Genomic DNA, 57671 nt, shown 5'->3' with positions numbered 1-57671 from the left:
CAATTTGTTCAGCAAGCTCAACTGCTCTGGCATGATTTTGATCTGTAATTGCAGATAAAGCTATCGCAAAAGATGTATCTAAAAAAATTTCATTCATTTTCCGAGATATTTTCCTCATGCAAATACTGGTCTATATTGGTTGACCAGTCTGGCCTACCTTGTAAATTTAAAGATTTGGCAGTTTGCAAGAATGTTTTTGGTTTTGGTTTTTCATCTGGTAACAGACTTTCAACAATAATCCGAACTCGCGTACCTGATTTGATGTTTAAAGGTACTTCAGGAAGAAGGACTGCACCATCAAAGAGAGCATCTAAGGTTTGAATCATAGCTTTTTTCCCATACTGCTTTACTGTCATTATATCGGCTTTAATCTCCTCATTAAAAAGCGAACTGCTTGCAGCAGCGCTAGTTCCCTCCGGGACGCACTCGCGTTCGCTATCGCACTCTTCACATCCACAAAAGCGAACTGACAAGTCAGCGCTTGCGCTATCGCCCCTCTACATCCCAAAAAGCGAACTGCTTGCAGCAGCGCTAGTTCCCTCCGGGACGCACTCGCGTTCGCTATCGCCCTCCCACATCTCAAAAAGCGATCGCATACTTACCAAATTGTTTTTATATGGGGATAATTTAAAATTGTGGCATCACAAGTAACAAGGGGAATTTCATAACGTCTTGCAATAGCAACTAAAATTCTGTCTGCTGGATCTTTGTGAAAATCGTCTGGTAACTGTGTACTGGCAATTGCATCTATGGATGATAAAGGTTCTATGATTATACCTGAATGAGTTTGCGCTAACTGATACCATTCATCAATGGGTAAAGGCAAAACTAATTTACCGACACTAGATTTAACTGCTACTTCCCAAACAGAAATAGCGGAAACTAATAAGCCATTTTGAGATTCTTCACTTTCAATAGCTGCTTGTGCTACTTGCGATAGTTGACTAGGATCGTGAAGTAACCATAGCCAAATATGGGTATCTAGTAAAATCATTCCGCTAAGAGACTTCCAAATAAAAAAATGTCCCAAAACTGATGCAGAAATTCTCTCTCTGTGTACTCTGTGCCTCTGTGGTTCGTTTCTTAGGATAATTTATTTCTTGGAAGTCTCTAATGCTTCCCAAAGTTCAGGCATAGGTTCATCAAAATCACTAACAATGGTAATAGGTTTACCTCTCAGTGGGTAATTCTTTGTAGTTTTTGTTTCTTGGGAAATAAGATCAATGTTTCCTGCCCTAAATTCTAAAAACTCGATAAATTTAATTACTTCATTGCGCTGTTCAAGAGGTAATTGCTTAATTTTAGCGATCGCCATTTCTAATGTGATCATTTATTTGTTTTTCCTGTAACTTTAAGTTACTTCTATTTTAGCAAATGATTTTTAGGTCGTGCTTCGCGATCGCCCCCCCACATCCCAAAAAGCGAACTGCTTGCAGCAGCGCTAGTTCCCTCCGGGACGCACTCGCGTTCGCTATCGCCCTCCATACCCCAAAAAGCGATTCCTGCGGAGCGCTAGTTCCCTCCGGGACGCACTCGCGTTCGCTATCGCCCTCCATACCCCAAAAAGCGATCGCTCTAATCCAATTATCACAGTTAGTAAACTTCATCATGAGTACCGACTGACTCTAACAGGATTGCTTGTGATTCTTCATGTTCAACAAATGTAAAAATAATTCTCAAATCATATCCTGCGCTACAAGCCCAAGAATCTTGTAAATCTCCTTTTAATTTATGAGTTTTTAGGCGTGGATGAAATGGATCTGTAGATAATAACTCCAGAATACTTTGAAAATTTTCAGTGATTTCTGGTTGTTTTTTTAAAATTTTTCGGGCTGAACGAATAAATGCACTGGAACGTAATAAAACAAAACTCACGAAAGAAGTTCCTCCATCAGTTGTGCAGGAGTAACAGGCCGACATTTACCTTCTGCAAACTCTTTTTGTGCTTCCTGAACATCTTTCACTAGACTATTTCTTCGGCGATCTCGTAGTCGTTTCTGTAAAATCTGAATTAAATTTTCCTGATCTTCGGGTACTAATTTATCCGCAGCTTCTAGGATTTCTGCAAAAGTTGTTCCTGTCATCATGTTTTTACTTTTGTCTTTACTTGGTCATCTTAAATTATATTTTATCTAAAACAGTGACAAATAGCGATCGCACCCCCACATCCCCAACAGCGATCGCCTCCCCACATCCCCAACAGCGATCCTGTCAAAAAATCAACCAGCTAAAGACTTCTTGAACGTTTAGCTCTAATGAAATCCCTGTAAGAACAGGCAGACGATCACTATTTTTAAATTCCCTCACTCGGCGATCGCTATCTACAACTAAAATGCTTTCATCTTCAGGATCTAGCAACCATCCCAATTCCGTCCCATACTCGGCACAGTGTAATAGTTTGGCTAGGACTTGTTTATATTTTTGATCGGGCGAGAGAATTTCAATCGCCCAATCGGGATAAATTTCAAAACGATTGGCAATCCGTCCTGACGACAATCGAGGAATTCGCTCCCAACGAAATACAGCTATGTCGGGAACGATCGCTAGATATGGGGTGGCGTGGTTTTAAGGATCACCAAATTCTTGATTTGGCTGAAAAACATCCTTTTGATGTGTTTATTACGGCCGATAAAAATCTTCCTTATCAGTAAAATTTAACTGATAAAACTTTGAAAATTATTATTTTAAACTCTCGTAGCACTCGTCCTGATCATTTAGTACCTCTAATGAAAAAAATTAGTGAAATGATCTCATCTTTATCAATAGGTTCATCTGTATTTATCAATGATGCGGGTGAGATTGAATCGGTTGGTTAATTATTTAGTTACTAGCAGATAATTATTTCTAACAATTTTCACAACCTCAAGCGATCGCCCCTTACATCCCTAAAAAGCGAACTGCTTGCAGCAGCGCTTCGCTATCGCCCTCTCACATTCCCAAACAAGCGATATCTTTGGTATAATTAGAATATTAGTTTAATTGCAATATTAAGAACATACTATGACTGTACAACGGTGGAATGATGAAATGCTTGATGATTTGGCTTCCAGTGTGACTGAGTTGCGAGAAAGTATAACTGAAGTTAGGGAAAGTATAACTGAAGTTAAAGATAGCATAGATGGGTTGAGAGTAACGGCTCAAGCATTGCTACAAGTAGCTGCTCAAAATCAGCGTGAAATGGAATTGGTAAAACAAAGACAAGCTGAAAGCGATCAGCGATTTAATATTTTATTGGAGGAAGTCCGTTATTTAACTCGTGGAAATAGAGATGATTAGTTCTCGATTCTCCACATCCCCAAAAAGCGAACTGACAAGTCAGCGCTTGCGCTATCGCCCTCCCACACCCCAAAAAGCGATCACCCCCCCACATCCTCAAAAAACGATCGCCCTCCCACATCCCAAAAGCGAACTGACAAGTCAGCGCTTGCGCTATCGCCCTCCCTTATCCCCCAAAAGCGAACAATTAAAATGTAACTTTATTTTCTCTAGTAATTCTAATCAAAAATCGTAAAGCTTCATTAACAGATTCAGAATTAGGAAACAATTCCGCAACATCTGAATCTAATTTAATGATTGTATTGCCAAAACTTGTACGTTTAGCTCCCATTTTTCTAACTTTTAAACTTTTTAAATCATATTCATCTCTAAGTTCATCTTCCATTTTTTTAACCCTCTTGATAAGCTTTTAATTCTTGTTTTGTTACAAGTCTTGCACTAATAATTCTAATTATATTCCCTCTTTCTGTATAAGAAACCAGCAAAATACGACTTCTTGATGATTCTCCTATAATAATATAACGATGTTCGTCTTCAGAATGATCCGGATCATAAAAATCAACATAGAGTGGATCATCGAAAACTGTTTGAGCTTCTTCAAATGAAACGTTGTGTTTAGATAAATTAGATTTTGCCTTTTGTGTATCCCATTCAAATTCCATACATATAATTAAATTTTAGACGCAGTAATTCTAACATTATTACAAGCGATCGCACCTATCACCCCAAAAAAGCGATTCCTACGGAGCGCAACGCTTACGCCCTCCCACATCCACAAAAAGTGAACTGCTTGCAGCAGCGCTAGTTCCCTCCGGGACGCACTCGCGAACGCTATCGTCCTCTCACACCCCAAAAAGCGAACTGACAAGTCAGCGCTTGCGCTATCGCCCTCCCCACATCCCCAAAAGTGATTCCTACGGAGCGCTTCGCTATCGCACTCCACATTCCCCAACAGGCGAACTGCTTGCAGCAGCGCTTCGCTATCGCCTTCGGTAAAGTTTTCAAACGCCCTCTAAGACTAACGTATGTTATAGCCTACACAACAAACATTAATTACAAATCATCTTCTACCAATTCAGCTATCTTCATGATTGATTTTAAAGTCCCAAGTTTTAAATCTTGATTTTTATGTACAGGAATAGAAATAATTTTACTTTCATCAGGTTTTTCATAAATATGGTGACTGCCTGTAATTTTTTTGAGAATCCAACCTTTGTTCTCAACAATTTTACATAATTTTTTCCCAGAAATTGATTTCATACTGCAATTTCAATCACTTGTGAGATTGGATCTGGTTTTTGAATTTCATTTGCTACTTCTAGCCAACCTTGTATAGCATCTTGAAGATTATTAATTAATTCTTCCATTGTATCCCCTTCTGTTATGCAACCAGGAAGTGCAGGTACTTCAGCCCAGTAACCCCCTTCTTGGGCAGGATAAATAATAGCTTTAATTTTCATTGATTTTACATTTGGAGTTGTTTATCTGAACCAATTTTAACAGATTAATTCCAAAAATTTCTCCATTGAGAGCGATCTCACTTGTCAGCACTGGGACGATCGCATTCCCACATCCCCAACAAGCGATCACCTTCTCACATTCTTAAAAGCGATCGCATCTCCTACATCCCAAAAGCGAACTGACAAGTCAGCGCTTGCGCTATCGCCCTCCATATCCCAAAAAGCGATCGCCCCTTACATCAAATTCTCAATAATTTGCAAAAATAAATTGAGGGGGTATATAGTCAGCTAACCAAACTACTTTATTACCTTGATAAAATTTAATATTATGATTGTGAGCTTTTCCAGACTCGATAGTTAAGATAACTGGAGATTTTGCTTTTCGTTGACCGACTTGATAAGCAATTTCTGGATTGCTTGATAAATGAATATACTGGCGCTTCATGTTCCTTGGGGAACGATGAGGGGGCTAAGATGTACCTTATATGATTGGAAATCGCTGTAATGCTGATTAAAAGAATGATTTTACTGCACGCAGAGGCGCAGAGACACAGAGAGTAAGAGTTGGAAATTACGGTTTTAGTAATAGGTAAAATAATTGTCCATTACTGACTGTTAATCCTGCCCTTTCACCGGCTGATTCACCAGTTCCTAAAAAGTAATCTACCCTCCCTGCTCCTTTAATTGCGCCACCTGTATCTTGATCTAAAACGTAACGACTCACTAGCCGATGTTCGATTTTATTACTCTTATTAAGATAGGGAAAAGGAGCGCGAATTAATGCTAAAGCCCCTGGAGGCATGAGGGATTTATCTGTAGCAATGGAACGTTCTGGAGTAACTGGTACACCAATAGAACCTTGGGCTGGTTGTCCGTGGTTTTCCTGAAAAAATACAAAACTTTGATCGCGCGGAATATAAATATTTAAATCCTGGGGATATTTGCGGAAATAGTCGAGAATAATTGGCATATTTAACCCTTCTAAGGGAAATTTACCATCATCAACTAATGACTTACCTAAACTTCGATAATTATAAGCTGTGTTACCTGCATAACCGATAGTTGTTTGAGTTCCATCTGTTAATTTGAGTTTTGCTGAACCTTGAATTTGAATCATATAAGGTTCAAGACGATTTCTAAACCAAAATAACTCCAATCCTGTTAATTTTCCTTTGCTACCTTGTAACCCATCTGCACCTTCTAATTCTAATCTGGTAGGATGAGGTTTAGCCCAAGATTCTAAATCAGCAGGAGAACGATAAGCTGCATAGCGAAACTCTTTTGTCGGTTGACGACTGGCTAGATATAATGGTTCATAATAAGCGGTAAATAAAACTGTTCCTTTGTTATCTCTGCCGATAGATTGATAAAAAACAAATTCCTTTTCTATAGCTGCTTGTAGTTGCTGAGGTGATTTTGTGGAAATCAATAGTTGGCGAAATTTTTGCAAACTCTTATAAACTCTTTCTCTGGTAAATTCTGATTTTTTATAGGCTATAATTGCTCTTTCTGTTTGTAAATATTTGAGACTGTAATCTATGGATTTTAACAGGGATTGTTTATCATGATCAATTGCCTGATCTAAACAAGAAATATCTTCTTGACAACAAGTAACTGGAACTCTAGGAATGAGTACAGGTAACTTCTGTTTAGTTGAATTTACTAATGCTGGTAAGTTCCATTTTCCTAACCGACATTCTGGGGGAGAAAGTTCTTGATTGGGGAGTGGTTGTATGCCCACAATCAAACTAGCCATAAATATTGGTAAGCTAATAGTAATGTTGGCAAAATGCTGGCTATTCATTCATGTTATGGTAGGTAGCAACGGCAGAAGGTGAAATCCGATTTAAGTAACGGAAAATCCAATATTTGAAGATCGTATCTAAAATTACGGGAAATGTGGCAATAAATAAGAAAATAAAATCACGATTGGCTGGTAATCCCCAATGTCGTGATATTCCTTCTAAGAGAACTTCCCAACCGTGAGGAGAGTGGAAACCAACAAAAACATCGGTAAATAAAATGATAATAAATGCTTTAGCACTATCACTTAAACCATAGACTACGTTATCAAAAAATTCTTTGAGGACTGCGATAGAACGCTTACTAACAAGTAATAAGATGGTGAAGGTAATTACTGCGAAAATATCAGCAAATACATTTTTAATAGCATTATCACTTTCTTTGCGAAATTCCTCTTTGACTTCCTCTGCTTTCTTCTTTATTTTGAGTTCTAATTCTTCAGCAGCAAGGGGAGGTGCATTACTAATTAAGGCTTCAAATTTGGTTCTTTCCTCAAATCTTTGTAATGCTAATAATCCTTCTTCTTCCATTTCTCCATTTAGGAAAACTTCTACTGTTTTATCATGGCGGAAATGTTCTACCAATGGACCGACAATTAAAGCCTTGGATAATTGATGAGTTAGAAGAGGAACGATAATCAGTAAAAGTATAAACCGAATTGAAATAATACTTCTTTGTTGAGCTTTCCGAAAATTTTGAACTACATTTTGTTCAGATTCTGGATCTAATTCTACCTGTAGGCGAGTGATTGTGCTTAAAATTGACCGTGGTAAAATACCTGTTGTATTAGTTTTTCCTTTCAGTGTATTTTTGTTGGCTTGATTTGATGTTTTAGGAATAAATTGTTGGGAATTAACTAAATCTGTGGCTGGTACAACAGGTGAAGAGTTGGAGTTGTTATAATTTGTATCTATATCATAATTAGTATATTTGGAGGTAACTTGATCAATGAATTCTAGTTTCTCTAAAATTAATGCGGGACTAGAATATTCTATACCCAATTTTAGGGCAGCTTTTTGTTTAGCTTCATTCGCAAACCACCGACTAGCTTTAAATTCTGTCAGCCGCATTTGCACAGTTTTTAATAACTTTTGCAAATCTCCTTGAAAATAATCCATGACACTGGCACTGTGTATGGTAAATTCGGAGTCTATTTTGTTACCATTAAAGTGTTGATCTTCAATTTCCTTAATTTTTATAGCTGCTTGATAGGCTGTACTTAAAGAACGTTCTGGTGTCAGTAGATACCATCTGTAAGCAGACAATAAAAAGGGGTATATTTTTTGGCTAGACACGGTACTTTTCATCGAGACGATTATTTGGGATTATCTACTAAATTCTTAAACTTAAGTTAACGCAAAAACCATGATTTCTGATTCTCTTTGGATTTTTGGTACTAGTCGTAGTGGTAAAACTACTCGCTTGGTCAGCTATTTTGATGCTTGGTTGCAAGTTAATAATCAAGTTTCCGGTTCATTTTATAATAAAAATATTCACAATTCTCAAACCCAATCTATAGATCAAAATTTAAATTTACACCAAAAAGAACTAGGTATTTTATTGTTAGCTGCTAATGATGATAATCGCAGGGAATTAGCTGATAGAGTTACTACTTTAACACTGGGAAAATATCCTATTCGTGTCAAAACGGCTTTAGGTTTTTTCCAAGATGAGGTAATTTTGTTTTGGCCGTTGCTAATTGATTCATGGTCAATCAAAGCACAATTTCCGGTTAGATTACGTCCCGAAACGGAACAAGAGTTGGCGACGAAACTCTGGAGTTCTCAGTTAAATTCAGAAGTTTTGCGGCGTGTAGGGATGAATGAGAATCGTTTGGTCAGAAGGATTCTAGATTTATGGCAATTGGCAGCTTATAGCGGTGTATCCTGTGAAGATATTCCCCAGGTATTACAAAGTGGTTTAGAGGATAATTCTATCAATTTAGAGCCGGATTTTTTGGGTTTTTTACTACTAAATTGGCGAAATTGGTGTTTAGAAACAGGTTTATTGACTTATGCACTAATTACCGAATTGTATCACCAAAAATTATTACCTGATGGTAGCTATCAACAGCATTTAAAACACCGTTATCAAGGGATCATAGCAGATGATGTGGATGATTATCCGGCGATCGCTGCTAACTTATTTGCATTTTTGTTAGATGCTGGTGCTGTGGGGGCTTTTAGCTATAATCCTCATGGGGCTGTCCGCTGGGGTTTAGGTGCAGATCCTGAGTATTTATACCAAATATCTAGGCGTTGTCAAGTAGAAACTTTAACTTCACCACCTGTAAATAGTTTGGGATATTCTTTGACTGAGCAAATGGTAGAATTGGTAACACAGCCAATGACGATATTGAGTTTACCCAGTTGTGTCAAGCCTATTCAAACTAATTCCCGCGCCCAATTATTACGCCAAACAGCCGAGATCATTATTGATGGGGTGCAGTCAGGGGAAGTAGCGGCGGATGAAGTAGTAATTATTGCACCGGGTTTAGATGCGATCGCTCGTTATACTCTAGTAGAAATATTAACTAAACAAAATATCGAGGTAGAATCTCTCAACGAACAACGCCCCTTAATCAGTTCTTCAGTGGTGAGAGCATTACTTACCCTCATGGCTCTAGTTTACCCCGGTTTAGGGCGGTTAGTAGATAGGGATGCAGTGGCGGAAATGTTGGTGGTTTTGAGTCAATATCAAACCCAAAATGGGCAGGAAAAAGAATTCCATCATTCTCAAATAGATCCGGTGCGGGCTGGGTTAATCGCTGATGCTTGTTTCGTTCCCCACCCCGACACACCCAATTTATTACCAGTGAAAACCTTTGAACGCTGGGATAGAATTGGCTATATTGCCACTCAGGCCTATGAAGATATATTACAATGGATTGGCAAACAGAGAGAAGAATATCACCAGGGACTTCTCCTCACCCCCATTTTTCTCCTCTACAAAGCCATTCAAGAGTTTGTGTGTAAGGATAAAAACCCTTCATATCAAGAATTAGCAGCATTAAGAGAATTAATAGAAACCGCTCAACATTATTGGGAAGTAGATGCCCGCTTAAAACAAAATGATACTCTATTACTTTCACTGCATACACCAGAAACCCTTAGTATTACCATTAGTGATAGCGATAGCGTGGCGATAGCGATATTTATTCAACTGCTGCGACGAGGAACAATTACTGCAAATCCCTATCCTATCCGTCCTATCGGTAGCAGTAGAAAAGCCGTAACTTTAGCAACCATCTTTCAGTATCGTGCAAGTCGTAAACATCACCGTTGGCATTTTTGGTTAGATATTGGTTCACCACTGTGGGCAAAAGGTGGTGCAGCTACTTTATTTGGTGCTACTTTATTTTTACGAGATAGGTTAGGACAACCTTGGACAGCCGCAGATGAACAACTAGCCGAAGCACAAAGATTACAAAAAATTGTCACCGATTTACTGGCGCGGGTGTCTGATAAATTGTATTTATGTCATAGTGATTTAGCTATAAATGGACAAGAACAAATAGGTCCATTATTACCTTTAGTTCATTCTTGTGAAGTAGTTTAGCAGGAGTCAGGAGTCGGGAGGAAGGAGGAAAGAAGAAAGAAGAAAGAAGAATCGTTTTCACCAATGACCAATGACCAATGACCAATAACCAATGACCAATAACCAATAACCAATGACCAATGACCAATGACCAATGACCAATGACCAATGACCAATGACCAATGACCAATGACCAATGACCAAACTACTTATAAATAAAACCTCCAGATTAAGTTCTAGAGGCTGGTTATTCAAAATTTATTTGCAGGCTTTTTTAGCAATCTGTACTTCCATTAGAAGAACTAAGATCAGTAGGAATTATCTTAGTTCCTGATTGATTTAGACTAAATGAACCGGAAGGGTCTGCTTTGAATACTGCTGGACTAATTCCGGGTTTTGATGCCGAAGAATTATACAAAATAAACTCTCCGGGATAAGTACCGCTCTCTCCTGGTTGTAAAGTTTGTTGTTTGAGGGGTGACTTCTCCCCAAAATTATAGAAAATCCTTGGTGCTTCTGTATTATTTTTAAGTGTAAATCCTCCAACAATATTAGAGGCTTGTTCCGAACTTAATTCCGATAAACAACTTTCATCAAAACCAATTAAAGAAGCATCTATTCCCTTCTGAGAAGTCGTAAAATTTTCTTGCAACATTATCTTAATATCTCCAAAATAACATAGTTGGAATTAACCTGCTATAACCAGCTTATGCTTTAGTCAAAGTAATTTAATTAATCCTAAGTTAGATATTTTAAATTAACCCTAAGTTAGATGACTGACATCAATATGATGAGATTTTTGTCAGAAAATGCCGCAATAACAACGTAAGTAAGTGAACACAATAAAATCAAACTGTGTGAAGAAACGTAAAATCGCTGAAAACTTCTTTACTCTTGCCTTGCTATAACGATAATTTTCAACGCCAACCTACTTAGTTCCCTGCCCTTTATAAGGGGAGGGTTAGGGAGGGGTAAAACATTTGATACAGGAATCATGACTTTTCAGGTATTGGGATTTGTGAAGAAACTTGTTGAGGGATTGCAGTTTGTAACTATTTTGCACAACTCTCCAGCATATTCCTTTACACTAAATTTCTATAGGAATATAAAAACATTGAAAATGGAGACAAAAATCAATGCCTACAGTGAATTTATGTTGCCATGAATTTGTAGTGGCTATTTCCTCAATCGCTTGTATTGTCGGTCTATGGTTATTAAAGGATGATTTTCAAGCCATAGATGATTTTCAAGAAACAGAACAAAGTCTCTTAAGAATGAGCTTTGCTTACTGGTTAGTTTATTGCGTCGCCTTTGGGACGGAAAAGGTATTTTTATTTGACTGGGACGCTGTAATGATGACTTTAAGAATTACTACAGCTTTGTCATATTTCTTAACATTTTCTTGTATTTTGAGTTTACCGTTACATAAGTTTGCAGTTCATAAAATTGAAGAATAATCAAAAGTCAAGGTTAGAACTGAACTTAGCTCCAACCTTGCTATTTGTAAATTCATAATTTAGGCAATTCTCATAGCAATAGCGATCGCACCTTCGAGTTCATCCTGTAGTAAAGTTGTGAGGATAAACACCTCCTGCACCGTCTTACCTTGACGAGCAATGATTTTATAGCCACCACGAATAGGTACAGACACCCGCAACTGCATTTTTGGTGCATGACCCTTAGCTCTACCAATCACCGCAGGTGTCACAGTTCCAATCCCATGCTGTTGACACAAACGTTCTAAAATGGGAATTAGACCAGGAATATGGGTAGAGTGATTCCAAACAAGTCTACCATCAGTAGGTTTTGACATAATTAGGCTGCTTCCAGGGGAGCCATTGTCAACCCAGCCCGACGGAGTTGTTGGTGGTATAATTCTGCTGGTTCTTGGGGACCAGTCCAAACAATCGCTTGTCCTTCATAGTGTACCTGATTAGTGAGATCCCAAGCGCGATCGCCCGACATCCCCGGAATATACTTCATCAAGCACTCAGCCACGTGCTGGAAAGTATTGAAATCATCATTCAACACAATCACCTTATAATTAGGATAGGTTTTCCGAGTCACTTGATTAACCCGGTCAGGTGTTACAGTCGGTGCTGAAGCCATACTGTACACATCTGCAATTCTTGTCACCATAGAAAAATCAGCCAAAAACGACATTGTAAAAACTGACATTACAAATAACCAGTTTAATCCATTGCTGGCTGAGTGAGAAAGTAGGGGCGCAGGGCTTGCGCCCAATTTACTACCGCCAATCATCCCAACTTTCATTAAAAATAGAAGTATCAGGAAAAGCCGTAGGATTTCCATTCGCCTCCAACAACTTTCTTAAAATTTGTAATTGTGGTTCTTGTTGAGGTAAATCATCAACCAATTGATATGGTGCGATTCCTTCTTTTAGTGCAAAACTCGCCACAGTTCCCGCAGCCGCACCAGAAGACCATTCAAAAGAATGAACCCGATAAGCCGCCGCCGCAATATGACTAGTAGCAATACTTTTTCCCCCTACCAATAAATTATCAATTTTTTGGGGAATCATTGCCCGCAAAGCAATTTGAAAAGGATAAGCAAGTCCTGCACCCCGCCTTTCTCCAGCACGTTCCTGATTACCAGGTGCTTCCACGGGACTTTTTGCCATACAAGGATGAAAATCTATGGCATAATGACCAATACCCACAGCATCAGGGTAAATTGTCGAACGACTCCGGCGAATAACTTTTTCTGGAGGAATTTCCCCACTAATTACAGATATCGCTTCCAAACCAGCCACCGTTGCTTTTAGATTGCCATACATATTTGCCGGCAAAGTTTTCCGATAATATTCATCATTATAATTACGCCGAGAAATATCAACTTCCCAAATACCAAAACCTTCCGGTTGTCCCCAACTTGGACGACCAATAATCCGTCTTCCTTCCCGCATATAAGGGTATTTAGATAAACCATGAACCGTCCCCATAGGCGAATCTAAACCTGTTAAAAACCGGATATTTGTTTGCGGTTTTTTCACACCATTACCCAACTGAGAATCTGTAGTTCCCCCATACAACCAATAAAAATAGGAAAATGCTTTTTCTTCAGCTTTACGCAAAGTTTCTGTGCGTAGTCCACCTTGCCAACCTCCAGATTTTAACTGTCCATAATTTTCTAATTGTTGCCGAGAATAAATAAGATTATCCGCCGCAGTTCCTGGACGGTAATCATTTCCCCAAGTCCAGTTTTGCATAGAAATATCCCCCGGTGTTGATGAAGTAAATTTCACACCATTGAATGTAGTTGCTTGGCCTTTTTGCGGACTCCAAATTCGGCGATAGGTAAATACTAAATCAAAGTTTGCTAATCGTTTTAATTCATAACTAAAATATGGTGAATATTGTAAATAGAATGGCGGCATTATTTGGGTTTGGTGATCTTTTGTAGCCTCCATTGCAAAGGTATAAGTGAAACCTTGAGGACAATAAGGATAATTTGTCGTGCTAGAAGATGAAGGTTCAAGATAGGAACGGGCATCAATTCCTAGACGATAAGGGACATCTGCTAAAGCAATAATTTCCCCAGTTTCACTTGTATCTACAACGTACCATTTTCCAGGATTATTTTGAGATGTTTTAGGCAGAAAACGAATAATAGTTTTACTCAATTGTGATGAGTTTTGATAACTATAAGCATCTTCAATGGTTTGAGATAAAGTATTAGTATTTAGAGGTGGTTGATTTTTTGCTGGTTGATGTTGAATTGCTATGGCATTATTGATGATTTTGCCATCTTTGCTAATTCCTAAATCTTTAATTACTGTATTGGGAAACCATTGTAATTTTCCTCTACCTTTTTTTTCAGCATCTTTGAGCATTTGTGTCATGATCTTGTGAGCATCACGAGGCAGAAAACAGGAGTCACTTACCCAACAATCCCCAGGGTTAAGTTTGCCATATTTCCGTTCAATGCGGTTTTTTAATTCGGAATAACCGCGAGAATAGAATTGTTTAGCTCGTTGAGTTGGTCTTTCGTCTAATGCAGATGTCCCTTGGGAGGAAATTTGTCCCCCCAACCAGTCAGTTATTTCTGTTAAACAAACTGTGCGTCCTACAAGTAACCCTTCATAAGCTGTGGCTACTCCAGAGAGTCCACCACCCACAACGAGAAGCTCACAGTTGACGGTCTTATCCGGGGTACGTAGAGGGGTAGCGGTCACGGGATATAGGGTGATTAAGATGGTAAATAGGCTAAAGCTGATGAATGATTGCAAACCTTTTTTGTATCTACGTCTCATGGTTTTTGCACTCTGTACACTACTACGTCAAATTGTAGACGGTAGCGCCGGGGAAAGGTTCTTTGCAAGGTTATTTTAGGCGGTTTTGGCTGAGAATTGGAAAGTTTGGGGTATGTGTATCACGATTCATAGGCGATCGCAGTTATTATATGTAAGTAGCAAATTAGGCTATTTATTAGACATAAATCATTAAAGCACTTAATCATGAACTATAAACAACAAATGATACAAGGTTTAATTGACGAATTATCTAAGATAGATGTATCTAAGATAGATCTCATAAGATCTCCAAAATCAGAAGATTTAAACCGTTTGTTACAAAAAGTTTCTCTTCTTCTTAAAGCTCATAATATGGAATATGAACTCAATATATGGGAAGAATCACTTAAAATCATGCCATCTGCATCTCCCTTTGACGATAATTGGTTGATCTCTAGGTTTAAAATACCTTCTGATCAAAAAGATTTTGCTAACGAAATACTTTCAGCATTCTTAAATAACTTGAATAGTGAAGATAAACCTTCAGATCATCTCTTTCCAATGGAAATAGTACAAGATACAAGAGATTATGTATTTCGTATTGCTAAACAAGTAAATATTTGCTACACCAATGGTTGTTATGATGCCTGTGCAGTCATGCTAAGAAGATTAATAGAAACATTAATTATTGAATGTTACGAAAAACAGGGTATTGAAAAAAATATAAAAGATAGTAATAATCAGTATCTAAATCTCGATGCAATGATTACAAAGTTTACAGATGAACCTAAATTCAATCTATCCCGTAATACAATAAATAATTTGCCTAAGTTGAAGAAAATAGGAGACAACTCAGCACATAATCGTCATTTTACAGCTAGTCGTAATGATATTGATAAATTAGCTCAAGAAATCCGAGTCATCCTCCCAGAGTTAGTTAATATAAGTGGTCTTAAAAAAAAGTAATGCACCAAAAATAACTTTTATTTCATAAATTTTAGGTTGCCTCAATTAAGTATCCTAAATTATTCCATCCTTAACAGCAACCAAACGCTAAGATTTTTCCTTTGTCTTGCTGCTGCGACTAAGTGCTAATTTAATTAGGTGTTATTCTTGAATAGCGAATAGCTCTCCCCAAATCTGTTAATATCAAAAAAAACCCTGAAAATCCAGTCACCCTACAACAATCATCTATCATAGATGGCATATAAGCACACCGCTGTAAAAACTAACCACCGGATAGGGAAAATAGTGATGAAGAACAAAAACCCCTTATACTCAAATCTAGCTTTAAAAAGCGCCATTTTCTTGTCACCCTTGCTGCTATCAACGGCTTTTATCAGTGGGTATCCTGTACCATCTGCTACGGCTCAGGTACTATCAAATCAGGAACGGGAAGAATTAGCACGACTGCGACAAGAAACCCGCACTCAAAAACAAGTGCAATCTGATTTTGAACGAGCTTTTACTCGCACGAATACCTTGCTTAATATCTGGTTGACTATTTTAAGTTTATTTCCTGTGGCTTTAATTGCCATATTATGGTTTTTTCGTCGAGCCGTAATTCGGGAAATTGGAGAAAGAGCAATGCAGCAGATTCAAGGAATTGAAAATTTGCAAACTCAATTAACTACAGTTCAAGCAGAAGCAAAACAACTGATTCAAAAATCTAAAAACACTACTCAAGAATTAGCACAGGAAGTTAATGCTCTTAAACAAAAAATTCAAGGTGAAGAAGAAAATTTATCTATTCTTTTATCTGATTTACCCAAGTCAAAACAAGAGTTTTTAACAGCTTTGGAAATTGAAGTTAAATCTGCTCAAGAGAATATCAGTAATTTAGAGTTTAGATTAAATACTCAACTAGAACAATTAACTTTATCTGCTCAACAGCAAAAAATTACAATTGACAATATCAAAAAGTTAGAATTTGAGTTATTTTCTCAATTTACCCAACTCAAATCAGAAGTGGAAAATCAAAAAGATATTGCTATTAGTGATATTGAAAAATCTCGCGCTGGTTTAATATCTCAATTTCAAGGGTTAGAGTCAGAAACTCAACAAGAGAAATTTCATATTGTTGAGAACTTAGCAAAACTACAATCAGAATTTAATAATGAATTATCTCAATTTGAATTAGATGTTAAAACTCAAAAAGATATAGTTCTAGGTAATATCGAAACCCTTAATAATATATTTAAATCAGACATTACTGAATTAAAAACTGATATCCAAGTTCAAAAATATCAATTGCTTGAAGATTTAGCTGTATTACAAAGTGAATTTTCTCACCAACTAAGAGAATTACAAAATACAGCTATTCAACGACAACAGCAACTAATTGAGAATCTAGAAAAATCTGGAGGAGAATTCACATCTCAGTTTTCAGATTTACAAAATGATGTGCAAAAACAGCAAGTTACTGTTCTAGAAAATCTGCAAAACTTAGAAATTGAATTTTCTCACCAACTAAGAGAATTACAAAATACAGCTATTCAAAGACAACAGCAACTAATTGAGAATCTAGAAAAATCTGGAGGAGAATTTACATCTCAGTTTTCAGATTTACAAAATGATGTGCAAAAACAGCAAGTTACTGTTCTAGAAAATCTGCAAAACTTAGAAATTGAATTTTCTCACCAACTAAGAGAATTACAAAATACAGCTATTCAACGACAACAGCAAATAATTGAGAATCTAGAAAAATCTGGAGGAGAATTTACATCTCAGTTTTCAGATTTACAAAATGATGTGCAAAAACAGCAAGTTACTGTTCTAGAAAATCTGCAAAACTTAGAAATTGAATTTTCTCACCAACTAAGAGAATTACAAAATACAGCTATTCAACGACAACAGCAAATAATTGAAAATCTAGAAAAATCTGGAGGAGAATTTACATCTCAGTTTTCAGATTTACAAAATGATGTGCAAAAACAGCAAGTTACTGTTCTAGAAAATCTGCAAAACTTAGAAATTGATGCTCAACAACGTAAAGAGATAATTCTCAAAGAATTAGCAGAAATTACACCTACAATATTACCAGCAATAGAACAAAAATCAGAATCATTACAACCAGAAATTTCTATTGATGATTATATCAAACAAGCAGAAGTGCTATTTTTAGAAAAACGCCATGAAGATGCTTTAGCTATTTATGAACAACTCATTAAAATTCAACCAGAAAATCCAGAAAATTGGTTAAAACGGGGGATTATTCTCAATAGATTAAAGCGCTACAAAGATGCTATAGCCTCCTATAATCAAGCTATCAAAATTAATCCTGAATATCATCAAGCTTGGTGTGATATTGGTGTGGCTTGTGGAAACTTAGGAAAACATCAAGAAGCATTTAACTGTTTTGATAAAGCTACTAAAATCAAACCTGATGATGGGGTTGCTTGGGTAAATCGTGGTTTATCTCTGCTAGAATTAGAACGTTGTGAAGATGCATTTGCTTCTTTTGATAAAGCTTTAGAATTTCAACCCAACTCTCCCAAAATTTGGGATAAACGGGGTTACACATTGGTAATGTTGGGAGAAGATGATCAAGCAATTATCAGTTTTGATAAAGCACTAGAAATCAAACCTGATTATTCTAGTGCTTATTACAACAAAGCTGCCTGTTATGCACTACAAAGAAAAATTGAATTAGCTTTAGAAAATCTGCAAAAAGCTATTGAATTTAATCCCAGTTATCGAGAAGATGCTGTAAATGATATTGACTTTGATGAGATTAAAAATGATCCAGGTTTCCAAACATTAATTAAGAGTTGATGTGAGGAAACCCTCCAAAACTTGCCCTCAAGGGTTTTTAGCCTATTTTCTTATCATTAATAACATTGCTAGGTTGAATATCACTTTTTCGTCAATTTGTCAATAGGAAATTTTTGCGATCGCTCAAATTAGATCATTTCTGAGCAAATTCATGGCTAAAATTGTTTAAGGAATAGCTATTAATTTTGTAAAGTTTTGTATTGGACTGGGAAAATGATTTCTGAAACTATTGTCAATCAAGGGTTTGAGACTAACATCTTCTGAAAAATCTAAAATTGACAACAGTGACCCAATTATGAAATTCTCTGAAATTATAGCAAATCGCTGAAAGTATAGCAACCTCGTTGATAAATAGAAAAGATTCTCAACTAATTATTAAGAGACTTCCAAGAAATAAATTATCCTAAGAAACGAACCACAGAGGCACAGAGTACACAGAGAGAGAATTTCTGCATCAGTTTTGGGACATTTTTTTATTTGGAGGTCTCTAAGGAAATATAAAGGCAAATTGCTGAAAGTTATAAATATCAAAAGTATTATTGATTTTCTATAATTTAAGCTAATCATACAGCCATTATGAATCATATATCTGATAAATAAGTAAGTAGGTGAACACAATAAAACCAAACTGTGTAAAGAAACGTAAAATCGCCCAAACCCTCTTCACTCTTGCCTCTTGCCTCTTGCCTTTTGCCTTGCAATAACGACAATTTTCAACGCCAACCTACTTATATTATTAGATTATTCATAGAGTTTGACTTTTAAGGCTTTATCTGGATAATCACTAAATACACCATCTACACCCAATTTAAAAAATGATTGATATTCCTGTTCAGGATTTCCTTGACAGTCTAAGGGTAAGAAAAAATCCTCATTTCTAAAAGTCCAAGCGTGAACTTGTAAATTAGCTGCATGAGCATCTATAATTAAAGATGTTGGTGATAGTAATTGACCATGATTATCTCTGGGAATTAATAAGTTTTTATTTACACCTATTGCTTGGGCATATTCGGCAATTTCTTTCAACCCTTTTTGATTTAATAAATCTGCATAATTTCGGGGATTATTATTAATCATAAAATCGTAAGGTTGACCAGTATCATTAATGAGTTGGACTAATGGTAAATCTGTTTTTCGAGACAATCCTTTGAGGTTACTAACTTCAAAGGATTGAATAAATATGGGTAAATTAACTGTTTGTAAGCTTAATAATAAAGTGTCTTCTAATGGTAAACTAATTGATTGAAAATAACTGGGATGTTTCGTTTCAGGATAAATGCCGATATTACGGCCAATTGCTTGACTTTTATGCTGGGCTAAATCAATGATTTCTGTAAAAGTGGGAATAGGAAATATTCCTTCATAAACTAGATTTTGCGGGCGTAATTGGGGAATACGTTCTTTAGCTGTTAAGGTTTTAATTTCTGCTATGGTTAAGTCTTCTGTAAACCAACCTGTTTTAATTTCATTATCAATAATTTTCGTGGTTTTTAAATGGGCAAATTCGGGATGATTAGCAATATCAGTAGTTGCGGATATTTCATTTTCATGACGGGCAATTAAAACACCATCTTTAGTAATAACTAAATCGGGTTCAATATAATCAGCACCTAAATCAATTGCTAATTCATAACTAGCTAAAGTATGTTCAAGACGGTAGCCACTTGCACCACGATGAGCGATAATAATGGGGGGTTTGTTTATGAAAGTTTGAGTCATGATGACTGTTGACTGTTGACTGTTGACTGTTGACTGTTGACTGTTGACTGTTGACTGTTGACTGTTCCCTGACCACACAAGTAAATTCACAGAATCAAACCGGATTCCTATAATTAAATTCCCACTGTTATTATTTTTTTGTTATGAAACTGATGATGTCAAATCAGCCGGAAGTAAAACGTATAGAAGAATTACGCCGCTTATTGCAACAAGCTAGTTATGCCTATTATGTTTTAGATGCGCCAGTTATGGAAGATACGGTTTATGATCGGCTGTATCGAGAGTTGCAAGAATTAGAAACACAAAATCCCGAATTAATTACTCCTGATAGTCCAACTCAGCGTGTTGGCGATCGCCCTGCCACCCATTTTACTTCAGTTCGTCACAATATTCCCCTATATAGCCTGGAAAATGCCTTCAATATTGAAGAATTGCAAAGTTGGGATCAACGGTGGCGGCGATACTCACCCATTCAGTATAATGACGGAGAACTGGAATATGTATCTGAGTTAAAAATTGATGGTGCAGCTTTGGCTTTGACTTACGAAAATGGCTTCTTAGTCAGGGGGACAACGCGAGGAGATGGGGTAATGGGTGAGGATATTACCCAAAATGTCAGGACTATTCGCTCAATTCCCCTCCGTTTGCATTTTGACGGGTTAGAAAATATTGCTAAGGTGGAAGTCCGAGGAGAAGCATTCTTACCTTTACAGGTATTTAAGGAAATTAATGAGAAGAGACAAAAGGCTGGAGAACAGTTATTCGCTAATCCGCGCAACGCTGTGGCGGGTACGCTCAGGCAACTGGATTCACGGATTGTAGCACAGCGACAGTTAGATTTCTTTGCTTATACTCTGCATATTACAGGCTTGGATGATTCTAGTATTGCCAATACTCAATGGGAAGCTTTGGAATTGTTGCAAAAAATGGGTTTTCGAGTGGATACCAATCATAAACTCTGCCATTCTATCGCTGAAGTTGCTGAATATTACCAATATTGGGATACAGAACGGCTGAATTCTCCCTATATGACGGATGGTGTTGTCGTTAAATTAAATATGTTTAGACTCCAAGAACAATTGGGGTTTACACAGAAGTTTCCCCGCTGGGCTATAGCCTTAAAATATCCGGCGGAAGAAGCCCCAACCCGTGTAGTAAAAATCACTGTCAATGTGGGCAGAACTGGGGCATTAACTCCTTTAGCGGAAATGTTGCCAGTACAATTAGCGGGAACAACTGTTTCTCGTGCTACCTTACATAATAGCGATCGCATTGAGCAATTAGATATCCGCATTGGCGACACCGTGATTGTTCGCAAAGCCGGAGAAATCATTCCCGAAGTTGTCCGGGTCATCAAAGAACTACGTCCCGCTGATACTCAACCTTTCATTATGCCTTCCCATTGTCCCGTCTGTGGTCAACAGGTGGTGAGAGAAACGGGCGAAGCTGTTACTAGATGTGTAAATGCTTCCTGTGCGGCGATTCTTAAAGGTGAGGTTGAACATTGGGTCAGTCGTGACGCTTTAGATATTAAAGGTGTGGGAGAAAAGTTGGTGTATCAACTCGTAGACAAGGGTTTAATACATTCCATTGCTGATTTATATGAATTGACAACAGATAAATTATCTGCGTTAGAACGCATGGGACAAAAATCGGCAGAAAAATTGGTGAAGGCGATCGCACAATCAAAAACCCAACCCTGGTCTAGAGTATTATATGGTTTAGGCATCCGTCACGTTGGCAGCGTCAACGCCCAATTACTCACCGAGAAGTTTACCACCGTCGCCGAGTTAACAGCCGCCAGACAATCAGATATTGCAGGCGTTTATGGTATCGGTGCAGAAATCGCCCAATCAGTCTATCAATGGTTTCGCACCCCAGCCAATCAAACCTTAATCTCCCGGATTCAGACCATTGGCTTACAATTAGCCAACAGCATAGAAACCAAAGCAGCAGAGAAAATTAATCAAAATTTTGCTGGTAAAACCTTTGTCGTCACCGGCACATTACCAACCTTAAAACGGGATGAAGCCAAAGCCTTAATTCAAAAAGCAGGTGGTAAAATCACTGATTCAGTTAGCAAAAAAACAGACTTTTTAGTTGTGGGTGCAGATGCCGGTTCTAAACTAGAAAAAGCCCAGAATTTAGGAATTAGCCAATTGACAGAGGCACAGTTATTAATAATGCTGGCAGAATAGTTACAAATGAACATAAATTGTTAAATTCTGTTACAATTTTGGTGGTGAATTTCAACTAAAATTTGTGGGAGCGAGAAATAATGAATTCCGTTTTTAGTAAAACACTTGCTATCACTGTAGCTGCAACAACCCTTTTCGTCAGTGTTCCTGCCTTTGCAGAAAGCCAACCTGCACCCATGAGCAAGAAAGCTGATACTAGTAAAACCACTGTAGGCACAATTATTGATGTTGCCAGTGGTAACAGTTCTTTTAAAACCCTGGTGACAGCTATTAAGGCAGCAGGTTTAGTAGAAACCCTATCTGGTCAAGGACCATTTACCGTATTTGCACCCACAGACGCAGCCTTTGCTGCACTTCCAAAAGGAACTTTAGAAAAACTTTTGAAGCCAGAAAACAAACCAACCTTAGTCAAAATTTTGACCTATCATGTAGTTTCGGGTGCAGTTTACGCTAAAGATATCAAACCTGGTGCTGTAAAAACAGTTGAAGGTCAACCAGTAAACATAAAAGCTAAAAAAGGCGTAGTGTATGTAGGTAACGCTAAAGTTACTAAAGCAGACGTTAAAGCTAGTAATGGCGTAATTCATGTGATTAATAAAGTGCTACTTCCTCCTAATGTGAAGTTGTAGAATTTTTGGCGTTGCTGATTAAGGGTATGAATTTTAGTCTCACGCAAAGGCGCAAAGACGCAAAGGTAAGATTTTTAAAGGTTCAACTTGGAAATTTCATACCTCGATTCAACAACGCCGAATTTTTCAGATCAGGCGAAATGCTGCTTGGATAATTACCCTGATAAATTGTTTCTTTTATTGCCTGATATTATAGCGATCGCATCGAATCATAGCACATATAGGTGATAAATCAATGCGATCGCTAATTATTTGGGCATTGCTGATTATAGGGTATGAATTTTAGTCTCACGCAAAGGCGCAAAGACGCAAAGGTAAGATTTTTAAAGGTTCAATTTGGAAATTTCATACCTCGATTCAACAACGCCGAATTTTTCAGATCAGGCGAAATGCTGCTTGGATAATTACCCTGATCAATTGTTTCTTTTATTGCCTGATATTATAGCGATCGCATCGAATCATAGCACATATAGGTGATCAATCAATGCGATCGCTAATTATTTGGGCGTTGCTGATTAAGGGTATGAATTTTAGTCTCACGCAAAGGCGCAAAGACGCAAAGGTAAGATTTTTAAAGGTTCAATTTGGAAATTTCATACCTCGATTCAACAACGCCGAATTTTTCAGATCAGGCGAAATGCTGCTTGGATAATTACCCTGATAAATTGTTTCTTTTATTGCCTGATATTATAGCGATCGCATCGAATCATAGCACATATAGGTGATCAATCAATGCGATCGCTAATTATTTGGGCATTGCTGATTATAGGGTATGAATTTTAGTCTCACGCAAAGGCGCACTGAGGTTTGAGTTTTAAAGGTTCAATTTGGGAATTTGATACCCTTAATATCAACACAAAACCGCTAAAATAGTACCAAATCAAATCAGAAAAACTGTAAAATTTGGATATGACCACAGCCACACCCGTAAAAACTGAATATGAAGCGATTATTGGCTTAGAAACCCATTGTCAACTCAGTACCAATACCAAGATTTTCTCCAACAGTTCCACAGCCTTTGGTGCTGACCCCAATACTAACATTGATCCTGTATGTATGGGTTTACCAGGGGTTTTACCCGTACTTAACGCCAAAGTTCTCGAATACGCCGTGAAAACGGGTTTGGCGTTAAATTGTCAAATCGCTCGGTATAGTAAATTTGACCGCAAACAATATTTTTATCCTGATTTACCCAAAAATTACCAAATTTCTCAATATGATTTACCCATAGCCGAACATGGTTGGATAGAAATTGAATTGGTAGATGATGCAGGAAACCCCAGTCGCAAACGCATTGGTATTACCCGGTTACACATGGAAGAGGATGCAGGGAAACTCGTCCACGCTGGGAGTGAGAGACTTTCCGGTTCTACCTATTCTCTCGTAGATTATAACCGCGCGGGGATTCCCTTGGTAGAAATTGTTTCTGAACCAGATTTACGGACAGGACAAGAAGCGGCGGAATATGCCCAAGAACTACGGCGGATTGTGCGCTATCTTGGTGTCAGTGATGGGAATATGCAAGAAGGATCTCTGCGTTGTGATGTGAATATTTCTGTGCGTCCGGTGGGACGAGAGAAATTTGGGACTAAGGTGGAAATTAAGAATATGAACTCCTTCAGTGCGATTCAAAAAGCGATTGATTATGAAATTGAACGCCAAATCGCCGCCATTGAATCAGGAGAAAAGATTATTCAAGAAACTCGGCTTTGGGAAGAAGGTTCGCAACGTACCAGTAGTATGCGAGTCAAAGAAGGTTCTAGTGATTATCGTTATTTTCCTGAACCTGATTTAGCACCCATTGAAGTCACCCAAGCAGAATTGGATTCATGGTTAAGTGAATTACCCCAACTACCTGCAAGCAAACGCCATTATTATGAAAATGAGTTGGGACTTTCGGCTTATGATGCGCGAGTCTTAACTGAGGATAAACCAGTTGCGGACTATTTTGAAAGTGCAATATCTAAAGGTGCAAATCCCAAATCTGCGGCTAACTGGATTACTCAAGATATCGCTGGGTACTTAAACAAACAAAAACTCACCATTTCCGAAATTAAACTGACTGCTGTTAACCTAGCTGATGTGATTACTCGCATTGAAAATGGGAAAATCAGCAACGCTCAAGCTAAGGAAAAACTCACAGATTTACTCAATGGTGTTTCCCCAGAAGAAGCCTTTGCTGGTCAAGAACTGATTTCAGATCGTACCATTCTTGAACCCATCATTGATGAAATCATCGCCGCTAATGCTCAACAAGTCGAAAAATACCGCAAAGGTAACACCAACCTCAAAGGCTTTTTCGTGGGACAAGTCCTGAAAAAAACCGATAAACGCGCAGAACCCAAACTCACCAATCAATTGGTAGAAGAGAAACTCAATGCACCAATGTAGGGTAACACCCCTCACCCCGACAATCGTATAATGTGATAACAAGACGCAACTTGATTATTGGGAGAGCTAGTTTTTATTGGCTCTCTTTCTTTATATAACTGAAAAAAATCTTCTCTTCCTTCTTCCCTCCGTGTTCTCTGTGCCTCTGTGGTTCGTTAAAATACTTCAACCACAAATTGCCCAAAGAGCGTAAAGGAAAAAAAAACAGAATTAAGCATTAACAGAAAATAAAAAATAGGGGGTTTGACCCCTTGGTGCTAGAATCATATAACGTGCTAAGTAAATGCACCCTGATGATTTTAGAGAGCTATCCAAGTGGCTCTCTTTTATTTGTTTTAGGTTTAATTTTCGTGATTAAAAAAAGATTGTCATCAAAAGATAAACTCACTTATAGACATAAATACTGGACGCTGATATCAAACCAGAGGCGGAAAGTAATTGAGCAGCAAACGTGATATAGATAATTGTGAGTAAAATTATGGCAGATTGGCAAATAATTACTGGTGGTGTAACAGCAGCGCGGGGATATAAAGCAGCGGGAATTACAGCGGGACTAAAAGCTTCGGGATTACCGGATTTAGCCTTAATTGTATCAGATGTGGAAGCGATCGCGGCTGGTGTATTCACCACTAGCCAAGTTAAAGCAGCCTGTGTAGATTACTGTCGTCAAGTATTACAAGGGAAACATAGCGCGAGAGCCATTCTTTGTAATGCGGGACAAGCTAACGCCGCAACAGGCGAACAAGGCATTAAAGATGCTCAAGAAAGTGCAGACTTATTAGGTAAAGAATTGGGTATTAACCCAGAATCCATTTTATTAGCTTCCACCGGCGTAATTGGTCAACGGATTAAAATGGATATATTGCGGAGTGGTATCCCCAAAGTAGTTGCAGAACTATCAGAAACAGGCTCAGACGCAGCCGCAGGAGCAATAGTCACCACAGATCTAATCACCAAATCCATCGCCTTAGAAACCATTATCAATGACCGTCCGGTGCGAATTGGTGGCATTGCTAAAGGTTCAGGGATGATTCACCCCAACATGGCGACAATGTTAGCCTTTGTTACCTGTGATGCAGCAGTCTCTTCTACGCTTTGGCAACAAATGTTAACCAGAGCAGCGGATAGAAGCTTCAATTCTATCACCGTTGATGGTGACACAAGTACAAATGATTGTTTAATTGCTTTAGCAAATGGTCAATCTCGCACCCCAGCAATTACCGAAATGGGAGCAGAGGCACAGAAGCTAGAAGCCATGTTAACTTATGTATGTCAGCATTTAGCAAAAGCGATCGCTCGTGATGGCGAAGGGGCAACTTGTTTAATAGAAGTCCAAGTCAGTGGCGCTCATGATGAATTATCAGCCCGTCAAATTGCCAAAACCATTGCCGGGTCATCTTTAGTCAAAGCCGCCATTTTCGGTCATGATCCTAATTGGGGACGGATTGCGGCGGCTGCTGGTCGGGCTGGAGTCCGGTTTGAACAAGAAAACCTCTCTATTAAATTAGGGGATATTTTACTATTTGAAAATGGTCAACCTTTACCTTTTGATAAAGCAGCGGCTAGTGCATATTTAAAAGCAGCCGCTCATGGTGAATATCTGCAATCAGACACAGTATTAATTTCCGTCGGTGTTGGTAATGGTCATGGAACAGGTCAGGCTTGGGGTTGCGACTTGAGTTATGATTACGTAAAAATTAACGCTGAGTATACGACCTAAAAAAATCGGCGTTGCTGATATAGCGGTATGCAAAACCTTTAGGGGCGGGGAAACCCTGCCCTTGATTGCGATAACTGTAAGATGACGATGCCGCTATAATATTTTTATTGTCAGCAATACTCAACAGCCATGATTCAAACTTTATCTGAAGTTACTACCTTTGAGGAATTTGTCGCTGGGCTTCCTGAAAATTCTGGGGTACGTTACGAACTACATAATGGGAATATCATTGAAATGGCACAACCAGTAGGAGAACATGAAGAATCAAAAGGGTTTTTAACGATCAAGCTGAGTGGCATAATTGATCGATTAGACCTTCCCTATTTGATTCCTAACCAAGTTATAGTTAGACCAGAGGATAAAGATTCTGGTTATTTTCCAGATGTGTTGGTGCTAAATCGGCAAAATCTAGCTAATGAAAAATTATGGAAAAAACAATCTATCATCAGTAATGGTGCATCTATACCTTTAGTAATTGAAGTTGTATCAACTAATTGGCGTGATGATTATCATTTAAAATATGCTGATTATGAAGAAATGGGAATCCCTGAATATTGGATTGTTGATTATGCAGCTTTAGGGGGAAGAAATTTTATTGGTAATCCTAAACAACCGACAATCTCTGTTTGTAATTTGGTTGATGAAGAATATCAAATTAGTAAGTTTAGAGATCATGAACGGATTATTTCCCAAACTTTTCCTGAATTAAATCTCACCGCAAATCAGATTTTTCAAGCTTCGATATAATCAAATTATGGCGTTGCTGATTAAGGGTATGAATTTTAGTCTCACGCAAAGGCGCAAAGGTAAGATTTTTAAAGGTTCAATTTGGAAATTTCATACCTCGATATGGCTAATGCCTCCGGCTCCCGCAGGGATACGCCACGCAGGCTATCAGCAACGCCCAAATTATAATTTATGAATAAATTGTTCCATGACATACTCCCTGAGAACAGGTTGCAAAGTGTACTTACCCGCTTATTTCTCTATTAAACAGCGTGAATATAGCCTTTCTAAGTAATTGGACAAAAATATTTACAGTCATTGCGAGCGAAGGGAAGCAATCACAACCCTTGGAATTGCTTCATTTCACTTCATTCCATATTGCTAACGCCACGCTGCGCTAACACAATGACATTGTGTAATTAATTCTGTCTCACTACTTATTGCTTGTAAAAGTTGGGATTTAGAAACAGTCGGTAATATGTTTTGATTTGGTGCTAAATCAGTAATAGTTGTTAATTGCTGGTCAGTGGACAGACAGTACATAATTTGCCATTCTAGAACCGAGAGGGGATTTAACTGCTGTTCCAGTAAGCTGTTAATATAATTACTGACTAATAATGTATGGCTCTTCGGTACTTGTTATTCATCTCCTACTCACTACAACTGTTATAGCAAAATTCAGAAATCATCAATAAACATTTAAAATTCAATATTAATAGTATCAGAAAACCAATCATCATCAATTAACTGTTCTAAAGTATAAGGACATTGAACAGGAAAAATATTTTTCTTTAATCCTGTTTTTGCTATCACATACTTAATAGCTTTTTGATAATTATTTTCTTTTTCTTCATTTAGGTGTTTTCTTAAATTCGTAGTCATATCTGTTTCTAACTCACTACGAAAATTAACAATTTCCGCCGCCCAATGACGACGATTTATGCTTTCTGCTTCCCAATATTCAATTAATAATAAATGAATCATAATTTGTCTTAAATAACTTTCTCCACTGCGTTCAGTATCTCTAACCAAATTTTCTAAAACCTCACTTAAACTATCTAAATCTACATCATTTAATTGATTATTTTTTATTTGTTCCAAAGTCATTTCATACCAGGCTAAATAGTCTGATTCATATAAATTTTTTAAGTTTATTAAGCTATTTGTGCTTAAAGTTTGCATATTTTTACCTCAAAAAATAATATAATTTCATTATACTCCATAAAAATCCTCATCCAGAATTTCCTCAACCCCAAGAGGACAATTTATAGGATACTCACTCGACAGATTAAAAATTGACAATAAAAACCTAATTATTGAAATCTCTTAGATTATAGCAAATCGCCGAAAGTATTGCAAGCTCGTTAATAAATAAAAATAATTCTTAATTAATTATAGCGGTTATCTTTCGGATGCAATACAATGTAGGGCGAGGAAACCCCGCCCCTACATTGCGCGAAATATAATTTTATCCAACACCAAAAATCAATAACTGGAAATTCTTACTCTGGAGCGACTCTGCGCCTCTGCGTGAGGTAAAATTGTACTCGTGACATTCGTAAATTTCCAATCAAAGGTGTATTTTATGCGGTTACGCTCAATGCAGTTAATTTTTATAGCAGGACTAATGGGGTTACTTTCCTGGATATGGACACCCAGCGCCCTAGCATTAACACAGATTAAATTATCTGATATTTCTTATCACGAATGTCCATCAGAACTGTCCAGTGGAATAGTAGGTAGTAGCGGTTCAAATTCTGCTAGTTGCTTCATCGTTACAGGTAAAGCAGAAAATAGCACCCGCAAAACTGTTTATGATGCGGATATTTTTGGGCGCATATATGATGCTAACGGTGATTCAACCTTACAAAATCGCACCCGTCTGGGTTTAATTACCGAAGTTCCTCCCGGAGTTAGTGATTTTGAATTTAGAATCACTGTCCCCAGTAATCAGCCCGTACCATTGCAACTTAAACAATTTAAAGCTGCTGGATTTAGCGGACAAGTGAGAAGATAAAAGTTGTAGAGACGTTCCCATGAACGTCCTTACATTGAAAATCGGAATTTGGGGCTTAAAACCCTTGTACCAAGGTGGCGCGAGCTAAACTATCTAAAATACCACCAACTATGTTCAGTGCCAAAAATGCCAGGATAGGGGAGAAATCCATCCCACCCAAAGGGGGAATTATGGAACGAAATAGATTGAGGTAGGGATCACTAATTTGGCTTAAAGCTGCAAATGGTTGATTAGACCATTCAATAGTGGGAAACCAAGTCAACAAGACTCGAATAATCAGCAAATAGCTGTAAAGAGAGACAAAGGTAGCTAGAGTTGTAATTAGTAAATTCATGGGTAACTTTCCTATTAAATGTCAAACATAGATTCATGTAGTTCGGTTAAGAACTGAGTCCAACTAGGCTTTTACAAGCCCTCACTTACCCGAAGGGAAGTGATGGGTGGTTGACGATTGATTTTAATTTAGCTCACGTCGCATTGTGTAGCCAATCAATATAACTAAGGGAAACCTTAAGAATGCTCATTAACTTCCTGGGATGAGTTGCTGTTGACATTACCTAATTGCTTCCGCACATCATCAATTGTGGCATTAAGTTGGGCAATTTTATCTTCGAGCGATCGCCTGGTTGCTTCTATTTCCAAACTTTCATGACCAGAAGCCCTCATTTGCCGCTTTTTAGTCCCTGTCTGTCCATCATTTTCCCCAGCAGTTAACCCTTCATGCTCTTCATTTGCAAACTTAGCATCTAAGCGGGAAGTAATCACCGCCCCTAAAACACCACCAACTACACCCCCAATCAATGACCCCAGTAACAAACCACTAGCAAAACCATCTTGCTGACTCATATTTTTTACCGTCTTCTCGAAAATAAGCAACTTTGACAATACTTTAGCTATTTTCCAGCCTTAGCGGCATCCTAGCTTAAGTTCCAAAAATGCGATCGCCCGCATCCCCCAATCCTGGTACAATATACCCTTGATCATCAAGCGTTTCATCAATAGTAGCGGTGTAAACGATTAAGCCAGGATAGACAGCAGCCAACTTTTTCAACGCCGGGGGAGCAACAACTACAGATATAATCCGAATTAACGCCGGATCAACACCTCTTTGGGTCAATTCCGCCATTACTGCCATTATAGAGCCTCCAGTAGCCAACATCGGCTCAGTAATTAACACCCGGGTTTCGGGAGCGAATTTTTCGGGTAATTTATTTAAATAACAAGTAGGTTCTAAAGTTTCTTCATTTCGCGCCAAGCCAACATGGTAAATTGATGCCAAAGGCAGTACACCCTGCGCTCCCTCCAACAAGCCTAAACCAGCCCGCAAAATCGGCACAACAGCCATAGGTATCTGAGGATTAATAAAAGTGGCTGCACAGGTCGTCAGAGGCGTTTGCACCATTGTTTCTTGAGTCGGCAACCACTCCCTAGCAGCCTCATAAGTTAGCCACCTACCCAACTCAGTCATAGCAGAACGAAATAATACAGATGGCGTAGCTACATCACGAGCAACTCCCAACCAGTGCTGAATTAAAGGATGAGGTGGAACATAAACACGGAGTTGTTGCGTCATAGCTAGAAAAGGGCGGCTGGATAATTGTCTTTTTACTGGAACATCATAGCAGAATTCACCGAATCAGGAAAAACAAGAAAGCTGAAGTTAGGGGCGCAAGGACTGCGCCCATTCAGGATTATGGCGAAGTAATTGGACAAAAATATTTACAGTCATTGCGAGGGAAGGGAAGCAATCACAACCCTGGCGATTGCTTCATTTCACTTCATTCCATATGGCTAACGCCACGCTTACGCAATGACATTGTGTAATTAATTTTGTCTCACTACTTAACACCACGCTGTCTGCCTCTAATATTATTGAAGGCAGAGCCTTCTAGAATTTATTCCCAGTCAGAGACTGGGAATGAGATGACTTAAGTTCTTTGCGGGATAGAGGTTTTACATTAAGTTGACACCAATGAAGCTCTTGCTTTACCCCTACACATCTGAGTTCTTTGTCATTTGGCAAAAGTTTAAATCTCACCCATGTTTAGTATATATTATTCTCAAGGCGGAATTAGTCAGCAGCGGACTTTCCCCTATTTTTTGGGTTAAATTGCAAATTATGGATTCTGAATTATTTGATGTCATTATCATTGGTTCTGGTATTGGTGGTTTAGTAACAGCCACCCAATTAGCAGCCAAAGGTGCAAAAGTTATAGTTTTTGAAAGTTATCTCATTCCCGGTGGTAGTGCTGGTTATTTTCAAAGCCAAGGATATACATTTGATGTCGGTGCATCAATGATTTTTGGCATGGGAAATAAAGGAACAACCAACTTACTCACCCGTGCCTTAGATGCAGTCAATGTTAATCTGGAAACCATTCCCGACTCTGTCCAGATTCACTATCATTTACCCAATGGTTTAGATTTAAAAATTGATCGAGATTATGAAACATTTCTCCAAAATCTAATTGCTTATTTTCCCGACGAAGCCAAGGGAATCAGGCGATTTTATGATGAATGTCAAAAAGTTTTTAATTGCCTGAATAACATTGAATTATTATCATTAGAAGAACCTAAATATCTCCTGCGGGTATTTCTCAAAAATCCTTTAGCTTGTCTAGGTTTAGCCAAGTATTTACCCTTAAATGTGGGAGAAGTAGCCCGAAAATATATTCAAGATCCTCAGTTATTAAAGTTTATTGATATCGAGTGTTATTGCTGGTCAGTAGTTCCAGCAAACATGACACCAATGATTAATGCTGGCATGGTTTTTTCTGATAGACATTATGGAGGAGTTAATTATCCTAAAGGAGGAGTTGGGAAAATTGCCGAAAAATTGGTGACAGGTTTAGCACAATTTGGGGGTGAAATTCAATATCAGGCGCGAGTGACAAAAATTATTACCAAACAGGGAAAAGCTGTAGGTGTACAATTAGCAAATGGTCAAGTTTATTATGGTAAAAAAATAGTATCTAATGCCACACGCTGGGACACCTTTACAAAACTACTACCAGTCCAAGAAATACCAGTTAAAGAAAAAAATTGGCAACAACGATATATAAAATCACCCAGTTTTTTAAGCTTGCATATAGGGGTAAAAGCATCAGTTTTACCTGTAGGAACAGAATGCCATCATATTTTATTAACAGATTGGCAGGAAATGACCACAGCAACAGGAACAATTTTTGTTTCTATTCCTACCCTCCTTGACCCGGATTTAGCACCACCAGGATATCATATTATTCATGCTTTTACACCTGACTGGATTAGTAATTGGCAGGGACTTTCCGAAAGCGAGTATGCGGATAAAAAAGAAATAGCAGCGGGGCAAATTATTGACAGATTAGAGACAATTTTTCCTGGTTTAGATGCTGGGTTAGATTATTTAGAAATCGGGACTCCACGTACTCACAGACGCTTTTTACAACGGATAGATGGTACTTATGGACCAATACCTAAACGTAAGTTGTGGGGGTTATTGGGAATGCCTTTCAATCGTACTGTGATTCCTAATTTGTATTGTGTAGGAGATAGTACATTCCCCGGACAAGGTTTGAATGCTGTGGCTTTTTCTGGGTTTGCTTGCGCGCATCGGATTGGAGTAGATTTACAACTGAGAAAATAGCTGGGAATAAGTATACTAAACATGGGTGAGATTTAAACTTTTGCCAAATGACAAAGAACCCAGATGTGTACGGGTTTAGCTCATGCTTAATGGTGTCAACTTAACGCAAAATCTTCATCCCGCAAGGAACTCAAGTTCCTTGCTAATAGCGAAAGTCATCTAAAAGATGACTAAATACTAGGAAAATTCATTAGTCCGTTTTAACGGACTTGAGCTATGAGACAGGGAATTTATTCCCTGGCGGGTGTGGAAGCCAAACAAATAAGCCATCTGTAACCTAAGTTGACACCAATGGCTCATGCTTTACCCCTACGTTTAGACTCAAACAATCAAGCCGTTTTGAGTGATATAGCGATCGCCAAAGTTATTTCAATTTAGATATTTTCAGCCATCGTAAGTAGGTGAACACAATAAAACCAAACTGTGTAAAGAAACGTAAAATCGCTGAAAATGTCTTTACTCTTGCCTTGCTATAACGACAATTTTCAACGCCAACCTAAGTAATTGGACAAAAATATTTACAGTCATTGCGAGCGAAGGGAAGCAATCACAACCCTTGGAATTGCTTCATTTCACTTCATTCCATATGGCTAACGCAACGCTTACGCAATAACATTGTGTAATTAATTCTGCCTCACTACCTACTTATTTGGTTTTTTTAACTACAAGAAACAGTTATAGAACATTGCCAATTTGGCGTTTAAGCAACAGAAATATTCTCTAAAGTTTAAAAGCCAAGTTGGCAATATTTCCAATTATGAAATAAAGTCATGAGTAAAAAGTTATTTACTGAGTTGACAGTAGAACAACAAGAAACAGCTAATGGTGGTACGACTGCTACTGGTACTGCTATGTTTTCTGATCCTATTGGCATTCTTCCCGCTTTGATCGGACCTCTTAATGGTATTGGTGGTACTCTTGTTTTTCCTCCTGGTTTTCTTCCTGGTTTTCCTCCCGGTGATAATACTTTCGTATGGAAAGTGGTATAATTTGATTCAATAAACCCAATAATAAAAGCCTCTAACCCTCCCCTTATAAAGGCTACGGTGTACACACAAGGCATGGGGAGGTAGGGGGTAGGGGAGGTAGGGGAGGTAGGGGAGGTAGGGGAGGTAGGGGAGGTAGGATGCCCGTCCCACAAAATTGAGTAATTTATCTTTTGGTGTTCCCTTAGAGACTTCCAATTAAAAAGATACCCAAAAATTTCTTGTGGTGCGGGCATCTTGCCTGCTAATCATCAAGGACAGGCAGGATGCCCGTCCCACAAAATTGGGTAATTTATCTTTTGGTGTTCCCTTAGAGACTTCCAATTAAAAAGATGCCCAAAAATTTCTTGTGGTGCGGGCATCTTGCCTGCTAATCATCAAGGACAGGCAGGATGCCCGTCCCACAAAATTGGGTAATTTATCTTTTGGTGTTCCCTTAGAGACTTCCAATTAAAAAGATGCCCAAAAATTTCTTGTGGTGCGGGCATCTTGCCTGCTAATCATCAAGGACAGGCAGGATGCCCGTCCCACAAAATTGGGTAATTTATCTTTTGGTGTTCCCTTAGAGACTTCCAATTAAAAAGATGCCCAAAAATTTCTTGTGGTGCGGGCATCTTGCCTGCTAATCATCAAGGACAGGCAGGATGCCCGTCCCACAAAATTGAGTAATTTATCTTTTGGTGTTCCCTTAGAGACTTCCAATTAAAAAGATACCCAAAAATTTCTTGTGGTGCGGGCATCTTGCCTGCTAATCATCAAGGACAGGCAGGATGCCCGTCCCACAAAATTGGGTAATTTATCTTTTGGTGTTCCCTTAGAGACTTCCAATTAAAAAGATACCCAAAAATTTCTTGTGGTGCGGGCATCTTGCCTGCTAATCATCAAGGACAGGCAGGATGCCCGTCCCACAAAATTGGGTAATTTATCTTTTGGTGTTCCCTTAGAGACTTCCAATTAAAAAGATACCCAAAAATTTCTTGTGGTGCGGGCATCTTGCCTGCTAATCATCAAGGACAGGCAGGATGCCCGTCCCACAAAATTGAGTAATTTATCTTTTGGTGTTCCCTTAGAGACTTCCAATTAAAAAGATGCCCAAAAATTTCTTGTGGTGCGGGCATCTTGCCTGCTAATCATCAAGGACAGGCAGGATGCCCGTCCCACAAAATTGAGTAATTTATCTTTTGGTGTTCCCTTAGAGACTTCCAATTAAAAAGATGCCCAAAAATTTCTTGTGGTGCGGGCATCTTGCCTGCTAATCATCAAGGACAGGCAGGATGCCCGTCCCACAAAATTGGGTAATTTATCTTTTGCTGCTATACAATAGTTAACAAATAAAATTAGGAGTTTATAAGTAGTGTCTGAAGAGACTAAGACCCATTGCTTTGTAGTTGGCATTGGAGCTTCTGCGGGAGGACTACGAGCATTAGAAGAATTCTTCGATAATATGCCCGCAGACAGTGGTGCTGCCTTCGTTGTAGTCCAACACTTGTCTCCAGACTTTAAAAGTTTAATGAAAGAACTGCTAGAACGGCGCACTCGCATGACAGTGAAGCGGGTACAAAGCGGAATGCAGATTGAACCGAATACAGTATATTTAATTACGCCTCAGAATAATTTAGTTGTTAATGATGGGATATTAGAGTTAATTCAGCAAAGCGAACCGCCGCGACAACAACCGAATTTCCCCATTGATATTTTTCTCGATTCTCTGTCAAGAGATCATGGTGAGCAAGCAATGGCTGTGATTCTCTCAGGCACGGGAAGTGATGGCACAAGGGGGATACAAAGCATTAGCGAGTCCGGTGGGTTAACCTTTGTCCAGTCACCAGGAACAGCAGAATTTGATGGGATGCCCCAAAGTGCGATCGCTACAGGTATTGTAGATCAAGTGCTACCACCAGCAGAAATGGCAAGGACGATTTATGAAATCATCCAAATGCAGCGCCAAGGAGCAAGTCCAGGGGAATCATTACTTCCAGAACTAGAATCAGAAAAACTCCGCGCCATTATTCAAATTCTTAATCAATATGAAAAGCTCGATTTTTCCTATTATAAACCCAGCACTCTCAGCCGCCGCATTTACCGCCGTTGTTCCCTGAGTGGGCATAATCTCTTAGATGAATATGTACAATATCTAACCACATCCAGTGAAGAACGAGCGCTGCTGCGTGATGATTTAATGATTGGGGTGACAAGGTTTTTTCGGGATTCTCAAGCCTGGGAATACTTGGATAAAGAAGTCTTACCAGAATTAATTAGCCCCTTGGAAAATGGTCAACAGTTGCGGGTATGGGTGACAGCTTGCGCCACCGGAGAAGAAGCCTATTCTATGGCGATTTTGATGGATGAAGTCATCAACCGCTTAGGTAAACAACTGAGTGTGAAAATTTTCGCCACAGATATAGATGCAGCCGCTTTAAGTAAAGCCGCCGAAGGGATTTATCCTGAAAGTATTAGTATTGATGTTTCTCGTAAACGCTTAGAAAAATATTTTACCTTCCGTAACCGGAATTTTCATGTGTCGCGGGCGTTGCGGGAAATGATTATTTTTGCTCCCCACAACTTGGCGAAAAATGCCGGATTCACGCGAATGCACCTGATTAGCTGCCGTAATGTCCTGATATATATGCAGCCGGTTTTGCAACAGCACGTGATGAGAATGCTGCATTTTTCCTTAATGCACAAGGGTATTTTGTTGTTGGGTGCAGCGGAAACACCGGGGGAATTAATTGAAGAATTTAGTCCCCTGTATGAGAAGTTTAAAATTTATCAAAAGCGGCGAAATGTGCGTTTACCGATTCTGAATCAAAATTTAGAATATATAACTCCCGTCGTCGCTCGTCCTAGTCAAACCAGACGGGGGACGGTGCAATTTGATCCAGCTTTGGGTGCGGCTTTTAGTGCTTTTGTCCGCCGCCGACAATGTACCTGTTTGTTAGTTAATGATGATTTGGAACTGTTCCACGTCGTTACTGATATGGTACAGATTATGCAAGTCCCAGAAGGACAAATGACCAGAGCGATCGCCGATTTAGTCCCAACTACCCTAAAATTACCTATTAATACTGCCCTACATCGTGCCAAACGAGAACGAAAAACCGTTCTTTACGGTAATATTCACTTAAATCAGGGCAATAATATTCGTAGTGTCAATTTAGAAGTTACCTATCATACGGGAGATACCCGCATGACGGACTTCTTCATGTTAATTATTGAGAATGAAGAACGTCCTTCTCCACCCAATCGTCCTGAAGCTTTTCAGCAAGACGCGGAAGCAACCCAACGCATTCTTGATTTAGAATACGAATTACAGCAAACCAGAGAAAATCTCCAAGCCACAATTGAAGAATTAGAAACTACTAACGAAGAACAACAAGCCACTAATGAAGAACTCTTGGCTTCTAATGAAGAGTTGCAAAGTACCAATGAAGAACTACATTCCGTTAACGAAGAACTATATACAGTTAATACAGAATATCAAACAAAAATTCGTCAATTATTAGAATTATCCAACGACGTGGATAATTTGCTGCGAAGTAGTGAAATTGGCGTAATTTTCCTAGATAGAGAATTGCGAATTCGTAAATTTACTCCCGCAGCCACCACTGCTATTAACCTGTTAGAAACTGATGTCGAACGTCCGGTTCAGCATATTACCCATAATATGAATTGTCCCAATCTGCTGGAACTATTACAGCGGGTAGTGGAAACGGAACGCCCCATTGAACAAGAAGTAAGAATTAATAATACAGAAAGTCATCTGTTGATGCGGTTATATCCATATCTCAGAGATGATGGACAAGCCGATGGTGTGGTCATTACTTTTGTAAATATTAATGAAATTAAGCAAGTTCAGGAAGCTCTACAACGTCGCACGGAGGAATTAGAAAAACTTTATAATACAAATCCTGTGGGGTTGGTACTTCATGACGAAGAATTCCGCTTTGTGCGAGTTAACGAAGCAATGGCGGAAATTAATGGTTTACCAGCCAATGCACATATTGGTAAAAAACTCCGAGAAGTATTACCAGATTTAGCCAATCGGGTTGAACCGATTTTAGATCAGGTATTAACAACAGGAAAACCAATTCGCAATATAGAGATTTCTGGGTTTACACCTTCACAACCAAATATCCAAAGACATTGGATTGGTAGTTATTATCCTGTTAATCAACTTGACGGCGGTAAGGCTGTCAGTTCGGTAGTTGTGGAAGTTACCGAACTCAAACAAGCACAAATGGCTTTGCTCCAAAGTGAAGAAAGATTACGGGCTTTAATGAACTCTAGTCAAACTATTTTATTTAGTTGTCAACCCACTAGAGATTATCGAGCTACCTTTATTAGTGATAACGTGCAGTTGATTCTTGGCTATTCTCCCGAAGTATTTTTAGATGAAACTGGATTTTGGTATGATTATATCCATCCTGAAGATAGAAATCGGGTGTTAGCAGGATTAAATAGGTTAGAGTTTGATAATACCTATTCCTTAGAATATCGGTTACGCTGCGCTGATGGTGACTATCGGTGGTTCTTTGCTCAGTTGCGGTTAATTAGGGATCAAGAAAATGAGCCGTTAGAGTGTGTAGGCTATTTAGTTGATATTAGCGATCGCAAAGCCGCCGAAAAGATTCTCGAACAACAGGTGCAGCGAGAACGACTATTAAAACAAATCACCGACGAAATTCGTCAAAGTCTCGAACCCCAAAAAATCTTTGAAACCTCCGCCAACCGCATTGGGGAAGCCTTTGGCGTAGATCGTTGTTTCCTGCATACTTACGAAATTGAGCCAACAGAGCATCTCCCAGTCGTCGCCGAATACTTGAGTGGTGATATCCCTTCTATTCAAGGAATATTAGGACCTATTGCTGGTAATCCCCAAATTCATCAACTCCTCCAACAAGACACAGCAATCATTATAGATGATGTATTTGCAGATCCATTGGTATCATCAAGTAGAGAAATTTCTCAACAAATTGGACTAAAATCAGTATTGGCAATTCGTACATCCTATCAAGGAAAAGCCAACGGACTGATTTGTTTACACCAATGTAATCATCAACGCCATTGGATTACTGAAGATGTTGCCCTTTTAGAAGCTGTAGCTGCTCAAGTGGGAATTGCGATCGCTCATGCTAAACTTCTACAACAGGCTGAACAGCGACAGATAGAACTTGCTCAACAAAACTTAGCCCTAGAAGCAGCCACCGAAAAAGCTCAAGCCGCCAGTCGCACCAAAAGTGAATTTCTCGCCAACATGAGCCATGAAATTCGCACGCCCATGAATGCTATTTTAGGATTCTCCGAACTATTACAAACTCTTGTCAGTGACGACTTAGCCCAAAGTTATCTCCAAGCCATTCAAACCAATGGTCGGACTTTGCTTACCTTAATTAATGATATCCTAGATTTGTCCAAAGTTGAAGCTGGGAAACTCAAACTCAACTATGAATCCGTCAATCTTCCCTCACTTCTGCAAGACATTCAACAAATGTTCTTACAAAGAGCGCAGGAAAAAGGATTATTTTTAAATCTGCACGTTGATGAATCCATTCCCGTCGAAATATATATTGATGAAGTCCGGTTGCGGCAGATTCTCGTGAATGTCGTCGGTAATGCAATTAAGTTTACCGAAAAAGGTGGGATTACCATCCGTGTCCATAGCCGCATTAACCCTAATATTCAGAATAACGCCCATTTAGAAATTTCTGTTGCTGACACAGGGATTGGGATTTCCCCCCGTGATCAAATTTTGATTTTTGATGCTTTTCGTCAAAGTCAAGGACAAAGTAATCGCAAGTACGGCGGAACCGGGCTAGGATTAACTATTAGCCGCCGTCTAACGCAAATGATGGGTGGTACAGTTGAGGTAACAAGTGAGTTGGAACAGGGTAGCACCTTCACCTTAATATTTCCCGAAATTACAGTCACTCAAACCACAGCAATTTCACCCTCATTAACCCCACAAAATCATGATTTAAGTCAATTTCCGGCTCTGAAAATTCTCATTGTTGATGACGTACAATCTAACCGAGATTTGCTCTTCGCCTATTTTAATGCTACTGCTCACCAAATTATCATGGCAGACAATGGGGCGATCGCTCTTAAATTAGCCATTAAGCATCATCCTGACCTGATATTACTAGATTTGGTCATGCCGCAAATGGATGGAATCACCGTTCTACAAGCCCTGAAGCAAAATCCCTCAACAGCGGATATTTGTGTAATTATCGTCACAGCTTCCATTCAAGAGCAAGACTTTGAAGAATTACAACCCTTAGCTCAAGGATTTCTTCGCAAACCAGTTAGTCGTCAGGATCTTTTTAGTGAGTTGCAACGTTTATTTCCCTCCCAGTTATCAGTAGAGTTAAAATCTACTTCCCAGACACAAACCATCATTTCCCCAATGTCGCCCCAAGCCTTAGAAAATTTACCAGAACTGATAGAATTGTTACAACAGGAAGAAGCGTCTGTCTGGAAAACCTTACATCAAACCCTCCTAATTGACCAACTACGAGCTTTTGCGCTGCGATTACAAAATTGGGGAGAACAGTATAAATGTCCTGATTTGATAGAATACGCTAATACGCTAAAAACCCAAATTGATACCTTTGATTTGGCTCATTTGGCTGACACCGCTGCTAATTTCCCACAAATTAGCAAAAAGTTACAAAAATTGCTACCATAGAACATTATTATAAGGAAGAACGCCGAAAACCCTTGAAAATGTGGGTGACTCAGGAAGCCACATTTGGGCTTTAGACAAGGGATGAAGGCTAGAGGCAGGATAAATCCTGCATTGATTTTAATCCATATTCGTGATACAAGTATATTGTCACTAAAGACATAAAAAGCTACCGAGGGACTCTCGGAAAGTTACGCTTGTCAGATATGATTTCGCCCGCCAGGGCCAACGAAATCAGGGCAAGAACCCAAATATTTAAGGCAGTGCCTGAAACTGGGATAACTGAGGGATATAGACTGAAACTCTCTATAGAATCTCCGCGTCTTTAGACCGGAGAGTGTCAAAAACTCTACAAATATAGAAGGCGACTGGAAGTCACGGCTACACAAACAAAGTCCGTCTACACGGACTAAGGAAAAATCAGAATTTTGAACCCACGCAGGTGGGTTTTGTCTGTGTAGATGCGGTTTCTAACCGCCGATTTCATTCTCAGAAAAAATCAGAATTCTGAACCCACGCAGGTGGGTTTTGCTTGTGTAGATGCGGTTTCTAACCGCCGATTTCATTCTCAGAAAAAATCAGAATTCTGAACCCACGCAGGTGGGTTTTGCTTGTGTAGATGCGGTTTCTAACCGCCGATTTCATTCTCAGAAAAAATCAGAATTCTGAACCCACGCAGGTGGGTTTTGTTTGTGTAGATGCGGTTTTTAACCGCCGATTTCATTCTCTATATAAATAATGGAAAAAATTGCTTTTAATCCCCAAGATTGTACAATATTAATTGTTGATGACCTGATTCAAAATATTCAAGTTTTAGGAAGAACCCTAGAAACACAAGGTTATTCTATTACCTATGCTTTAAGTGGAAAAGAAGCCCTCCAACGTCTTCAAGCAATTCAACCAGATTTAATTTTATTAGATTTATTGATGCCAGAAATGAGTGGCTTGGAAGTTTGCGAACAAATTAAGAAAAATCCAGATTATCATCATATACCAATTTTATTTCTGACTGCTAGTCACGAAGAAGAACATTTATTAGAAGCCTTTGAAAAGGGCGCGGCTGACTATGTAACCAAGCCTTTTCGATCTACAGAATTATTAGCCCGTGTGCAGACACATATTCAACTAAAACGCCAAACTAGACAGTTACAACAAAGTGAAAATAAACTCAATACCATCGTTACTCATATCAAAGATGGAATTTTAATTGTTGATGAAGCAGGAGTTGTAAAATTTGCTAATCCGGCTGCGGCGCAAATGTTTGATAGATCATTATCCGATTTAATTAATCGTGAATTGGGACTACCAATTGTAGTAGGAAAAGTTGCAGAACTCGATATTCTTCGTTCTCGGGGAATTCTCGGACGGGCAGAAATTACCGTTGGGAAAACTGAATGGTTAGATCAAAAAGTCTCAATTGTTTCTATGAGAGATGTAAGTGAACGCAATCAAATTGAGAATAAATTAAGAATTGCTTTAAACAAACAGAAAATATTAAGTCAGAAATTGAAAAAAATAGTAAATACTGATCTCTTAACTGGAATTGCCAATAGACGCAACATTTTAGCAATTTTGAAAAAAGAATTTCAACGAACTCAATCTTACAAAGAACCTTTTTCACTTTTAGTAATTGATATTGATCACTTGAAATTTGTTAATGATTCCTATGGATATCCCATTGGTGATCAAGTATTAAAAGAAATATCTCAACTGTTAGTTAAGTGGTTACGCAATGAAGATACAGTAGGGCGTTGGGGAGGTGAGGAATTTATGATCATTTTACCAGCGACAACCTTACAAAAAGCGATGGAAATAGCTGAACATCTATGTGAACAAATTCGTAATTTAGAGATAGATACTACCTTTCAACCCATGAAAATTACTATCAGTATTGGCGTAACTGTCTATCAAGCTGATGATAAAACCGACACAGTGATACTAAAACGTGCTGATGATGCTCTTTGTCAAGCTAAAGAGTCTGGATGCGATCGCGCGATCGCCATTTCTGGGTAAAGAAAAATGAGCTAAATCAGGTCTAAATTGAAAGCCATAATTTTTTAGAACCAGAGTAAAGCTCAGATAAAATTATATAATAATTTGGTTTTGATGAGGTAGAATGTTTAATCTATTGAGGCACACATTTTTTAAATATGGATGCTAGAATGGACGCTTTTGGAATCAGAGTTCGCTATTTCAGAAAACGTTTAAAACTTTCCCAAGATGAATTGGCTGAAAAATCTGACTTACATCGTACATACATTGGTGCTGTAGAGCGAGGTGAACGAAATATTAGTTTAATGAATATTTTTCGTTTAGCTGATGCTCTTCAAGTTACAGCTAAAGATTTATTCGATAATCAACTAGAAAATGGGGAAAACACAAAATGATAAATGAGGATGAGTTATTGAATATAGCCATAGTAAATATTAGAAAAGTTTCAGAATTTAAACCTTACAAGAGCTATGTTGGTATCAATAACAAAGAGGAATTTCAGCAATTAATAGCTAATGATCCTGCCTTTGGCTCTTTAGGTTTAGACGATGAAAGATACATTATTGCTAGAGTAGGAGGAAATCTTGTAACTTCTTTGCATCGCAAACTTGGTGATATGTATGAGAATTTATTTGCCTATTTATTAAAAGAGAGTTTTGGCTTAAATGAGCATCAACTACACTTTAGTGTCACAGTTAAAATTGGTGATCGTGATCAGATTCGCTCTACTGATGGATTAATAAGAAAAGATAAGTTCAATCAAAATATTCCCTCAGATTGGATTAAATATGAAGGAATAGGATTTGAGATTCGTTCGTGCTATCAAATTGGTGATTCTAAAAGAATTCAAGCTGACTATGATATGTCCTTAGCTTTGAAGTCTTACGAAATTCTGCCTGTGATGCTAATTTTCTGCAATACATCTTTAAAAAGCCCTGTACTTAGATTATCAAAAAGTTGGGAACTCTACGAAGGAATAAACAGTTTTAATTTAGTGCGCTCTATTACTGGATTTGACCTTTATAGTTATAGTTTTCTTCAGAGAAATTCAAAATATTTGAAAAAAGAGATAGATAATATTTTCTCTAATTTTTAATACATACTGCTGTTTCATACAAACGTTTTTTACCACCTCTTTTCCTAAAGGAAATTATTTTCTCAACTTCAAAACCCTCGTGTTGAAAAAGCTTACCTAAAATCACCTCTGTAAATATCTCTACATTTGAGAGCCTCGAATTGCCGACAACGTAAACACCTTGGAAGTTTCTGGATACACACTGTTTTAAACATTGTATATGTTTCCATAAATCCATAAAATATTTAGTGGCATAATTACACATCAAGAGGTTTTGATTTTTGAGTTCATCATAATAACAAAGATATGGCTTAATCTCATCAGGAACTCTAATTAAATCCTTCTGTAAAATTGAAGTCGCTCTACCCCATGTTCCACCTATTGCTTGTAAATCTATTTCCGTAGCTTCACGAACATCTTCTAAGAGTTCTAAGAAGTGTAATTGAGGTCTAGTCTGATGAACATAACTATAACGGTTTGGATAGGGAGGTGAAGTAATTACAAAATCTATAGAACGATCAATAACTATATTTTGTAAGTTGTTTGTGGAATTACTGACTATAATAGAGTTGAAATTTGAAAATAATATTTGATCTTGATTGAGCTTGATCAAATCTTCTTTTATGTTCTGGAGATTTGTACTAATTTCCAAATAAACATCTATCTCCCTCTGATGATTATCATCAAATGTAATAGTTGGATGATTTCTATGAATATTTGCACAATCTAAACACGCTTTATTCAAAGACAACCAGATATATTCAGAAATAGGATTATATTTTTCCTGATTCATTATCTCACGGCAAATAATCAAATTCTTTAACACATGAATTTTCCACCAACGAAAGACATTATGAATAATTGGAACTCTGGTATTGAATATCTCAATAACATCTTCTAGTGAAAATGTTTGATATTTTTTAATCGTATCAAATATTTCTTCAAGATAAATATTAATTAAATGCGTATTATCAATATTCCATAGTAACGACTTATTTCCCACTTGCTGAAGTAGAGGATTAATCTCAATTCCCATAGCCTTAATTCCATGCTTCTGACATTCAATAACTGTTGTGCCTCTACCACTAAATGGATCAACGACAAAATCATCTTTACTAATTTTAAATATATCAATAAAAAAGCGAACTAAATTTGGCGAATAGCTAGGGGTCAGCCGATACCATCTATGTACTGACTCTGTTTGTCCTGCTTTAAATGTGATATCACCTATATCAATTTCTTGATAGTTAAAACCAGACTCCTCAATGCTTCTATAAAAACAGTTAGCAATATGAGTATTTTTATCTTCAAATAGTGATAGTTGTTGAAACATGATAACTTTAATGGTAAATTGCTACTTAAAAGTAGCACAAAATGTTCATATTGGCAATACTGCTTCAACTATAAATTTAGACTCTCCTGCCACCCACTACTATAGTACATAAGTTCTATTTTGGCTAATTTACTGCCATCTCAAAAATTCATCCCTAAGATTCTTTGATCCCCCTTTATTAGTTGTTACATACAGTCCTAAACTGTAGATGAGAGTGAAAGGCAGTTGGGAGAAATTTTGTGAAAAAAGTTTTAGCAATTATTCTGGGTGGGGGTGCAGGTACCCGGCTTTATCCGTTAACTAAACTCCGCGCCAAACCAGCAGTACCAGTAGCAGGGAAATATCGTCTAATAGATATACCTGTTAGCAACTGCATCAATTCCGAAATATTCAAAATCTACGTCCTGACTCAATTTAACTCAGCCTCTCTGAATCGTCACATCGCCCGTGCTTACAACTTCAGTGGGTTTAGCGATGGGTTTGTGGAAGTGTTAGCAGCACAACAAACCCCAGAAAACCCCAACTGGTTCCAAGGTACGGCTGATGCTGTGCGTCAGTACATCTGGATGTTACAAGAGTGGGATGTAGAAGAATTTCTGATTCTTTCCGGTGATCACCTTTACCGCATGGATTACCGACAATTTATCCAGCGTCACAGAGATACCAATGCTGATATTACACTTTCTGTAATTCCTATGGATGATCGTCGCGCCTCAGACTTTGGCTTGATGAAAATTAATGATTCAGGTAGGGTAATTGACTTTAGCGAAAAACCCAAAGGTGAAGCTTTAGCACAAATGCGTGTTGATACCACCATCTTGGGGTTGACAAAGGAACAAGCTGCATTACAGCCATATATCGCCTCAATGGGGATTTATGTCTTTAAAAAAGATGTTTTGATTAAGTTGCTAAAAGAATCTTTAGAACGGACTGATTTCGGTAAGGAAATTATTCCTGATGCAGCGAAGGATCACAATGTCCAAGCTTTCTTATTTGACGACTATTGGGAAGACATTGGGACAATTGAATCTTTTTATGAGGCTAATTTAGCCCTGACTAAGCAACCCCTACCTCCTTTTAGTTTCTATGATGAAGCAGCACCAATTTATACTCGCGCTCGTTACTTACCCCCCTCTAAACTGTTGAATTGCCAAATTACAGAATCCATGATTGGCGATGGTTGTATTTTGAAAGATTGTCGGATTCAACATTCAGTTTTGGGAGTGCGATCGCGGATAGAATCAGGATCGGTAATCGAAGAAACCCTGATCATGGGTGCTGACTATTACCAACCATCTGTAGAAAGACAATGCAGTTTAGAACAAGATGATGTTCCCGTCGGTATTGGTACAGACACCATTATTCGCCGTGCCATTATTGATAAAAATGCCCGCATTGGTCACAATGTGAAAATTATCAACAAAGACAACATCCAAGAAGCAGAAAGAGAAAAGCAAGGCTTTTACATCCGCAGTGGGATTGTTGTTGTTCTCAAAAATGCTCTAATTTCTGATGGTACAATCATTTAGTTAGTTGTCAGTTGTCAGTTGTTTTGCTCCTGACCAATGACCAATGACCAATGACCAATGACCAATAACCAATGACCAATGACCAATGACCAATGACCAATGACCAATGACTAAATTAATTTTGCTAATTGGTCTTCCTGGTAGTGGTAAATCAACCTTAGCAAAACAATTATTGACAGAATGCCCTCAGATGCAGCTAATTTCCACAGATGCTATCCGGGGGCAGCTTTTTGGCTCAGAAGCAATTCAAGGACCCTGGCTGCTAATTTGGCGCGAACTGGAACAGCAATTACAGCAAGCCATAACCGCAGATCAAGAAGTGATTTTCGATGCTACCAACGCCCAAAGGAAAAGTCGTCGGGAAGTAATTACTCTCGCCCGTGATTGTGGCTTTAGTTATATCATGGGGGTCTGGGTAAAAACTCCAGTTTGGCTATGTTTGTCCCGAAATCAAAGACGGATTCGCCAAGTTCCCCAAGATATAATTCTCCGAATGCACCGTCAACTCCAGGATGCTCCCCCCAGTGTAGAAGAAGGAATAGATGAGCTTATATTCTTTTAATCATAGCAGACCTGAGTTCGGTGTTAGGAGTTCGGAGTTTCTCCTTCGGAAACGCTACGCGAACGGAGTTATGATTTTTTCAAGGAGATCATCAGGGTTTGAGACTCATACTTGGGGCAGTTTTCCACAAATTATCTTATGTCGAACTCAGGTATAGCAGAAGTACGGGAATTGCGATCGCGCATTCAGCAAGAACCACACTTGATCATAGGAATGATTTGTTAGTCTAATGTCAGGGTCTTTTTATCTGAGATGAGACCAAATAAAAGTTAGAAAAACATCACGTAAACGGCGTTGCTGAATCGAGGTATGAAATTTCCAAATTGAACCTTTAAAAATCTTACCTTTGCGTGAGACTAAAATTCATACCCTTAATCAGCAACGCCACGTAAACTTATACAGGAGGCTAGTAGATGGCTGCAACCGACTTTAAAGACTATTATGCAATGTTAGGAATTAGTAAAACCGCCACTTCAGAAGAAATTAAACAAGCTTTTCGCAAACTAGCCCGTAAATTTCATCCTGATGTTAACCCCAATAACAAACAGGCTGAAGCCAAATTTAAAGAAGTTAATGAAGCCTACGAAGTATTATCAGACCCAGATAAACGCAAAAAATACGATCAATTTGGTCAATATTGGAAACAAGCCGGTCAAGGTTTTCCCGGTGGTGGTCCTGGGGATATGGGCGGAGTTGATTTTGGTCAATACGGCAGTTTTAATGACTTCTTAAACGAATTATTTGGTGGTGCAGGTCCTCGCAGCGGACGACAAAGTTACTCTTATCGGACTCCTCCCGGTAAACCAGGTAGCGGTTTTAACGATTTTGGTTTTCCAGATAGCGGTATTGGCGGCACACAAGATACAGAAGCTGTAATTATTTTAACTTTTGCAGAAGCATTTTCCGGTGTTCAAAAACGCTTTAGTTTAGGAAACGAAACTATTGATGTGCGTATTCCTGGTGGTGCTAAAACTGGGACTCGTCTACGGTTGAAAGGAAAAGGCCAAATTAACCCCATGAGTCAACAACGGGGAGATTTATACTTAAAGGTAGAATTACAACCCCATACTTTTTTCCAAATAGAAGGGGACAATCTGGTTTGCGAAGTCTTAATTACCCCTGATGAAGCCACATTAGGTGCAGCGATAGATGTACCCACACCCGATGGTCATGTCAGTGTTAAGCTACCTGCGGGAGTTCGTTCTGGTCAATCTCTGCGCTTACGTGGTAAAGGTTGGCCCATAGCTAAAGGTGGACGTGGTGATCAATTTGTCAAAGTAGCGATCGCTCCCCCCAAAGACCTCACCCCGCAAGAACGAGAATGTTATGAAAAAATTCGGGCTATCCGCACTTACAACCCCCGTAGTCATTTAGCACAAGTTAAATTGTAAGAACTATTGAGAGTATTTCCTGAAAAAACAATCCAGAACTGCTATTTTGTCAAATCCCACGCTGTAGTATCTTGCTACAGCCTAATATTAACTTATATATATTGAAAGACTCGTAGTTAATTTAAAGAAAATATTTACTTGTGTAAAGCTTGCATTTAAAGTTACATCTCCTGTAGAATAAAAAGTGTGGTCGAGTCCTTTGTAGATATATATACAAAATAGTTAGTATTTTGTCTGAATATTAAGTACCTGGGCGGAGGAAAATCAAAATATATTTCGTTTTTTGAAATGACTAAAACTCAACGATAATAACCCATCGAGGTGAATTTACATATCGTTACACATTTTGGTTATACTCAAAACGGCTAGAAGCTGGACTTTTTTATCATACAAAGAACCAGTTCAAAACCTCTCCAGTATTAAATATTATTCCTTTTCCCCCTCCTCTTAGGAGAAGGCTAGGGAGAGGTACGGAGAGGGGTTTCATATTTGGTTAAACTATGAACCGTTCGCAGTATATTTCACATCCACCTACTTAATTCAGTCAAATTCAAAAACTATCTTGTATAGCTGTATACAGGGGTATAGATTGTTGCCACCGCATAACATCTTGTGAGGAGTGATATTTTGAAGATGAAAAAGCATTCTCTTATACTAATTAATCACTACAAACGGTTTTACTACTTGGGTTTATTGCTAACCCTACCAAGTTTGCTGATTACTACCATCATTTCAGTTAATTCCGCATCTGCGGCAGATGACATAGTAACTGAAAATCAGCCCAGTGAATTAATCACAGATAAAGTAGTCACAGCCGCACAATTAGAACCAAAGGTTGAATCTATTTCTGAGCAACAACAACTAATTGCACAAACAGCGGACAGCAATCCGGATGATATTAATAAAATCCGCCAAGAGCTACTAGTTGAACCCCTGATCAAAGTCAAGATAGTAGCACCTAAGCCAACCTATCCACCTGGACTCAGTTTTGCTGCACCCAGTGCCTTCGGAGCTAACATGGGTGATGCGTTTGTGGGAGCATCAGCAGCAACCGCTGGTAATAGAGGTAACTCTATAAACGACATAGACGCAAGTACCAGCATTGGTTTTGGTTTAGGGAATTCCCAGAAACTAGTTGGTCTAGAATTATCCTTCAACAACGGTAGTGTCAAAAACTTTGGCTCTAATGGCACCTTTGACTTAAAAGCTCACCGCATTGTCTATGCTAAAGGAACCAATCAAGTTGGTGTAGCTGCTGGCTGGAAAGCCTTTGCCCAGTATGAGACTAATGCCAGTGAGGAAGAGACCAGACCTTCCAGCGTCTATGGTGTGGTAACAACTTACTCTCTTTTAAAGCCTAATGATGCTGTGAATAAAATGCCCGTCTCATTCTCCCTCGGTGTTGGAGGTGGTGACTTTAGGCAAGGTAACGCCAGTACTGGGGTATTTGCCGGAGCAGGTGTGCAAGTTCATCCCCAAATCGGTGTGGGCTTTGGCTGGAGTGGAGTTGGCTTAAACCTTGGTGCTTCTTTCGTGCCTGTACCTACGTTACCCTTAACAATTACACTCCAAGGTGCGGATCTCACAGATAACAGTGTAGGCGGCACAACATTTGCGCTAAGTATAGGTTATGGTTTCAATTTCTTGCCTAAATAGGGCTTGCTGATAGAGTAGCGTGGCGATAAACCTGAAACCCTTGTATATAGAAATTTCAAGGGATATTAGAGCCAAAAAATATCCAGGGAATCAGTGACTATAGCATCAATTGTCAAACAGTTCCATATTTTAGATAATCATCATGTTGAAAACCAGAAATCTCATTTTTGCCCTCAGCTTGAGTCCCCTGCTGTTATTTGCTTGGCAGTTACCAAGCCAAGCCCAGAGTTTCAGTCCCAGTAAAGGTTCAGCCGGTGTTGATGCTGGCGCTGCTACTGGTGCTTCACAAACTAGTGGGTTTGCCGTACCAACAACAACGACAACAACACCAACAACAACAACGATAGGAGGAACAACAACACCGGCAGTAACAGCAACAACAGCAACAGGAATTTCTATCACCATTCCCATCATATCTGGTGTTTCCCCCACCATTACAACTGGTGTTTCCACAGCAGGTAATCTGTCGGCGGTTAGTACCACTGGTGGCACAACTACAGGAGGAGGTGACACAGCTACGGCATCATCTACAATTGCCGTTTCACCAACAACCGTAGAACCAACTTCACCTGGTATAACTGTAACAACCGGTGCAACAGCAAACACTATTGTGATCTCTCTTTCTCCGCAAGTTCAGGTTACCGTGAATCAGTTGGCTGCTGCTATTGTTCAGGCTCTTAGTCCAACAGGCGGTACAACAGGCGGTACAACAGGCGGTACAACAGGCGGTACAACAGGTGGTACAACAGGCGGTACAACAGGCGGTACAACAGGCGGGGATGGTACAACAAGTGGTACAACAGGCGGTACAACAGGCGGGGATGGTACAACAGGTGGTACAACGGGCGGTACAACAGGCGGGGATGGTACAACAGGCGGTACAACAGGCGGGGATGGTACAACAGGTGGTACAACAGGCGGGGATGGTGGTACAGAATCCGTTGCTTCACTAGTCACAGGCGGTGCTGGGTCACAACAAGCTGCGGTAGCTCTGACAAACAGTCTCACCGCTGCGGGTATTTCCCCACAACAAGCAACAGCACTAGTCTCATCTCTCACAGGTTTGTTTGGTTCTACTAACGCTTCCTTACCAAATCAGCCCCTAGCCCAAGCAACATCAGGACAGCTAGTAGCAGGAACCAAAGCTCTCAAACCTGTTTATGTCATTGCTCAAGGCGGTGCTGGGCTAAGTGTAAATATCAATAAGCTGAATGATGCTATTGTTGCCTACAACGGGATTATCCTCAACAGTGAACCAAAAGCTCTCAAGAATCTCTCTCGAAATACAGGTTTCGTCGGTATTGGTGGCATACTCAAACAATTGAGAACTGCGATCAAATAGCCGTCGCTCATAGGTGTCAACTTAAGCTCAAATCCCTACCACATCTCGTTCCTAGTCTCTGACTAGGAATGCAGTTAATGAGGCTCTGCCTCTAATATTATTAAAGGCAGAGCCTTCTAGAATTCATTCCCAGTCAGAGACTGGGAATGAGGTGACTTGAGTTCTTTGCGGGATAGAGGTTTTACGTTAAGTTGACACCAATGGCTATCGCTCAACCCATAGGTGTCAACTTAAGCTCAAATCCCTACCACATCTCGTTCCTAGTCTCTGACTAGGAATGCAGTTAATGAGGCTCTGCCTCTAATATTATTGAAGGCAGAGCCTTCTAGAATTCATTCCCAGTCAGAGACTGGGAATAAGATGACTTGAGTTCTTTGCGGGATAGAGGTTTTACGTTAAGTTGACACCAATGGCTATCGCTCAACCCAACCTTGTAAGTAATTAGACAAAAATATTTACAGTCATTCGCTCAACCCAACCTTGTAAGTAATTAGACAAAAATATTTACAGTCATTGCGAGCGAAGGGAAGCAATCACAACCCTTGCAATTGCTTCATTCCACTTCATTTCATATGGCTAACGCCACGCTGCGCTAACACAATGACATTGTGTAATTAATTCTGTCTCACTACTTATCTTAGAGGTATGTTAGAAGAAGTGGTAGACTGTCCCAACCTGCTAGATTTTTTTTTCGTTTCATAAGCATTTCCTGAGTTGCTCAAACCGGGGATTTTGGGATTATCAACGGAATGACGGGGATTTTAGCAACTAATCCAGATCAGGTGTATATAAGTAATATATATGTATAACTTTGAGATTATCCTAGTATTTATGGTTTAATTTGTAATAGGTAAGCATATACTCATCAAATCAAGGAGTTATTTATGAGTAATCGGTTCAAATCAAAAACCTCTTGGTTCGTGACGACATTAGCCATATCTAGTTCCCTAATTGTCACATTCCCACTACAAGCCGAATTGCCTCCCGTTGCCCAAGTAATTTATGTTGACCCTGTTAACGGTTTAAATGCTGCTGAAGCTGGAACATCAGCAAACCCCTATAAAACCATTACTTCTGCCCTCAGTCAAGCCAAACCGGGTACAGTTATTCAATTAGCTCCTGGTAATTATAGCAACGAATCATTCCCCATATTACTCAAACCAGGCGTAACATTACGGGGTGATGAATCCAGCAGGGGTGAGAGAGTAGTTATTTCCGGTGGTGGTGATTATATCAGTCGCATTTTTGCTAAACAGAATATTACTATCCTGACAAATCAAGATACCACAATCGAAGGTGTAACCGTCACCAACACCAATCAAAGGGGTACAGGTGTATGGATAGAATCAACTAATCCAACGATCAAAAACAGTACCTTTATTAACAATGCTAGAGACGGAGTTTTTGTTACAGGTACAGGAAATCCTAAAATTGAAAATAACAGATTTGTACAAAATAGCGCCAACGGGATTTCCCTAACCAAATCAAGCCAGGGAGAAGTTCGTAATAATTTATTTCAGAATAACGGCTTTGGTTTAGCCATTGGTAATACTTCCGCGCCCTTACTAACAGAAAATCAAATCATTGAAAACAAAGATGGTATAGTGATTTCCGAATCCGCTAAACCTTCAGTGCGTAAAAATACAATTCAGAACAACACTCGGGATGGTGTTGTTCTCATTCATGATGCTTTACCTGATTTGGGGACTAGTAATAACCCAGGTGGCAATGTTATTGCTAATAATGGTCGTTATAACTTCAACAATGCTACGAAAAACAACACCATGTTTGATGTCGCAACGCCAGAAACACCAGATTCTTCCCAAAACGCTGATTTATCAGCCGATGATCCTAACATAGCACTGCTAAAAAAATGGGAACTAACACCTATAGCCTGTAACCCTGGTAGCGAAATCGTCACCATCATCATGAGTAGCAGACGATACTGCATTACGCCCCATCCTGACTTAACAGCTAAACGTTATCAATATAATCAGGCTACTGGTAACCTCAAAGCTTTAGCAGATTCCCCTAAATCTACATCTCGGAGAAAAGGGGGTTTATAGAGACATCCGGTAAGCGGGTTAGGGAGAGGTTTACCAGAGGGGTCTAATATTGGTTAAACCATGAACCGTTTTCAGTATACACAAACAAAATATCTCTCAAACCCTAATTTCTCCGTGACCTCTGTGCCTCTGTGGTTCGTGCGTAAATCAGATCCAGAACAGCCTAAGTAATTGGACACAGTCATTGCGAGCGAAGGGAAGCAATCACAACCCTTGCAATCGCTTCATTTCACTTCGTTCCATATGGCTAACACCATGCTGCGCTAACGCAATAACATTGTGTAATTAATTCTGTCTCACTACTTATCTCCTCCCATTTTTAACATTTAAGAAGTCTTATGAAACATCAATTGAAAACAGCGATGATAGCGGCAACTTTAGCCCTCTCCAGCATTTTTGCCATGGGGTCTACAGTTCAAGCTTTCCCAAAAGTAGATAATAGTGTTAATTCAGACGTAGATCCGTCGGAGGAATCCTATACAGGAACTCAATTCACCTGTGTACCTGACGGAAATGGTAACGTAGCCACCGTTGGTCAGCGACCTGGTGGAGAACCAATCCCTGTGATTATCTGGACTTCAGATAGTTCCAAGTATTTTGGCAAGAAAGTTAGTCCTCAAAGCCGTTGCCAAATCGTGACAGAAAGATTTAATCAGGCTGTAGATGAAAGTGGTGGTAGTCTCAAAGATGTTGTGTTGATGAACGGTCAAGTCGGAAGTAAAACCGTCATTTGCGTAGTTTCTATTAATGACACTGGTTGTGATGGCAATAATACTCTGTTTACCTTCAACCCCAAGAATGCCAAGAAGGCAGACCAAATTCTTGCCCAAATCGTGCAAATCAGTCGTGAGGGTTCTAGTGCCGGCGTAATTCGGGAAACAAAAGGTCGTGTCCAGGTGAAATTGAAGGATTTGCTAACCATGAATGCCAATCACCCACTCCGGCAAACCAGAAGAAACCCTCCTACTCAAAATAACCCCGGTGGTTTGTAATTATCAACATCCTGCTAATAAAGTCTAGAGAAAACTAGACATTTACTTCAGTCAGGAACTGGAAAAGTCTCATTTCTTCTTCTTTTTAACATTTAGGGAGTCTTATGAAATATCAATTAAAAACAGCGATTGTAGTTGCCACTTTAGCCATATCTAGCATTGTTGGTTTGGGAGATCCGGTTCAAGCCTTACCACCGGTGGATAATACAATTGATAATAGTAACAGTAGTGCGATGCCAGACGTAGACCCATCGGAGGTAGCCAACACTGGGACTAAATTTACCTGCGTCCCCCAGGGTGATGGTAGCGTGGCTACAGTTGGTCAGCGACCCGGTGGTCAGCCAATCCCTGTCATTATCTGGACTTCAGCAGCTTCAAAGTATTTTGGTGAGAAATTTACTCCCCAAGGTCGTTGCCAAATCGTGACACCGAAATTAAATCAAGCTGTAGCTGAAAGTGGTGGTAGCCTCAAGGATGTTGTGTTGATGACCGGTCGAGTTAACAATAAAACTGTCATTTGCGTAGTTTCAGCAAATGACACTGGTTGCAATGGACGCAATACTCTGTTTACGCTGAAACCAGAAAATGCCAAGAAGGCAGACCAAGTTCTTGCCCAAATCATGCAAATCAGTCGTGAAGGTTCTAGTGCGGGTTCCGTTCGTGAGACAGAAGCTCGTGTCCAGATCAAATTAGAAGATGTGTTAACAAGCAACCGCAATCTCTCTGTTCAGCAACCGACAAAGACACCTGCCGTTCAAGATAACTCCCGTGGTTTGTAATTATTAACTCAAGTTGCTAGTAAGTAATTGGACAAAAATATTTACAGTCATTGCGAGGGAAGGGAAGCAATCGCCAGGGTTGTGATTGCTTCATTTCACTTCGTTCCATATGGCTAACGCCACGCTGCGCTAACGCAATGACATTGTGTAATTAATTTTGTCTCACTACTTACACTGCGGTGTAAGTGAATGAACCATTTTCAAGCCTTGTAATCAATCAAACTTTCGGAGCTTTTAATAGTCATATTATTTACGCCAACCTGTACTAGTAGTTCGTCAAATTTATTTTGACGGGTAATGATCAGCAATTCTCATTTTAAGGTTTCATGACATTTAAACCCTTACATTCATAGGGTTTTACAATTCTTAACAAATCCGGGGATAGCGAAGCGCTGCTGCAAGCAGTTCGCTGAAATGGCGCAAACTCGTTTCAAAATAAGAATTGCTGGGTAATGATGATCGGAAAAAACTTCTGTTCTTCCCTCCCCCACATCCCCCACCTCCCCCACATCCCCCACATCCCCCACATCCCCCACCTCCCCCACCCCCCACCTCCCCACCCCCCTGGGTCAGGGAGAGGTAGGGGAAAAAGGTGATGGGTATTCCTGTAATTAGGAAACAGATGAAATTCTGATATTTTCCCTGATTACTAATATACAATTGGTAAGCATGATTTAATCCACATTATTTAAATATTAATCATGTTTTCTCCCATAGCTCGCAGGTTGTTTTTAATATTTATTACCACGGTTTGTGTGATTCAGTTGTATGCCCATTCCACCCCAGTAGTTTTAGGTGCTACATCCGAGCCTGATGTTACCGCAGCCAAAATTGCCAATCAGGTAACTGTGAGGATTTTAACTCAATCTGGTTCTGGCTCAGGGGTGGTCATTAAACGTGAAGGGCAAACTTATACAGTATTAACAAATAATCATGTAGTTGCTGATAGTCCTGAAGATGGTTATGGCATTTTGACTGCTGATGGGAAGATTTACCAGGGACAACAAGTCAATGGCATGAATACGAAAAAATTGGACTTAGCCCTGGTAAAATTTACTAGTCCACAGGATTATCAAGTAGTAACATTGCCAAAGTCAAAAGCTATTTTTGAGGGAGAAACAGTATACGCCTCTGGTTTTCCAGCTTGGCATTTTGTCTTCAAAGGCAAGAAGATCACTAAAATGGAAGAAACCCGAAATTGGGGAGTTAAAGCCTTTCAAGTCAAACCTGGAACTATTAAAATGCAGATTACTAAAACTCTCCCTGGAGGTTATCAATTAGGCAACACTAATGATATCTTTCAAGGGATGAGTGGGGGACCTGCCTTAAATCAGCAAGGTGAACTAATTGGTATTAATGGGCTATTAAAGTATCCTTTTCAAGGTATTGAGGCTTTTACTTTTACCGATGGGACTATACCAAAAGAAGAAGATTATTTGCAAATGGAATCTCTCAGTTGGGCTATTCCTATTGACAATGTTCTTGCTTTTCTCGAAGAACAAGAAATTGTCAAGGAAGATAAAACATAGTTACTAGAACTTACAAGAAGACTCAGAATCAGAATATGAATTTATATTTTACCAGGGTAAATTATACCATCTTGACTACGACAGTAATCGCAACTATTGTAATTTCTCTACCAACATCTGCTGCTGATACTGTTAGTACCCAAAAGATTGCTCAAATTGCTAAAAGCACCTCAGTCCAAATTAATGCAGGGGGTGATCTCACTCCCGGCGGTTCAGGAGTCATTATTGCTAAACAAGGTAATACTTACACTGTACTCACAGCTAATCATGTGGTGTGTGATGATTTAGGCCGGGCAGGAAAAATTACTTGCGCTACAGATACTACTTATTCTATACGCACAAACACGGGTAAAGATTATCCTGTCAAAGATATTAAAGTATTACAGCAAACTAGAAATGATGCAGATTTAGCTATAGCTACTTTTGTGGCTTCAGAAGATTATCCTATTGCGACTTTAGGAAACTCTGATCAAATGGTAGAGGGTGCAGATGTCTTTGTTGGTGGGTTTCCAGCCGTATTTGATAAGGTTGGAGCTGCCAGAGACTTTGCTTTCACTACGGGAATAGTTGTTTCTCGTGCCAGTAATGCCATTAATGGCTATGGTTTAATTTACGATGCTAGAACCATAA

52 protein-coding genes (2 of these 52 cut by a window edge) are annotated in these 57671 nt (G+C 39.0%); 27 read left to right on the top strand and 25 right to left on the bottom strand.

Annotated elements, in window-relative coordinates; all coding sequences use genetic code 11:
• From NG743_RS00540 to NG743_RS00510, 7 genes are all read right to left on the bottom strand, one after another.
• Window positions 1-97, bottom strand: partial view of a type II toxin-antitoxin system VapC family toxin gene (locus NG743_RS00540; protein ID WP_080683817.1) — the beginning only. 197 nt of this gene lie to the left of the window's left edge; 97 of the gene's 294 nt are visible here — the first part of the coding sequence; it begins with the start codon at window positions 95-97; its stop codon lies off the left edge, out of view.
• Window positions 90-356 carry a hypothetical protein gene (locus tag NG743_RS00535; protein WP_228043959.1) on the bottom strand — a complete coding sequence of 89 codons (267 nt, stop codon included), beginning with the start codon at window positions 354-356 and terminating at the stop codon, window positions 90-92. The genes NG743_RS00540 and NG743_RS00535 overlap by 8 nt, the downstream gene beginning before the upstream one ends.
• Before the next feature lie 242 nt (window positions 357-598).
• Complete coding sequence (locus NG743_RS00530) at window positions 599-994, bottom strand: type II toxin-antitoxin system VapC family toxin (RefSeq protein ID WP_027400996.1); 396 nt, start codon at window positions 992-994, stop codon at window positions 599-601.
• Window positions 995-1093: 99 nt separating this feature from the next.
• On the bottom strand, window positions 1094-1330 hold the full coding sequence (locus NG743_RS00525) for a DUF2281 domain-containing protein (RefSeq protein ID WP_035081257.1): 237 nt from the start codon (window positions 1328-1330) through the stop codon (window positions 1094-1096).
• Window positions 1331-1593: 263 nt separating this feature from the next.
• The gene (locus NG743_RS00520; RefSeq protein ID WP_027400629.1) at window positions 1594-1875 is read right to left on the bottom strand and encodes a type II toxin-antitoxin system RelE/ParE family toxin; all 282 of its coding nucleotides are present in this window, start codon (window positions 1873-1875) and stop codon (window positions 1594-1596) included.
• On the bottom strand, window positions 1872-2087 hold the full coding sequence (locus NG743_RS00515; protein ID WP_027401004.1) for a hypothetical protein: 216 nt from the start codon (window positions 2085-2087) through the stop codon (window positions 1872-1874). The genes NG743_RS00520 and NG743_RS00515 overlap by 4 nt, the downstream gene beginning before the upstream one ends.
• Window positions 2088-2211: 124 nt before the next feature.
• Entirely contained in the window at window positions 2212-2496 is a 285-nt protein-coding gene (locus NG743_RS00510; RefSeq protein WP_257121261.1) for a Uma2 family endonuclease, read from the bottom strand.
• A gap of 504 nt (window positions 2497-3000) precedes the next feature.
• On the opposite strand from NG743_RS00510, the gene NG743_RS00505 reads away from it, so the two are divergent.
• A complete protein-coding gene (locus NG743_RS00505) occupies window positions 3001-3276 on the top strand; it encodes a hypothetical protein (protein ID WP_027400999.1) in 276 nt (91 codons plus the stop codon).
• Window positions 3277-3463: 187 nt separating this feature from the next.
• On the opposite strand, the gene NG743_RS00500 is transcribed toward NG743_RS00505, so the two are convergent.
• The 7 genes from NG743_RS00500 to NG743_RS00470 all read right to left on the bottom strand — a co-directional run bounded on the left by NG743_RS00500 (window position 3464) and on the right by NG743_RS00470 (window position 7846).
• Window positions 3464-3661, bottom strand: a complete 198-nt coding sequence (locus tag NG743_RS00500; RefSeq protein ID WP_080683818.1) for a hypothetical protein — start codon at window positions 3659-3661, stop codon at window positions 3464-3466.
• Between the two features lie 4 nt (window positions 3662-3665).
• Window positions 3666-3938, bottom strand: coding sequence for a BrnT family toxin (locus tag NG743_RS00495; protein WP_027401001.1), 273 nt, complete (start codon window positions 3936-3938; stop codon window positions 3666-3668).
• 391 nt (window positions 3939-4329) lie between these two features.
• Window positions 4330-4536, bottom strand: a complete 207-nt coding sequence (locus tag NG743_RS00490; protein ID WP_257121260.1) for a type II toxin-antitoxin system HicA family toxin — start codon at window positions 4534-4536, stop codon at window positions 4330-4332.
• Window positions 4533-4736 (bottom strand): type II toxin-antitoxin system HicB family antitoxin, encoded by a 204-nt coding sequence (locus NG743_RS00485; RefSeq protein ID WP_028091145.1) that lies wholly within the window; start codon window positions 4734-4736, stop codon window positions 4533-4535. The genes NG743_RS00490 and NG743_RS00485 overlap by 4 nt, the downstream gene beginning before the upstream one ends.
• Window positions 4737-4983: 247 nt before the next feature.
• Window positions 4984-5181: an RNA 2'-phosphotransferase gene (locus NG743_RS00480; RefSeq protein WP_035081267.1), complete on the bottom strand. Its 198-nt coding sequence runs from the start codon at window positions 5179-5181 to the stop codon at window positions 4984-4986.
• A 126-nt stretch (window positions 5182-5307) separates the two neighbouring features.
• Complete coding sequence (mltA, locus tag NG743_RS00475; protein WP_193962592.1) at window positions 5308-6540, bottom strand: murein transglycosylase A; 1233 nt, start codon at window positions 6538-6540, stop codon at window positions 5308-5310.
• On the bottom strand, window positions 6533-7846 hold the full coding sequence (locus tag NG743_RS00470; protein ID WP_193962593.1) for a proton extrusion protein PcxA: 1314 nt from the start codon (window positions 7844-7846) through the stop codon (window positions 6533-6535). Before NG743_RS00470 ends, mltA begins: the two co-directional genes overlap by 8 nt.
• 58 nt (window positions 7847-7904) lie before the next feature.
• On the opposite strand from NG743_RS00470, the gene NG743_RS00465 reads away from it, so the two are divergent.
• The gene (locus NG743_RS00465; RefSeq protein WP_257121258.1) at window positions 7905-10097 is read left to right on the top strand and encodes a recombinase family protein; all 2193 of its coding nucleotides are present in this window, start codon (window positions 7905-7907) and stop codon (window positions 10095-10097) included.
• A 57-nt stretch (window positions 10098-10154) separates the two neighbouring features.
• Here NG743_RS00465 and NG743_RS00460 read toward each other — a convergent pair whose 3' ends face one another.
• Both NG743_RS00460 and NG743_RS00455 read right to left on the bottom strand, forming a co-directional pair.
• Window positions 10155-10331: a hypothetical protein gene (locus NG743_RS00460; protein ID WP_257121257.1), complete on the bottom strand. Its 177-nt coding sequence runs from the start codon at window positions 10329-10331 to the stop codon at window positions 10155-10157.
• Between the two features lie 19 nt (window positions 10332-10350).
• Complete coding sequence (locus NG743_RS00455; RefSeq protein WP_027401010.1) at window positions 10351-10731, bottom strand: hypothetical protein; 381 nt, start codon at window positions 10729-10731, stop codon at window positions 10351-10353.
• Between the two features lie 481 nt (window positions 10732-11212).
• Between NG743_RS00455 and NG743_RS00450 the strand changes: the two genes are divergently transcribed.
• A complete protein-coding gene (locus NG743_RS00450) occupies window positions 11213-11533 on the top strand; it encodes a hypothetical protein (protein ID WP_027401011.1) in 321 nt (106 codons plus the stop codon).
• Window positions 11534-11592: 59 nt separating this feature from the next.
• Here the strand turns inward: NG743_RS00450 and NG743_RS00445 are convergent, their stop codons facing one another.
• From NG743_RS00445 to NG743_RS00435, 3 genes are all read right to left on the bottom strand, one after another.
• Window positions 11593-11889 carry a DUF2103 domain-containing protein gene (locus tag NG743_RS00445; RefSeq protein ID WP_027401012.1) on the bottom strand — a complete coding sequence of 99 codons (297 nt, stop codon included), beginning with the start codon at window positions 11887-11889 and terminating at the stop codon, window positions 11593-11595.
• Between the two features lie 2 nt (window positions 11890-11891).
• A complete protein-coding gene (gene clpS / locus NG743_RS00440; RefSeq protein ID WP_027401013.1) occupies window positions 11892-12215 on the bottom strand; it encodes an ATP-dependent Clp protease adapter ClpS in 324 nt (107 codons plus the stop codon).
• Between the two features lie 109 nt (window positions 12216-12324).
• On the bottom strand, window positions 12325-14349 hold the full coding sequence (locus tag NG743_RS00435; protein ID WP_257121256.1) for an FAD-dependent oxidoreductase: 2025 nt from the start codon (window positions 14347-14349) through the stop codon (window positions 12325-12327).
• A gap of 204 nt (window positions 14350-14553) precedes the next feature.
• Between NG743_RS00435 and NG743_RS00430 the strand changes: the two genes are divergently transcribed.
• Both NG743_RS00430 and NG743_RS00425 read left to right on the top strand, forming a co-directional pair.
• On the top strand, window positions 14554-15294 hold the full coding sequence (locus NG743_RS00430; protein ID WP_257121255.1) for a DUF4145 domain-containing protein: 741 nt from the start codon (window positions 14554-14556) through the stop codon (window positions 15292-15294).
• Between the two features lie 288 nt (window positions 15295-15582).
• A complete protein-coding gene (locus NG743_RS00425) occupies window positions 15583-18102 on the top strand; it encodes a tetratricopeptide repeat protein (RefSeq protein ID WP_442548600.1) in 2520 nt (839 codons plus the stop codon).
• 741 nt (window positions 18103-18843) lie between these two features.
• Here the strand turns inward: NG743_RS00425 and NG743_RS00420 are convergent.
• Window positions 18844-19821, bottom strand: coding sequence for a glycerophosphodiester phosphodiesterase (locus NG743_RS00420; protein ID WP_027401018.1), 978 nt, complete (start codon window positions 19819-19821; stop codon window positions 18844-18846).
• A gap of 152 nt (window positions 19822-19973) precedes the next feature.
• Here NG743_RS00420 and ligA point away from each other — a divergent pair, with 152 nt between their 5' ends.
• The 5 genes from ligA to NG743_RS00395 all read left to right on the top strand — a co-directional run bounded on the left by ligA (window position 19974) and on the right by NG743_RS00395 (window position 27506).
• Window positions 19974-22019 (top strand): NAD-dependent DNA ligase LigA, encoded by a 2046-nt coding sequence (gene ligA / locus NG743_RS00415; protein ID WP_257122185.1) that lies wholly within the window; start codon window positions 19974-19976, stop codon window positions 22017-22019.
• Between the two features lie 80 nt (window positions 22020-22099).
• Window positions 22100-22648, top strand: coding sequence for a fasciclin domain-containing protein (locus NG743_RS00410; RefSeq protein ID WP_027401020.1), 549 nt, complete (start codon window positions 22100-22102; stop codon window positions 22646-22648).
• Window positions 22649-23557: 909 nt separating this feature from the next.
• Window positions 23558-25039, top strand: a complete 1482-nt coding sequence (gene gatB / locus NG743_RS00405; RefSeq protein ID WP_027401021.1) for an Asp-tRNA(Asn)/Glu-tRNA(Gln) amidotransferase subunit GatB — start codon at window positions 23558-23560, stop codon at window positions 25037-25039.
• 478 nt (window positions 25040-25517) lie between these two features.
• Window positions 25518-26759: a bifunctional ornithine acetyltransferase/N-acetylglutamate synthase gene (argJ, locus tag NG743_RS00400; protein ID WP_027401022.1), complete on the top strand. Its 1242-nt coding sequence runs from the start codon at window positions 25518-25520 to the stop codon at window positions 26757-26759.
• A 129-nt stretch (window positions 26760-26888) separates the two neighbouring features.
• On the top strand, window positions 26889-27506 hold the full coding sequence (locus NG743_RS00395; RefSeq protein WP_257121252.1) for a Uma2 family endonuclease: 618 nt from the start codon (window positions 26889-26891) through the stop codon (window positions 27504-27506).
• 678 nt (window positions 27507-28184) lie between these two features.
• On the opposite strand, the gene NG743_RS00390 is transcribed toward NG743_RS00395, so the two are convergent.
• Window positions 28185-28667 carry a DUF29 domain-containing protein gene (locus NG743_RS00390; protein WP_257121251.1) on the bottom strand — a complete coding sequence of 161 codons (483 nt, stop codon included), beginning with the start codon at window positions 28665-28667 and terminating at the stop codon, window positions 28185-28187.
• 403 nt (window positions 28668-29070) lie between these two features.
• On the opposite strand from NG743_RS00390, the gene NG743_RS00385 reads away from it, so the two are divergent.
• A complete protein-coding gene (locus NG743_RS00385) occupies window positions 29071-29502 on the top strand; it encodes a hypothetical protein (RefSeq protein ID WP_027401026.1) in 432 nt (143 codons plus the stop codon).
• A gap of 55 nt (window positions 29503-29557) precedes the next feature.
• Here NG743_RS00385 and NG743_RS00380 read toward each other — a convergent pair whose 3' ends face one another.
• The 3 genes from NG743_RS00380 to upp all read right to left on the bottom strand — a co-directional run bounded on the left by NG743_RS00380 (window position 29558) and on the right by upp (window position 31075).
• The gene (locus NG743_RS00380; protein ID WP_027401027.1) at window positions 29558-29836 is read right to left on the bottom strand and encodes a YggT family protein; all 279 of its coding nucleotides are present in this window, start codon (window positions 29834-29836) and stop codon (window positions 29558-29560) included.
• 176 nt (window positions 29837-30012) lie between these two features.
• Complete coding sequence (locus NG743_RS00375; protein WP_027401028.1) at window positions 30013-30348, bottom strand: ssl2009 family thylakoid membrane protein; 336 nt, start codon at window positions 30346-30348, stop codon at window positions 30013-30015.
• Window positions 30349-30424: 76 nt separating this feature from the next.
• A complete protein-coding gene (gene upp, locus NG743_RS00370) occupies window positions 30425-31075 on the bottom strand; it encodes a uracil phosphoribosyltransferase (RefSeq protein WP_027401029.1) in 651 nt (216 codons plus the stop codon).
• Between the two features lie 546 nt (window positions 31076-31621).
• Between upp and crtH the strand changes: the two genes are divergently transcribed.
• From crtH to NG743_RS00340, 6 genes are all read left to right on the top strand, one after another.
• Window positions 31622-33127 carry a carotenoid isomerase gene (crtH, locus tag NG743_RS00365; RefSeq protein WP_257122184.1) on the top strand — a complete coding sequence of 502 codons (1506 nt, stop codon included), beginning with the start codon at window positions 31622-31624 and terminating at the stop codon, window positions 33125-33127.
• A gap of 770 nt (window positions 33128-33897) precedes the next feature.
• Complete coding sequence (locus NG743_RS00360; RefSeq protein ID WP_257121250.1) at window positions 33898-34116, top strand: hypothetical protein; 219 nt, start codon at window positions 33898-33900, stop codon at window positions 34114-34116.
• Between the two features lie 1351 nt (window positions 34117-35467).
• The gene (locus tag NG743_RS00355; protein ID WP_257121249.1) at window positions 35468-40798 is read left to right on the top strand and encodes a chemotaxis protein CheB; all 5331 of its coding nucleotides are present in this window, start codon (window positions 35468-35470) and stop codon (window positions 40796-40798) included.
• 735 nt (window positions 40799-41533) lie between these two features.
• Window positions 41534-42808, top strand: a complete 1275-nt coding sequence (locus tag NG743_RS00350) for a diguanylate cyclase (RefSeq protein WP_257121248.1) — start codon at window positions 41534-41536, stop codon at window positions 42806-42808.
• Window positions 42809-42957: 149 nt separating this feature from the next.
• Window positions 42958-43182, top strand: a complete 225-nt coding sequence (locus NG743_RS00345) for a helix-turn-helix domain-containing protein (protein ID WP_173401691.1) — start codon at window positions 42958-42960, stop codon at window positions 43180-43182.
• Window positions 43179-43883 carry a type I restriction endonuclease gene (locus NG743_RS00340; RefSeq protein ID WP_257121246.1) on the top strand — a complete coding sequence of 235 codons (705 nt, stop codon included), beginning with the start codon at window positions 43179-43181 and terminating at the stop codon, window positions 43881-43883. Before NG743_RS00345 ends, NG743_RS00340 begins: the two co-directional genes overlap by 4 nt.
• Here NG743_RS00340 and NG743_RS00335 read toward each other — a convergent pair.
• Entirely contained in the window at window positions 43873-45195 is a 1323-nt protein-coding gene (locus NG743_RS00335) for a DNA methyltransferase (RefSeq protein ID WP_257121245.1), read from the bottom strand. The genes NG743_RS00340 and NG743_RS00335 overlap by 11 nt on opposite strands.
• 239 nt (window positions 45196-45434) lie before the next feature.
• On the opposite strand from NG743_RS00335, the gene NG743_RS00330 reads away from it, so the two are divergent.
• The 10 genes from NG743_RS00330 to NG743_RS00285 all read left to right on the top strand — a co-directional run.
• The gene (locus NG743_RS00330; protein WP_027401036.1) at window positions 45435-46724 is read left to right on the top strand and encodes a glucose-1-phosphate adenylyltransferase; all 1290 of its coding nucleotides are present in this window, start codon (window positions 45435-45437) and stop codon (window positions 46722-46724) included.
• A gap of 106 nt (window positions 46725-46830) precedes the next feature.
• The gene (locus tag NG743_RS00325) at window positions 46831-47286 is read left to right on the top strand and encodes an AAA family ATPase (RefSeq protein ID WP_027401037.1); all 456 of its coding nucleotides are present in this window, start codon (window positions 46831-46833) and stop codon (window positions 47284-47286) included.
• Between the two features lie 413 nt (window positions 47287-47699).
• The gene (locus NG743_RS00320) at window positions 47700-48677 is read left to right on the top strand and encodes a DnaJ C-terminal domain-containing protein (protein WP_027401038.1); all 978 of its coding nucleotides are present in this window, start codon (window positions 47700-47702) and stop codon (window positions 48675-48677) included.
• Between the two features lie 633 nt (window positions 48678-49310).
• The gene (locus NG743_RS00315; protein ID WP_035081270.1) at window positions 49311-50333 is read left to right on the top strand and encodes a hypothetical protein; all 1023 of its coding nucleotides are present in this window, start codon (window positions 49311-49313) and stop codon (window positions 50331-50333) included.
• 142 nt (window positions 50334-50475) lie between these two features.
• Window positions 50476-51675, top strand: coding sequence for a hypothetical protein (locus tag NG743_RS00310; protein WP_257121244.1), 1200 nt, complete (start codon window positions 50476-50478; stop codon window positions 51673-51675).
• A gap of 884 nt (window positions 51676-52559) precedes the next feature.
• Window positions 52560-53741 (top strand): DUF1565 domain-containing protein, encoded by a 1182-nt coding sequence (locus NG743_RS00305; RefSeq protein WP_193962187.1) that lies wholly within the window; start codon window positions 52560-52562, stop codon window positions 53739-53741.
• A 338-nt stretch (window positions 53742-54079) separates the two neighbouring features.
• Entirely contained in the window at window positions 54080-54733 is a 654-nt protein-coding gene (locus NG743_RS00300; protein ID WP_193962186.1) for a COP23 domain-containing protein, read from the top strand.
• A 104-nt stretch (window positions 54734-54837) separates the two neighbouring features.
• On the top strand, window positions 54838-55512 hold the full coding sequence (locus NG743_RS00295; protein ID WP_035081273.1) for a COP23 domain-containing protein: 675 nt from the start codon (window positions 54838-54840) through the stop codon (window positions 55510-55512).
• Window positions 55513-56213: 701 nt separating this feature from the next.
• Window positions 56214-57041 carry a S1 family peptidase gene (locus tag NG743_RS00290; protein WP_027401041.1) on the top strand — a complete coding sequence of 276 codons (828 nt, stop codon included), beginning with the start codon at window positions 56214-56216 and terminating at the stop codon, window positions 57039-57041.
• A 35-nt stretch (window positions 57042-57076) separates the two neighbouring features.
• A protein-coding gene (locus NG743_RS00285) for a tetratricopeptide repeat-containing S1 family peptidase (RefSeq protein WP_257121243.1) crosses the window boundary here: on the top strand, window positions 57077-57671 show its 5' portion. Its footprint extends 1361 nt past the window's final position; only the first 595 of its 1956 coding nucleotides appear in the window; its start codon is at window positions 57077-57079; its stop codon lies off the right edge, out of view.

It is taken from the genome of Dolichospermum heterosporum TAC447, assembly GCF_024584745.1.
GTDB classification, from domain to species: Bacteria; Cyanobacteriota; Cyanobacteriia; order Cyanobacteriales; family Nostocaceae; genus Dolichospermum; species Dolichospermum heterosporum.
Note: the sequence above shows the minus strand (reverse complement) of the source record. Positions and strands in the feature narration are given on the sequence as shown.

Excerpts from the sequence above, each read along its gene's own strand:
- NG743_RS00535 (WP_228043959.1), bottom strand. The coding sequence starts at position 356 with ATGACAGTAAAGCAGTATGGGAAAAAAGCTATGATTCAAACCTTAGAT.
- NG743_RS00530 (WP_027400996.1), bottom strand. The coding sequence starts at position 994 with ATGATTTTACTAGATACCCATATTTGGCTATGGTTACTTCACGATCCT.
- NG743_RS00525 (WP_035081257.1), bottom strand. The coding sequence starts at position 1,330 with ATGATCACATTAGAAATGGCGATCGCTAAAATTAAGCAATTACCTCTT.
- NG743_RS00515 (WP_027401004.1), bottom strand. The coding sequence starts at position 2,087 with ATGATGACAGGAACAACTTTTGCAGAAATCCTAGAAGCTGCGGATAAA.
- NG743_RS00505 (WP_027400999.1), top strand. The coding sequence starts at position 3,001 with ATGACTGTACAACGGTGGAATGATGAAATGCTTGATGATTTGGCTTCC.
- NG743_RS00500 (WP_080683818.1), bottom strand. The coding sequence starts at position 3,661 with ATGGAAGATGAACTTAGAGATGAATATGATTTAAAAAGTTTAAAAGTT.
- NG743_RS00495 (WP_027401001.1), bottom strand. The coding sequence starts at position 3,938 with ATGGAATTTGAATGGGATACACAAAAGGCAAAATCTAATTTATCTAAA.
- NG743_RS00490 (WP_257121260.1), bottom strand. The coding sequence starts at position 4,536 with ATGAAATCAATTTCTGGGAAAAAATTATGTAAAATTGTTGAGAACAAA.
- NG743_RS00485 (WP_028091145.1), bottom strand. The coding sequence starts at position 4,736 with ATGAAAATTAAAGCTATTATTTATCCTGCCCAAGAAGGGGGTTACTGG.
- NG743_RS00480 (WP_035081267.1), bottom strand. The coding sequence starts at position 5,181 with ATGAAGCGCCAGTATATTCATTTATCAAGCAATCCAGAAATTGCTTAT.
- mltA (WP_193962592.1), bottom strand. The coding sequence starts at position 6,540 with ATGAATAGCCAGCATTTTGCCAACATTACTATTAGCTTACCAATATTT.
- NG743_RS00470 (WP_193962593.1), bottom strand. The coding sequence starts at position 7,846 with ATGAAAAGTACCGTGTCTAGCCAAAAAATATACCCCTTTTTATTGTCT.
- NG743_RS00465 (WP_257121258.1), top strand. The coding sequence starts at position 7,905 with ATGATTTCTGATTCTCTTTGGATTTTTGGTACTAGTCGTAGTGGTAAA.
- NG743_RS00455 (WP_027401010.1), bottom strand. The coding sequence starts at position 10,731 with ATGTTGCAAGAAAATTTTACGACTTCTCAGAAGGGAATAGATGCTTCT.
- NG743_RS00450 (WP_027401011.1), top strand. The coding sequence starts at position 11,213 with ATGCCTACAGTGAATTTATGTTGCCATGAATTTGTAGTGGCTATTTCC.
- NG743_RS00445 (WP_027401012.1), bottom strand. The coding sequence starts at position 11,889 with ATGTCAAAACCTACTGATGGTAGACTTGTTTGGAATCACTCTACCCAT.
- clpS (WP_027401013.1), bottom strand. The coding sequence starts at position 12,215 with ATGGTGACAAGAATTGCAGATGTGTACAGTATGGCTTCAGCACCGACT.
- NG743_RS00435 (WP_257121256.1), bottom strand. The coding sequence starts at position 14,349 with ATGAGACGTAGATACAAAAAAGGTTTGCAATCATTCATCAGCTTTAGC.
- NG743_RS00430 (WP_257121255.1), top strand. The coding sequence starts at position 14,554 with ATGAACTATAAACAACAAATGATACAAGGTTTAATTGACGAATTATCT.
- NG743_RS00425 (WP_442548600.1), top strand. The coding sequence starts at position 15,583 with ATGAAGAACAAAAACCCCTTATACTCAAATCTAGCTTTAAAAAGCGCC.
- NG743_RS00420 (WP_027401018.1), bottom strand. The coding sequence starts at position 19,821 with ATGACTCAAACTTTCATAAACAAACCCCCCATTATTATCGCTCATCGT.
- ligA (WP_257122185.1), top strand. The coding sequence starts at position 19,974 with ATGATGTCAAATCAGCCGGAAGTAAAACGTATAGAAGAATTACGCCGC.
- NG743_RS00410 (WP_027401020.1), top strand. The coding sequence starts at position 22,100 with ATGAATTCCGTTTTTAGTAAAACACTTGCTATCACTGTAGCTGCAACA.
- gatB (WP_027401021.1), top strand. The coding sequence starts at position 23,558 with ATGACCACAGCCACACCCGTAAAAACTGAATATGAAGCGATTATTGGC.
- argJ (WP_027401022.1), top strand. The coding sequence starts at position 25,518 with ATGGCAGATTGGCAAATAATTACTGGTGGTGTAACAGCAGCGCGGGGA.
- NG743_RS00395 (WP_257121252.1), top strand. The coding sequence starts at position 26,889 with ATGATTCAAACTTTATCTGAAGTTACTACCTTTGAGGAATTTGTCGCT.
- NG743_RS00390 (WP_257121251.1), bottom strand. The coding sequence starts at position 28,667 with ATGCAAACTTTAAGCACAAATAGCTTAATAAACTTAAAAAATTTATAT.
- NG743_RS00385 (WP_027401026.1), top strand. The coding sequence starts at position 29,071 with ATGCGGTTACGCTCAATGCAGTTAATTTTTATAGCAGGACTAATGGGG.
- NG743_RS00380 (WP_027401027.1), bottom strand. The coding sequence starts at position 29,836 with ATGAATTTACTAATTACAACTCTAGCTACCTTTGTCTCTCTTTACAGC.
- NG743_RS00375 (WP_027401028.1), bottom strand. The coding sequence starts at position 30,348 with ATGAGTCAGCAAGATGGTTTTGCTAGTGGTTTGTTACTGGGGTCATTG.
- upp (WP_027401029.1), bottom strand. The coding sequence starts at position 31,075 with ATGACGCAACAACTCCGTGTTTATGTTCCACCTCATCCTTTAATTCAG.
- crtH (WP_257122184.1), top strand. The coding sequence starts at position 31,622 with ATGGATTCTGAATTATTTGATGTCATTATCATTGGTTCTGGTATTGGT.
- NG743_RS00360 (WP_257121250.1), top strand. The coding sequence starts at position 33,898 with ATGAGTAAAAAGTTATTTACTGAGTTGACAGTAGAACAACAAGAAACA.
- NG743_RS00350 (WP_257121248.1), top strand. The coding sequence starts at position 41,534 with ATGGAAAAAATTGCTTTTAATCCCCAAGATTGTACAATATTAATTGTT.
- NG743_RS00345 (WP_173401691.1), top strand. The coding sequence starts at position 42,958 with ATGGACGCTTTTGGAATCAGAGTTCGCTATTTCAGAAAACGTTTAAAA.
- NG743_RS00340 (WP_257121246.1), top strand. The coding sequence starts at position 43,179 with ATGATAAATGAGGATGAGTTATTGAATATAGCCATAGTAAATATTAGA.
- NG743_RS00335 (WP_257121245.1), bottom strand. The coding sequence starts at position 45,195 with ATGTTTCAACAACTATCACTATTTGAAGATAAAAATACTCATATTGCT.
- NG743_RS00325 (WP_027401037.1), top strand. The coding sequence starts at position 46,831 with ATGACTAAATTAATTTTGCTAATTGGTCTTCCTGGTAGTGGTAAATCA.
- NG743_RS00320 (WP_027401038.1), top strand. The coding sequence starts at position 47,700 with ATGGCTGCAACCGACTTTAAAGACTATTATGCAATGTTAGGAATTAGT.
- NG743_RS00315 (WP_035081270.1), top strand. The coding sequence starts at position 49,311 with ATGAAAAAGCATTCTCTTATACTAATTAATCACTACAAACGGTTTTAC.
- NG743_RS00310 (WP_257121244.1), top strand. The coding sequence starts at position 50,476 with ATGTTGAAAACCAGAAATCTCATTTTTGCCCTCAGCTTGAGTCCCCTG.
- NG743_RS00305 (WP_193962187.1), top strand. The coding sequence starts at position 52,560 with ATGAGTAATCGGTTCAAATCAAAAACCTCTTGGTTCGTGACGACATTA.
- NG743_RS00300 (WP_193962186.1), top strand. The coding sequence starts at position 54,080 with ATGAAACATCAATTGAAAACAGCGATGATAGCGGCAACTTTAGCCCTC.
- NG743_RS00295 (WP_035081273.1), top strand. The coding sequence starts at position 54,838 with ATGAAATATCAATTAAAAACAGCGATTGTAGTTGCCACTTTAGCCATA.
- NG743_RS00290 (WP_027401041.1), top strand. The coding sequence starts at position 56,214 with ATGTTTTCTCCCATAGCTCGCAGGTTGTTTTTAATATTTATTACCACG.